The following is a 57,097-nucleotide window of genomic DNA, read 5'->3' as shown; positions in this document are numbered from 1 at the left end:
TCGGGGGAGCTGGCAAAGCCGCAAGGCTTTGACTGAGAGGGTCCAGCCAGCGAGGATGCTCTCCGGCAGCGGAGGTCATTCCAAACCGTCCCGCCCTTGCATTGCAATCTTTTTCCCGGAATGATACAATAAGGCCAAACAGAAATGCACCGCTGCCGGGCTTTCCGGTGAGAGAAAAGGAAGCAAATCATATGAGCATGAATACCGTTCCAGAGCGCCTTGCCGCGCTGCGTGCCGCCATGGCTGCAAACGGCGTGGCCGTTTATCTGATCCCTGTGGGTGATCCCCACGCCAGCGAATACCTGCCCTGCCATTACACCAGCCTGACCTGGTTCTCCGGGTTCCACGGCGAGAACTCCAACTTCGTGGTCACCCGCACCGAGAGCGCCCTGTGGGCCGACGGCCGTTATTTTGTGCAGGCCGAGAAGGAAATTGCGGGTACCGAGATCAAGCTGCAGCGCATGGGGGAACCCGGCGTGCCCACCGTGGAGGAATACTGCGCAAATGCCCTGAATGAGGGCGAAGCACTGGGCCTGTGCGGCCTGACCGCCAGCACGGCCCTCGTGAACGACCTGAAAAAGGCACTGGAAAAGAAGGGCGCTTCCATCAAGACCCTGAACCTTGAGGACGAGCTGTGGACAGAGGGCCGCCCTGCCCTGCCGGATACCCCAGCGTGGATCCTGCCGAAGGAATATGCGGGCTTCTCCCCGGCGGAAAAGCTGGATCAACTGCGCAGCAAGCTCAAGGAGCTGGGCTGCACCGCTCAGTTTGTGGGCAAGCTGGATAATCTGGCATGGCTTTTGAACCTGCGCGCCATGGACATTGAGTGCACTCCCTATGCCATGGCCTACTGCTATGTGACCCCCAGCCGCGCGGTACTCTTCATCAACACGGCCCGCGTCACCCCGGGGGCAAAGGCAGAGCTGGAAGCCAACGGCATCACGCTGGCGGAGTATGATGATGTGCTGAAGTTCCTCGCTGCTGAGACGGAACCCCAGACCGTGTTGGCCGAGTGCGCCACGGTGAACTACGCCGTGTATCAGGTGCTGGAGCAGAACCCTGCCCTCACCGTGAAGAACGGCACCGACCCGCTGCTGATGATGAAGGGCGTGAAGAACGAAACGGAGCTTGCCCACACAAAGCAGGCCCATATCCGGGACGCTGTGGCCATGGTGCGGTTCCAGATCGAGCTGGAAAGCCGCCTTGCTGCCGGTGAGACCCTGACCGAGCTGACGGTGGATGAAATTCTGCACAAGTACCGCAGTGCGGACGATAAATTCCTTGTGGAAAGCTTTGGCACCATTGCGGCCTACGGCGGCAACGCAGCCATGATGCACTACCACGCCACCCCGGAAGATCACGCTGTGCTGGAAAAGAAGGGCTTTCTGCTGGTGGACAGCGGTGCCACCTACATGGACGGCACCACCGACATCACCCGCACCTACCCGCTTGGCCCGCTGACCGAGGACGAAAAGCGCTTCTACACATGGACTCTGCAGAGCCACATCGACCTTGCCAGAGCCGTCTGGCTGGATTACTGCGAGTGTAAGATGATCGACACCATTGCCCGGGAACCGCTGTGGCGGCACCTCATCAACTACCGCTGCGGCACCGGTCACAGCGTCAGCTTTGTGGGCAACGTGCACGAAGGCCCCCATGCCCTGAACAGCCGCAACACCACCCGGATGCGTCCCGGCATGGTGGTCACCGACGAGCCGGGCGTTTACGAGACCGACCTCGTGGGCATCCGCATCGAGAACGAGCTGGTGTGCGTGCACAAGGCCGATAACCAGTACGGTACCTTCCTTGGTTTTGAACCGCTGATGTTTGTGCCCATTGCCACCTCTCCCATCCTGCCCGGTGTGCTGGATAAGGACGAGATCGCATGGCTGAACGATTACCACCGTCAGGTGTTTGCAAAGCTGGCACCGCACCTGAACGACGAAGAGCGCAGCTGGCTGGCGGAGAAGTGTGCCGCCATCGGCTGCTGAGAAAGCGCAAAAAACACCCGGAGCCGTGCAGGAGCCAGAGCGGCTCTCGGCGGCAGCCGGGTGCTTTTTATAGGGTCACAGCTTGCAGCAGTGCGTCTGTGGGGTGTCCAGCGGCGGAAGAGTGAACTCGTTTTCGCCAAAGGGCGAACGCAGGATGGCCGCCCGCGTTTCCGGGTAGATGCCCAGTTCGGTATAGATGCTCTTGTACAGGCCCATCACCCGCCGCCGCAGCCGAAGGATATCGGCGGTGGTCACTCTGGAGTGGGAGACGCTCTGGCTGTTCTGCAGGTAGTAATAGCCGATGTCCGGGATGGAAACGGCGGTGCGCACATAGCGCAGATATTCGGTGTTGAACAGCTGATCCTCCGCAAACAATTCTTTGCGGAAATGGAGGTTGTGCTTCCGCAGGAGGTCACGGCGGTAGAGCTTGTTGCAGGGACTGCCATAGTAGAAGGTGTTCGGCTTCTGGATCAGATGCTTTGCGTACTCCTGTCCGGTGTACACCCCGGCAGGCAGATAGCCATAGGCCCGGGTGCGGGGCGGATTGCGCTGGAGCACATGCTGCAGCGCCTTTTCCCATGGGCGAATGTGCTCCACATAGTTTTCCGGGTACACCATCCAGAAGGGCGCGATCACAAGATCGGCGGTGTGAGCCTCGGCGGCGGAGACCAGCTTTTCCGTAAAATCGGGGGCCAGCCAGTCGTCGCTGTCCACAAACTGGATGTATTTGCCGTGGGCCAGCGCAATGCCCTGATTGCGGGTATCCGCTGCGCCGGTGTTGGTTTTATCCACCAGTGCAATGCGGTGGTCGCTGGCGGCAAGGGCGCGGCAGACGGCAAGGGTGTCGTCGGTGGAGCCATCGTTCAGCAGCAGGATCTCAATGCTTTTATAAGTCTGGGCGCAGATGCTTTTGACACAGCGGGCAATGCACCCGGCAGTGTTGTACATGGGCACGATGATGCTTACAAGGGGAAATTCCATAGGTTCTCCTTTTCTCAGATGCGGCTGTGGGTGCGGGCAAATGCGTCGGAAAGCTTCTGCACCGGGCCGTTGGGCAGAGGGCTTTCAAACAGGCTCAGATAGATGCCGTGCAGCCGCAGGCGGAATTTATCGTACACGCCCAGCTGGATGCACAGTTCCTTGTAGGTGTGGTACATCCGGCTGCGGTGGCGCAGCATGTCCGCCGCGCTCACCTGCGTATGGCATACGCTCTGCGGGTTCTGGATGTAGCAGTAGGCGGCTTCGTCGATGGCGGCAAACCGCTGTGCCACCTGCAGATACCGGGTGTTGAACAGCTGGTCCTCGGCGTATACCACATGCTCGAACCGGATGTGCGCCATCTGGATGAGATCCCGGCGGTAGAGCTTGTTCCAGAGCACGCCGTAGTAAAAGGCAGCGGCATTGCCGGTGAGCTGCCACAGGTAATCCACCTTGTTGTACACCCCGGCGGGCAGCAGGCTGTACTCCCGGGTGTCATAGCCGCCATCCTTGCGGGGCACCATCATCCGGTAGGGAGCCAGCACAAGGTCGGCATGGCTGCGCTGCATAGCAGCCACCAGGTTTGCGGTGCAGCCCGGCAGCAGGTGATCGTCGCTGTCCGCAAACTGGATGCATTCGCCGTGGGCAAGGGCAAGGCCGCAGCTGCGGGTGTCTGCTGCGCCGGTGTTGGGCTTGTCCACCACACGGATGCGGCTGTCGGCGGCAGCAAGCTTCCGGCAGACAGCAAGGGTGTCGTCGGTGGAGCCGTCGTTCAGCAGAAGGATCTCAAGCTCCGGGTAGCTCTGGGATGTGATGCTCTCCACACAGCGGGAGATGAAGCCCGCCGCGTTATAGGCGGGTACAATAACGCTGACAAGCGGCTGCGGCATGGCGGGTCCCTCCGTTTTTTCTTTTTTCGATGCAGCAAAGTTTTATTTATCATACTCCAGCCCTGCGCAAAAATCAAGGCGGGCGGCTGGCGGAGAGGAGAATGTGAGATGGTATTTCACATTGCGGTATGCAGCCCGGACGCGGCCTTGCGCAGTGGGCTGGAACGCCAGTGCATGGAATATTTTGCCCGGCGGCAGGATGCGTGCATCGTGCAGCAGCTGCCGGATGCAGATGCGCTGCTGCGCCGGGACACCGAGGGAGAACGGTTTGACCTGTATCTCATCGAGCTGGGCGCTGTAGCGGCCCCGGCAGGGCTTTCGGCGGCTGCGGAGCTGCGCCGCCGGGGCCGCAGGGCTCCGCTGGCCTTTGCGGCCCGCACACCGGCCCACGCCTACAGCGCTTTCCGGGTGGATGCCATGCAGTATCTGCTTCTGCCGGTGCACCAGCAGGAGCTTTCGGCCCTGCTTGCCCGCGCCACCGAGCCGGAGTACGGCCCGGCAATGACCGTTGTCACCGCCGAAGGCCTGCGGGCGCTGGCCTATGCGCAGATCGAGTATCTGGAGTGCACCCACCATGTGGTGCACTTCCATCTGCTCAGCGGCGAGGATGTGGTGTCCCTTTCGCTGCGGGTGTCCTTTGCCGAGGTAGCAAAGCCGCTGCTGGAAGACGGGCGTTTTTTGCAGCCGCACCGCTCCTATGTGGTCAATCTGGCGGCGGCACAGCTGCTGACGGCGGGCGAGCTGCAGATGTGCAGCGGTGCGCGCATCCCCATCCCGCGCGGACGGGAGGGTGCAGTGCGCGAAGCCTTCCGCAGCTGGATCGACCGGTAAAAGGGTAAACAAAAAAGAGCCGCTTTCACGGCTCTTTTTTTCGTGCCCGGAGATCAGGCATCGGGTTCGGTTTTGTGTTTCTTTTCCTTGTCGGAAGCATCCAGAACACCAAAGCCCCAGTGGTTGGCCATGTCCATGATGATCTTCTGGGGAGAACCGGAGGGATAGGCGTTCTCGGAGAACGCGGTCAGGAATTTATACAGCTGCGGCTGCACCTGATCGTACAGGCCCAGCTTTGTGTACAGCTCCTTGTAATAGCGGAACACCTGCAGTTTGTTCTGCACGATGGAAGCCAGATTGATCTGGGTGTGGCAGATGCTCTGGGGGTTCTGCACATAGTGGTAGCCCGCTTTGGAAATGGATACGAAAACATTGGCGTACAAAATGTATTCCAGGTTGAAAACCAGATCTTCGGCCCAGCGCACCTCGCTGGTGAACTGAAGATGATGGTCTGCCAGAATATCCCGGCGGTAGAGCTTGTTCCACAGCACGCTGTAGAAGAAGGATGCGGGCTTCTCCATCAGGCGCAGGGCAAAGGTATCGCGGTCGTAGATGCCCTCGGGCAGGAAGCCGTATTCACGGATATCATCAGGCTTTTTCTCGGCATCGATGCCAAGGTTCTCCTGCAGGTTTTCCAGTGCCTGCGTGGCCTTGGAAGAGTTGGCGGGAATCACCATCCAGTAAGGTGCAATGACCAGATCGGCGTTGTTCGCTTCGGCGGCAGTCACCAGCCGCTCGGTAAAATCAGGGTCGAGATAATCGTCGCTGTCCACAAACTGCACATACTTGCCCCTTGCAAGGGACATGCCGCAGTTGCGGGTCTCCGACACGCCGGAATTGGATTTGTCCACCAGAACGATGCGGGGGTCCTTTTCACGGAATTGCTCACAGATGGAAAAGCTTTCGTCCCGGGACCCGTCGTTGACCAGAATGACCTCGATATTCTTCCATGTCTGGGCACAAATGCTCTCCAGACAGCGGGCAACACTATTCTGCACGTTGTACACAGGCACGATAATGCTGACGAGTGGGTTGTTCATGACGGAAGGTCTCCTCTTTACGGATATTATACCTTTATATTAAAAATCACAGAGTGTATTCTCACAAATGAGGACACTTCCCCCTTGGGGCAGTCCTATTTATAATATCATACTCTTCTTGCGCACAAAATGCAAGAGCAAAGAAGGATCAGATAAAGAAAAGAACCGCACGCTGCGGCCCTTTTTTATTACACACGTGTCCAGTCCAGCGCATCCCACCGGGGCACGAACTGGCTGCAGATGCGGCGCATCTCCGGCTCGTCGGCGGCAGAGGTGCGGTCTGCGATGCCAATGACGTAATACCCGGCCTTGTGGGCGGTGGCGGCGGCGTATACGGCATCCTCGCACACGGCGCAGGCGGCGGGATCTGCACCGCCCAGACGGCTCATGCACTCAAAGAACACCTCCGGGCGGCTTTTGTGCAGCACGCCCCGCGCTTCCACGATGAAGGAGAAATACTGCGCGATGCCCAGCCGGGTAAGCACGGTGCGGCACTGTTCGGCCCAGGTGTTGGAGCAGATGCACATGCGTGCGCCCTCGGCCTGCAGCTTTGCCAGCATCGTGCGCACGCCGGGTTTCAGCTCCACGGTCTCGTATAATTCGGCGATCACCTCGCGCATCACGGAAAAATAGCTTTCCTCGGTCAGCGGCAGGCCGTACTCCCGGATCAGATACTGTGCGCCCTCCTGCATTCCCATGTTCAGCAGTGTGGCGCGCAGATCCCCCCGCGGGGTGCGGCCATAGCGGCGCAGCAGTGCGTCGGGGGCACCCTCCCACACCACGGTCATGCTGTCGGTCAGGGTGCCGTCCATATCAAAGATCCATTGCTTGCAGTGCATGAGAATGCCTCCTTTTGAGATCCTGACAAGTATACCATGTTTCTTTGCCGGGAGAAAGGCATCAATTTACAAAAAACGGAAGAAATTTCTCTGGAAATATGCTATAATCTGAACAAAACCGGAAACGATCAAAGGAGGCGGATGCAATGGATGAACGCAGTGCTCCGTGCAAAGCTCTGGTGCTGGCGGGCGGCGGAGCCAGGGGCAGCTATCAGGTGGGTGTGTGGCGCGCGCTGATGGAGCTGGACTGGCACCCGCAGATCATTACCGGCACCAGCGTTGGCAGCCTGAACGGTGCCATGTTCGTGCTGGACCAGTACGAGACGGCCCGCGATATGTGGCTGGCCATCCGCAGCAAGGATGTGATGGAGCTGCCGGAGGAGGATGCCGACCTTTCGGCCCTGCACCAGTTCCTGCGCAGCGTGGTGAAAGCCGGCGGCATGGATGTGACCCCGCTGGAAGAGATCGTGGAGCGGGTTCTGGACGAGGATGCCCTGCGCGCGGCTCCCATCCGCTTCGGCCTTGTCACGGTGGAGCAGCGGGGCTTAAAGCCCCGGGAGCTGACGCTGGACGAGATCCCGGCAGGAAAGGTCAAGGACTACCTGATGGCCTCCGCTGCCTGCTTCCCTGCCCTGCGTGCGCGGGAGATCGACGGGGTCAAGTTTCTGGATGGCGGCTACAGCGACAACATGCCCACCGGTCTTGCCAAACGCATGGGCGCGGATGAACTGGTGTGCGTCGATCTGGAAGGCGTGGGCATCACCCGCCCCAACCTCACCGGCCTGCCCACCGTGATGGTGCGCAGCTACTGGGAGCTGGGCGATATCCTGCACTTTGACCCCGACACCGCCCGCCGCAACATCGAGCTGGGCTACTATGATACCCGCCGCGCTATGGGATATCTGCGGGGGTGTGCCTATGCTGTCTCCTGTGATGCCCAGAGCTGCGCGGACGCTGCTGCGTTCCACGCAAAATTTGAGCGGGTGCAAAAGGCCGTGCGGGAGAAATACCCGGTCACCCTGACGGCGGATGCGGCCCTGCTGCTGGCCAAGATGAAGGATGCCGACCTTGCCCCGCTGGAAGCCGCCGCGGAAGATGCCGGTGTGGACCCGGCCCATTACTACACCACCCATACTTTGTGCGATGCATTCCTTGCAAAGTGCGATCAGGCACGGATGCAGAGCTTTGCACCGCTGTTTGAGGGCAGTGCCGATGCGGCGCGGGCCGCACTGGCCGCGCTGCTGCCCAATACCTTTTTGCAGGCGCTGGTCTGGCGCACCCTGACCACGCCGGAAGCCGAGCTTTTGCCGGAGGTGACCGAACATGAAAGTGTATAAAGGTTCCTGCGCTTCTCCCGGCCTTGTGCTGGGGCAGGTGAGCCGTCTGGAGCACCATGTGGAGACCACGACCGTGGGCCCCTTTAAACCGTCCCGGGAGCTGCAGCTGCTCACCGATGCCATCCGCACGGCGCAGGACGAGCTGGAATCCATGGCAGACCGTGCCGCACCCAGCGAACAGGCCATCTTCCAGTTCCAGAGCATGATGCTGGACGACGAGGGCATGATGAACGAGGTGCGCTTCTGCATCAATGCAGGCATCGGCGCGGCAGCGGCCATGAATCAGGTGGGCCAGCGCTACGCCGACCAGCTGGCCAACATGAAGGATAATCCCTACATGCAGCTGCGCAGTGTGGATATTCTCGACGCAAGCCGCCGGGTCATCAACATCATCACCAACCGCCCCCGCATGTGGCTGGCGCTGGATCATCCGGTGATCCTTGCCGCAGAGCGGCTGATGCCCACCGACCTGTTCAGCGTGCCCTCCGGCATGATTTTAGGCATCATCACGGCAGAGGGCAGCGGCCAGAGCCACGCGGCCATCATTGCCCGGGCAATGAATATCCCGGGCATCGTGCAGGTGGGCCGGGATTTTCTGGATGACTGCGACGGCCGCACCGTCATTCTGGACGCCACCGGGGGCCAGTGCACGCTGGACCCGGACGCTGCCGCCCGCCAGCAGGCCGAGACCCGCATCTGCGAGCTGCAGCGGGAGAACGAAGAGATGGGGCAGCTGCATGCTCTGCCCAACAGGACAAAGGACGGCCAGCCCTTTGAGCTGCTGGCCAACTGCTTTGGGCCGGAGGACATCGACACGGCCATGCAGTCCGGTGCACAGGGCGTGGGCCTGCTGCGCACCGGCTACATGATGCTGCCGGGCCGCATCCTCGATGAGCAGGAACAGTATTTCTTCTACTGCTCCTGTCTTGCTGCCGCCAAGGGCTGCCCGGTAACGGTGCGCACCTTCGACTTTGGCTCAGACCGCACCATTTCCGACGCCTATCAGGGCCTGCAGTCTTCCAAGCTTGGCCTGCGGGGCATCCGCAACAGTCTGCGCCAGCCCCACCAGTTCGAGACGCAGCTCTGTGCGCTGCTGCGCGCCGCCGCCCGCGGCCCGCTGCGGGTGATGTTCCCCATGGTGACGAATGTGGAGGACTGGGACGCAGCCATGCGTGTGGTGGAGCGCTGCCGCGAACACCTGCGGGAGCGCGGCGTGGCGTTCAACGAAGATACAAAGTTCGGCGTGATGCTCAGCGTACCCGCTGCCTGCCTGACCGCTGAGGAATTTGTAGAGCACGGGGTCGATTTTCTTGTGGTCGGCACCAACGACCTGACCCAGTACACCCACGCGGCAGACCGGGAGCTTGCCAGCGCCGAGCACTACTACCGCCCGGCCAGCAGCGCCATGAAAAAGCTTATCACTATGGTGCTGGATGCCGCAAAGGTGCGCAATGTGCCGGTGACTATCTGCGGCCTTGCGGTGGGCAACCCGGCCAACACGGTGCAGTATTTGCAGCTGGGCCTGCGCAGCTTCTCGGTGAGCCCGCAGAACCTTTTGAATGTGAAGAAAGCTCTGCTGGAGCTCTGACGCTCCAAACCATTTTTGGCACAGCAGCCCGGAACGATCTGTGGGTCGTTCCGGGCTGTTTTTTCTGCGGCTGCGAAAGCATTCTCTCTTCCATTTTTTTACAGAACGCACGAAAAAATGGGGGGGTCCAAAAGGTTCGTACAGAATGAAGATTGCGCCTTGCTGCAGAAATGCTATACTTTAAATGTTTAAAACGTGCGGGCAGGCGAAAAAAGCCTGCATGCACGAAAAAAACGAGAGAGGAGTTATCTTTATGAAGAAGTTTGGCACACGGCTCATCAGTGCGGTACTTGCAGGCTGCATGATGACCTCTGTCCTTCCCGTGAGCGCATTTGCTCTGGAGGGAAGTACAGAATTTGAAGGCAATGTGAGCGCACAGGAAAATTCCGATGCGCCTGCAGAGCCCTCCGGAGAGGTGGCAGCGGCCTGCCCCCTGACCGGCGGCGAGACCATCAACAAGAAGTTCATTGAAGAGCATGGCGGCAGCAAGGTTTATTCCATAAGCGGTACCTATACAGAGGGGATCGTGATCGACGCTGAGGACGAGGATGTGGTCATCAACGTCACCGGAGAAACGACCTTTGATAAGGGTGGGCACAGTCACAATAACGACTATGCGACCTTTATTACAGTCCGCAACGCCAATAGCGTGATCGTCAACGCTGAGGGGCAGACCATCAAGATGGCAGGCGACTTCATCCGCTGCTTCTATGCCGAAGACAGCTTCAAGGGCACCGCAGTGCTTAACGGCGGCACCTATAACGTGCAGTGTGACGACATCGCCGCATGCTATCTGCTCGGCGGCAACTGGACGTTTAACGATCTCACCATGAACGCCGTCATGCGTGCTATTGAAACAGATAAGGGAGCCAATGTGATCGTCAACGGCGGCACCTACGACTGCAGCGAGAGCTTCAGCGCAACGTTTTGGATCAATGATTCCCCCAGCTCGTCCTTCACGAATGTGAAAGCCACCGGCGTCGGCTGGGTCATGAACGCCATGAACAGTCAGGTCAATGTCGTCGGCGGCTCTTACTCCCGCACCTATAAGGACCTCCCGCGATACAAAGATCGTCCGACGCTGCGCGTCGCCAATAATGCAACGCTGAACGTCACAGATGCCGAAGTCACCGGAACCTACTGCGATGTGTTTGTGACGGGCGCCACCGCCAACCTTGTCGGCGGTACTTATACCAACACCAACCAGTATCTTAATCTTGGCTACGAGTCCCCTGCACTGAAGGTATGGAACGGCGGCACATTGAGCGTCAATGGTGCCACTGTGGATTGCATGGGTGACAATGCTGCCATTTCTTCGGGCGAACCGGCAGGGTCGTTATACCATTATAAATATGGGGACGGCGGCAAGCTGGTCGTTGAGAACTGCACGATCAAAAATAGCAAATACGGCATTTATCTCGGTCGGGGCAGCAGCACCTCCGCAGAGCTGAAGAGCGCCAAGTTTGAGGAGAACGGGAGCGATATTTACCTCGAGTCCGGCAAGGAGATCACCATCAGCGATACCTTTACCACCCAAACCACCATCAAGGTTGCCGACCCGGCAGAAGGCCGTCAGCTCACGGTCGAAGGCAATGCAAACAAGCTGAACCTTGTGGGCCAGAATGACTACCGCGTGGCGTATAAAAAGGTACACCACTATTATTACCTGACCAACCGGGCACCCGGCTACACCCTGACCGCCGAGGGTGCCACGGCAACGATCAAGGACGAGGGCGTTGACGTCGAGGTTGACTCCAATGACGAGATCTACGAAGGCACCCCGGTCACCCTGACCGCAGACAAAGCCCCCGAGGGACTGAAGTTCTTGGGCTGGACCGTGATGGTGGACGGCGTTGTACAGAATGACCTGCTGAAATTCCCCAATGAGGGGGACCAGACCAAGGCGACCTTTGATATGCCCGCAGGCAACGTGACGGTCAGAGCCGTGTACGAAATCGTGGACCCCGTGGACCCGGTAGACCCTGTGGACCCGGTAGACCCTGTGGATCCTGTGGACCCGGTAGACCCTGTGGACCCCGTCCTGCCCGGTGTCATCATCGGCGGCGCTGTAATCCTGGGTGCCTATGAGACCGGCACCGGCATCTACCGTCTGATGAACATGCAGGGCCTCCCCCTGCCGTCTGACCGCATCGAGCTGGCAGAGCTGGTCTGGGAGCGTGCAGGCAAGCCAGAGCCGCAGAACATGACCGATGAGGACCTGTATGCGGACATTGACGCCGCCGACACCGATGCCCAGAAGGCTGCACACTGGATGGTGGAGCAGGAGCTGATGAAGTTCGACGAGGACAACAACAAGTTCCATCCGTGCTTCCCGGTCAGCAAGCTGCGCGTCTGCCTTACCTGGCAGAATGCAAAGGACAAGGGTCTCATTGACTGATCTGCCCTGCGTCTGCACAGCGGACCAATAAAAAAACAAGGGGCCGCTCCTTTCCGGGAGCGGCCCCTTGTTGCTGTCCGGAAGGCCCGCAGGCGCTGCCGGGCAGCACAAAGCATTATTCCAGATTCCCCGTCAGGGTCATGACGGACGCAAGCACGGCCAGCGGGGCGGTCTCGCACCGCAGGATGCGGGGGCCAAGGCCCACCGTTCTGGCACCGGCCTTTGCGGCCATTTCGGCTTCCTCGGCGGCAAAGCCGCCCTCGGCTCCGGTCACGATGGCGATTTTCAGCTTTTCACCATCGGCGGGCTTTGCTGCGGCCAGCGGGTCGCGCAGGGGCGCGCCGCCGCACTCGTAGCAGAACAGCACAAGGTCGTACTGTGCAAAGGTGCGGCACACGGCACCAAAGTTCGGCAGCGGCAGGGCCACATCCGGCAGAACGCCCCGGCCGCACTGCTTGGCGGCTTCCGCCGCAATGCGGTTGTAGCGCTCGTTCTTCTGCTCCTCTTTTTTGGGGGCCGCCACGCAATACCGGCTGAAGAAGGGCACGATGTGGGCTGCGCCCAGCTCCACGCCGTGCTTGATGATCTGCTCCAGCTTGTCCTGCTTGGGGTAGCCGGCCAGCAGAGTGACCTCCACGCTGGGTTCGGCGGCGCTGGGATAGCCCGGCTCCACCCGGAACTCCACGCACTCATCGCCAAAGCCGGTGATGGTGGCAGTGTATTCCACGGCATTGCCATCGCATAGAATGACAGTATCGCCCAGCCTTGCACGCATCACGCGGGCAAGATGGTGGGCATCGGCCCCGCGCAGGGTGGCGGTGCCGTCAGAGATCTCGGTGGTAAAATAACGGTGCGGCATAAAATCTCCTTACGCTTTCTTGCAGACGATGCACTCCCAGCCGCGCTTCTCCTTCACTTCCACCACGGCAAGGCCGGCTTTTTCCAGCCCGGCGATCACTTCGTCCTTACGGCTGTCGATGATGCCGCTGGCAATAAAGGTGGCACCCTCCGCCATCAGGCCCGGCACGGCAGGAGCCAGAGACAGGATGGCATTGGCCACGATGTTGGCGGTGATGATGTCGTATTTGCCGCTGGCCTTATCGGAAAGGTCGCCCACCAGCACGGTCAGCTTGTCCTGCACGCCGTTCAACGCGGCGTTCTCGCCTGCGGTGCGCACGGCCACAGGGTCGATGTCCACGCCCTCGGCCACAGCAGCGCCCAGCTTCAGCGCCGCAATGGCAAGGATGCCGCTGCCGGTGCCGATGTCCAGCACCCGCTCGCCGCCGGTCACCCGCTCGTCCAGCGCTTCCATGCACAGGCTGGTGGTCTCGTGGCCGCCGGTGCCGAAGGCAAGGCCCGGGTCAAGGATCAGCTTCACCCGGTCAGTGTCGTACTGCTGCCACGAGGGCACCACCGCCAGACGTTTGCCGATCTCCAGGGGGTGATAATACTTGCGCCAGCCGTTCTGCCAGTCCTCCTGCTCCACGCCCTCGGTCTCCACGGTGTAGGCGATGTTTGCAGCTTCCATGCGGGCGGCAATGAGGGCCAGCGTCTCCACGGGGGAAGCGCCCGGCTCCAGATACATATGGATGATAACGGTATCGCGGGGCTTGTCCAGCAGCTCCTGCTCGATCAGATCCACATGGGCGATCTCGGCCACCTGCTGCTCGATGTCGCTGTAGTCTTCGATATAGATGCCGCCCTCGGCGATCATGGTGGCAACGGCTTCGGCGTTGTCGGCGTCGGCCTTGGCCACGGTCAGGCGGATATCAGTCCATTCCATAAAATAAACCTCCTTCGGGTTCCCGCTTTTCTTATAATAGTATAGTACCCGATTCGGCTGTGGGATGCAAGCCTTTGGGCAAAATGTACGTAAAAAGAAAAGAATTTTCAACATAAAGACGACCCTTGTGCGGAAAACCCAAAAATTATCGACTGAAAAACTGCCAAATGAGGACTTTTGATGCATTTTGATAGAAAAAAGGCGAAAGGGACTTTCTTTTTTTGCGGAAATATGTTACTATTCTATTACGGAATTATGGACGGCCTGCAACCAGAGGCGTCTGTAAACACAAACATTTCTTAAGGAGGAATGTGCTTTATGATGAAGTATCTCCAGAAACTGGGCAAAGCTTTGATGCTTCCCGTCGCGGTCCTGCCGATCTGCGGCATCCTGATGGGTCTTGGTTATGCCCTTGCTCCGGGCGTTATGGGCGTTCCCGGTGCTGCAACCTCCGGTGCAGCTTACACCGTTGGCTTCCTGCTGGTCAAGGCAGGCGGCGCTTTGATCGATAACATGGCATGGCTGTTTGCCATTGGTGCCGCTGTCGGCCTTGCAGACAACGACGGCACCGCAGGTCTGGCCGGTCTGGTCAGCTTCCTGATGATGCAGCAGCTGCTGAACCCCGGTGTGGTCGGCATGGTCCGTCACCTGGAAGAAGGCACTGCTACCTACATCGCCTTCCAGAAGGTCGCCGGCAACTCCTTCATCGGCATTCTGGCCGCTGTTGTGGGCGCTGCCTGCTACAACAAGTTCAAGGATATCCAGCTGCCTGACTGGCTGGCATTCTTCTCCGGCAAGCGCTTCGTTGCAATCGCTACCGGTCTGATCTCCATTCTGGTGTCCGTTGTTCTGCTGTTCGTCTGGCCCGTCATCTTCGACGCTCTGGTCGCAATCGGCAACGGCATCGCTGGCATGGGCGGCATCGGCGCCGGCATCTACGCCTTCCTGAACCGTCTGCTCATCCCCACCGGTCTGCACCACGCTCTGAACAACGTGTTCTGGTTCGACACCATCGGTCTGGGCGACCTGAGCCACTTCTGGGCTGGCGAGACCTCTGCTGATGTGGGCTGGAGCCTTGGTATGTACATGTCCGGCTTCTTCCCCTGCATGATGTTCGGTGTCCTGGGCGCTGCTCTGGCTATGGTCAAGACCGCTAAGAACAAGAAGGCTGCCATCGGCCTGGTTCTGTCCGCTGCAATCTGCGCCTTCGTCTGCGGCGTTACCGAGCCCTTCGAGTTCGGCTTCATGTTCCTGTGCTTCCCCCTGTACGTTGTGTACGCTGCTCTGTACGGCATCTTTACCGTCATCACCTACTACTCCGGTTTCCGTGCCGGCTTCTGCTTCTCTGCAGGTGCTACCGACCTGGTGTTCTCTGCTTCCCTGCCCGCAGCTGCTAAGACCTGGATGATCATTCCTCTGGGCATCGCAGCCTTCGTGGTGTTCTACGCAGTGTTCTACTTTGCCATCACCGAGTTCGACCTGAAGACCCCCGGCCGTGAGGACGAGGACGAAGAGGCCGAGAAGAAGGTCGTTCTGGCAAACAACAACTATACCGAAGTCGCTTCCGCTGTTCTGGCTGCTGTCGGCGGCAAGGAGAACGTGAAGGAAGTTGGTTACTGCGCAACCCGTCTGCGCTTTGAGGTCAAGGATAACGCCAAGGTGGACGAGAAGGCTGTCAAGGCCGCTGGTGCTGCCGGTGTCATCCGCCCCAGCAAGAACGCTTGCCAGGTGATCATCGGCACTAAGGTTCAGTTCGTGTACGACGAGCTGAAGAAGATGCTGTAACGCACACAGCATTCTGAACGGAGTTTGTGCGGGAGACTGGTTGCTCCTGCATTCCCATAAAAGCCGCCGGGAGAAGGGCAGAGCCTGCCGCTCCCGGCGGCTTTTTGCGTTCCCGCGCGGAGTGTGCTATACTGGTTCAAAAGGCAGATACGGGAGGAAAAACCATGAGCAAAGTGTACAGCTGGCGGAAACTGAACGAAAAAGAACTGACGCGGGTCTATCTGGACGAAATGCGGCGGGACTTTCCGCCCACGGAGCTAAAGCCCCTGAGCATGATCCTGAACAGCGAAGCGGACGGCACCGCCCACACATGGGGCGTGTTCGACGGCGAAACACTGGCGGCGTACCTGCTCATGGTGCGCCCGGCAGGCAGCAGGGTGAGCCAGCTGGATTACTTTGCCGTGCTGCCGGAATACCGTTCTGCAGGGCTGGGCGCGCAGCTGCTGGCCGACCTGCCGCAGCACGAACGCGGTGCGCAGGCCATCCTCATTGAGGCCGAATGCCCGGATAAGGCGGAGGACGAAACTATGGCTGTGCGGCGGCTGGGCTTTTATGCCCGGTGCGGCGCGCGGGACACCGGCTTCACCGAGCACCTGTTTGATGCATGGTTCCGCATTCTGGTGCTGGACTGCCCGGGTGCCGGTACCTTTGCGGACCGGCAGGCCGTGGATGCACTGGTGGACTGCTACCGCCGCACCATCAGCGAGACCGAGTGGCAGAAGTACGTGCAGTTCTACTGCCCGGACGGAACAAAATACTGCTGAGCAGAAGGCGCTCTGTGCAAATTATGTGTACAGAGCGCCTTTTTGTCATATTTTTGTTGACAGACTCCCAAAAAGTGGTACGCTAAAAGCACAGAAAAACGCTTTTAGAGGAGGGCAATATTATGGCAGAAAAAATGACCCGGCGTACCTTTATGAAGAGCGCAGCAGCTGCGGCTGCAGCAATCTCTTTGTCCGGCGTGCTGACCGGCTGCGGCGGCAGCGGTCAGCTGGCAGACGACGAGGTCCAGATCGGACCCTTCACCGTGAAGGTCTTTGGTCTGGATGTGGATCTGGGCACGGAATCCGGCACGGACAAGGGTGCCATCACCGGCAAGGTGAGACTGCGCTATGACGCCGGCGGCGGCAGCTGGCAGGGCGGACAGTACGGCGACATGTTCCAAGCTTTCGTGGGCGAAGCAAAGCTGAAGCAGGTATCCCCCGCCGGGACTCTCTTTGTCTCCGACACGCTGTTGGGCAAGCCCTTTGCCACAGAGGAAAAAGATCTGAGGCTGAACTTCCCCGATGCAGAAATCAAGGAAGCTTACCGGAATGGTCAGCCTGCGGTGCTGAAGATCGTCATCAACGGCATCAGCGAGACGCTGTTCCTTGTCAAGAAGAATGGCGGCTATGCAGCCACCAAGACTCTGCCTTCCCTTACCACGGTTTGACCCGCAGACCCTTTTGCCCCGAGCATTCTTTGAAAGAGTGCCCGGGGCTTTTTGTCGTTTTGCCCAGCCGGAAAATGGCATTTTCGGCATATTTATCCTGTTTGTAAAATTTGAGTACAGGCTTTTCATGCCGGCTTTACGCAGGCTTGACACAGCCGCCGGAGCCTGTGCAAAAGCTTTACCTCCATTTTGCGCGTACATGGTCGCAGCGCGCATGGCGGTGCGGTACAATAAGGCCGTTCCCAAGGAAAACACAAGAAAACATCGGCCGGAACGGCGTTCCGGCATTTATTGGAGGAAAAGGGTTATGAAAAAGATCACTCGTCGTTCGTTTATCACTGTCTGCGGCGCTGCTGCTGCGGCTATGGCTCTGACCGCCTGCGGCGGCGCAGCCTCTTCCACTGTGGCATCCTCTGCTGCGGAGTCCACCTCTTCTTCTGCCGCTGCTGAGACCGCTGCAGGCACCCTGTCCGGCAATGTGGCTACCGGCGGTTCTACCTCTATGAAGAACGTCATTGCAGCCCTGACCGAGGGCTTTGCCGAGGTGGAGCCGGGTGTCACCGTCAGCTACGACCCCACCGGTTCCGGCGCAGGCATCACCGGTGCTACCGATAAGACGCTGGACATCGGCCTGTCCTCCCGCGCCCTGAAGGACGACGAGAAGAACGACGTGGACGGCACCACCGTGGCTCTGGACGGCATCGCCATCGTTGTCAACAAGGCCAGCAAGGTGGCAGACCTGACCGTGGACCAGCTGAAGCAGATGTTCACCGGCGAGATCACCAACTGGAAGGATGTGGGCGGCGACGACGGCGAGATCGTTCTGGTGGGCCGCGAGGCCGGTTCTGGTACCCGAGATGGCTTTGAGAGCATCGTGGACGTGAAGGACAGCTGCAAGTACGCACAGGAGCTGACCGCTACCGGCGCTGTCATCAGCGCTGTGGAGGCCAATCCTCTGGCCGTCGGCTACGCTTCCCTGTCCGCTGTGGGCGACACCGTCGCCATGGTCACTGTGGAGAGTGTGGAGTGCAGCGAGGACACCGTCAAGGACGGCAGCTACAAGATTCAGCGTCCCTTCGTGTTCGTCACCAACAAGAGCGTGACCCTGTCGGAGCAGGCACAGGCCTTTGTGGACTTTGCCACCAGCAAGGACGCAGCCGACCTCATCCGCACCGCAGGCGCTGTGCCGGTGAACGAGTAACGGTTAGAGGGCGAGGCCGTTCACAAAATACCCCGCCGCGTCGGGCTGCCGTTTCTGCGGGCCGACGCGGCTTTTATAAAGGATTTCAGCTATGAACAAAAAATCCTATCTGAGCCGGGTGCGGTTGCCCCGCACCCCCGCCGAATGGCTGGAAGCGGTGATGAACTTCATCTTCTTCCTGTGCGGTATGCTGGCTGTGGGCTGCGTGGTGCTCATCTCGGTGTACATGGTGATCTCCGGCGTGCCGGCCATCCACAAGATCGGCCTGTTCCAATTCCTGTTCGGCACAAAGTGGGCCTCCACGGCGGCCCAGCCGCTGTTCGGCATCCTGCCCTTTATCCTGTCCAGCATCTACGGCACGCTGGGCGCTGCCATCATCGGTGTGCCCATCGGCCTGCTGACGGCGGTGTTCCTCTCCAAGGCCGCCGACCCCAAGCTGCGCACCGTAGTGGTCACCGCCATCGAGCTGCTGTCCGGCATCCCCAGCGTGGTGTTCGGCCTGCTGGGCATGCAGGTGCTGGTGCCCGCCGTGGCAAAGACCTTCGGCAAGGCTTCCGGTGCCTGCCTGCTGAGCGCTATCGTGGTGCTTTCCATCATGATTTTGCCCAGCATCGTGTCTGTGTCGGTCACGGCACTGAACGCCGTGCCGCCGGAGTATGAGCAGGGCAGTCTGGCACTGGGTGCCACCGACACCGAAACATGGTTCAAGATCAGCATTCCGGCAGCCAAAAGCGGCATTGCCGCAGGCATTGTGCTGGGCATCGGCCGTGCCATCGGCGAGGCCATGGCGGTGATGATGGTGGCAGGCAACAGCCCCAACATGCCGGACAGTCCCTTCCGCAGCGTCACCTTCCTGACCACCGCCATCGCCAAGGAGATGAGCTATGCCGGCGGTCTGCAGCGGCAGGCACTGTTCAGCATCGCGCTGGTGCTGTTCGTCTTTATCATGATCATCAATGTTGTGCTGAACGTTGTGCTGAAGGGAGGAAGCCGCGATGAATAAGGGCCTTTCGCCTTCCCGTCAGATGTGGAACCGGGTCATGACCGCACTGGTCTGGGCCAGCGCCGTTTTGGTGATGGTTCTGGTGGCCGGTATCATCGGCATGGTGCTGGTGCGGGGCATCCCCCACATCAGCTGGAAGTTCCTTTCTACCACTGCCAGTGTGCTGAAAAAGACCGACGGCATCCTGCCTGCCATCCTCAACACACTGTATGTCATTGTGCTGACATTACTGATCGTACTGCCTCTGGGCGTGGGCGCGGCGGTCTACCTGACCGAGTATGCCTCCAACCGGCGGCTCATCGAGGTCATCGAGTTCACCAACGAAACGCTGGCGGGCATCCCCAGCATCATCTACGGTCTGGTGGGTATGCTGGTGTTCAGTCAGGCGCTGGGCTTCCAGACCTGTCTGCTGTCCGGTTCACTCACGCTGGTGGTCATGAACCTGCCCACCATCATCCGAACCACGCAGGAATCCCTCAAGACGGTGCCGCAGGGCTACCGTGAGGGTGCCATGGGCTTGGGTGCAGGCAAGTGGCACATCATCCGCACCATCGTGCTGCCCTGCAGCATCGACGGCATCGTGACCGGCTGCATTCTGGCTGTGGGCCGCATCGTGGGCGAAAGTGCCGCCCTGCTTTTCACCGCCGGTGCCGCAGAGGTCATTGCCAAGAGCGTGGCCAAAGCCTACACTTCCAACGGTGCCACCCTGTCGGTGCTGCTGTACCTGCGTGCCTTTGAGGACGGCGATTTTGATTCCGCATGGGGCATCGGCGCGGTGCTGCTGGTGCTGGTGCTGGCCATCAACCTTGCGGCGCGGCTGGCAAAGACTAAGTTGAAACAGAAACAGTAAAATTTGATTTTACTGCTCAAAATGGCCTCCGCATTCGCTCTGGCCATGAATAGCGGAAAAATTATTTTTAATTTCGTAGATTTGAAAAATCTGCGGATTTTTCAAATCTACCTTTTCACGGGAAGGGCCGAAACAGTAAACTTCCTGTTGAAATTCAACAATGAGGTATTCTATGGAAAACACGAATGTGCCGGTGATATCGGCAAAAGACCTGAACCTCTGGTACGGCGACTTCAAGGCGCTGAAAGGCATTTCGCTGGACGTGGGCGAGCGGGAGATCACCGCGCTCATCGGCCCTTCCGGCTGCGGCAAGTCCACCTTTTTAAAGACCCTCAACCGCATGAACGACCTTGTGCCGAATGTGCGCATCGAGGGCGATGTGCGGCTGAAGGGCGAGGACATCTTTGCCCGGGAAATGCAGCTTACCGACCTGCGCCGCCGGGTGGGCATGGTGTTCCAGAAGGCCAATCCCTTCCCCATGAGCATTTACGACAACATCACCTACGGCCCCAAGCTGCACGGCGTGCGCAATAAGGCTGAGCTGGACGAGCTGGTGGAAAGCTCGCTGCGGGGCGCGGCCCTGTGGGACGAGGTGAAGGACCGCCTGAAAAAGAGCGCGCTGGGCCTTTCCGGCGGACAGCAGCAGCGTCTGTGCATCGCACGCGCACTGGCGGTGAAGCCCGAAGTGCTGCTGATGGACGAGCCCACCAGCGCATTGGACCCCGGCTCCACCATGAAGGTGGAGGAGCTGATGAGTGAGCTGAAGAAGAACTACACGGTGGTCATCGTTACCCACAACATGCAGCAGGCGGCCCGTATCAGTGACCGCACCGCCTTCTTCCTGCTGGGCGAGCTGGTGGAAGTGGGCCCCACGGCCCAGATCTTCAGCGCACCGCAGGATAAACGCACCGAGGACTACATTTCCGGTCGGTTCGGTTAAAGGAGGAAACAGCTATGAGTATCCGTAAACAGTACGACACCGATCTGGAATCGCTGAAAAATTCGCTGACCGAAATGGGCCGCAACTCTGCCGATGCCGTGGAGAACGCTCTGGAAGCGCTCTGCGTTGCTGATGCCGATGCGGCTGCGGCCATCGTGAAGGAGGATGCCCGCATCAACAATATGGAGCGGGATATCGAGCACCGCTGCATGACGTTGCTGCTGCGTCAGCAGCCGGTGGCAGGCGATCTGCGCCGCATCTCCACTGCCATGAAGGTGGTCACGGATATTGAGCGCATCGGCGACCATGCCGCCGACATCGCCGAGATCATCCCCCACCTTGTCACCGTCCGCAAAGAGGGCGACGCGGCGGTAAGTCAGGCCATTGCCATGGGCAAAAAGGCCCACCAGATGATCCTGGATGCCCTCGATGCCCTGACGGCAGAGGACGAAAATGCCGCCCGCAGGGTGATCGCCGCAGACGACGCGGTGGATTACGACTTCAATGCCATCAAGCATCAGCTGGCGCAGGAGATCGCCGAAGCCCCCGGCAAGGTGGATGCAGCGCTGGACCTGCTGATGGTCATTAAGTATCTGGAGCGCATCGGCGACCACGCCGTGAATGTGGCCGAGTGGGTGCAGTTCGTGCGCACCGGCCGCTATAAGGACGAGAGCATGTTCTGAGCATTTCCCTTCCTCATTTTTGAGGGTTCGTGTTTTCTTTATTTCTCCTGAAAAAGGCCGTTTCTGCCCGGTGCGGAAGCGGTCTTTTTCTGCAGGACGAAAACCCTCTCAGGCTCACTGCGTTCGCCAGCTCCCCCGAAGGGGGAGCTTTTAAGCATCTACCGGTTCGTGCCGATAAAGCTCCCCCTTCGGGGGAGCTGGCACGCCGTCAGGCGTGACTGAGAGGGGTCTGACTCCTACAACGAAAATTGACTAAAAATTTTTTAGCTTTCTGCAATATTCCGGTGCGTCGGTTCGTATCTGAGGTGTAGGGCGGCAGGAGCCGCCATTCCCTGTGCGGCGGGCGTCCGACATCCCCCAGTCCCCGCCCGCCGCACCCTTTACGGAGGAAACGCAGATGACACAGACGAATCCTATCCTGCCGGAAGTCAGGGCCGGAACGGTCAGCCGCGAAGCACTGGTGCAGGCGGCACTCAAAGAGATCACCCAGAATTACCGCGAAGCAAGCCTTTCCAACGTGGCACGGGAGTACGGCGTTTCGCTGGCATATGTCAGCGAGTGCGTGCGTGCCCAGACCGGACGCACCTATAAGGAATTGCTGCAAAAGCACCGTATGGAGACCGCTGCCCGCATGCTGCGCCGCAGCGACATGAACATCCAGCAGATCATTTCTCTGGTGGGCTACGAGAACACCAGCTATTTCTACCGCCTGTTCCACGAGCGGTATGGTCTCAGCCCGCGGGAATACCGGCTGGTGCGCACCGGCCATGGCCGCGCCAGCGCATAAGGTACTTACTCTAAAAGCAGGGACTGCTGCACATCGTTTTAGCCGAAAGTGCAGCAGCCCCTGCTTTTTGCCGTTTTGGAGCATTTTAAGGTACTTTGGTGCGGGAACTGGATTTTTATGGTAATTTGTAGTACAATAAGAACAATTCTCAAAGTGCTGTGCCGGACCGAGCGCAGCGCAGAAAAGACGAGGTGGAATGAATGTTTCGTGGAGCAGTGAGAGGGGATTTGCCCCAGATCCTGAAGATCTACGCCCATGCACGTGCAGTCATGAAGGCATCTGGCAACCCGACCCAGTGGGGGGATGATTTCCCGCCGCAGGAACTGCTGGAGGAGGATATTGACTCGAACCGGTTGTTCCTCTATGTGGTCAACGGCCAGATCGAGGCCGTATTTGCCTTTATTCTGGGGGCGGACCCCACCTACGCCGCCATTGAGGACGGCCAGTGGCTGGACGATACCCTGCCCTATGGCACGGTGCACCGTCTGGCATCGGCCGGAAAGCACAAGGGCGTGGGCAAGGCCGTGCTGGACTGGAGCATGGAGCACTGCCAGAGCCTGCGTGCCGACACCCACGCCGACAACAAGGTCATGCAGCATCTGCTGGAAAAGAACGGCTTTACCCGCTGCGGTGTCATCCATGTGGCAGACGGCTCGCCCCGCTTTGCCTACCAGAAGCTTGCTCCCACCCAGCCGCTGGGAGCATAAAAATACAAAAACCTCTGGAGCTGTTGCACTGGATTTTATCCTTGCGCAACAGCCCCTTTTATTTTTCCTGAAAAGCAAACCTGTCCTTGTCACAAATACAGATCAACGGAAAACCCCCATGGGCACCGACCTGAATGCAAATTTGTGAACGAAAAATGTCTGAAAACGCTTTCATTTCTCTGCCGTATGTGCTATAATAACACCCGTCCTTGTGTAAGAGACAGGAAGCTGTGCGCCATTGGCGTACAATAGGAAAGAGGAGTGTCTATATGAAAACGTTGAATAAGGCAGTTGCCCGCTACAACGGCATCAGCCTGATCGTTCGCATTCTGATCGGCCTGTTCATCGGTGCGGTGCTGGCTCTGGTGGCCCCCGGTGCAGGCTGGGTGGGTGAACTGGGCAGCCTGTTCGTTGGCGCACTGAAGGGCATCGCCCCGGTGCTGGTGTTCGTGATCGTGGCAAGTGCTCTGGCACAGGGCTCTTCCAAGCTGGACCGCCGCTTCGGCACGGTCATCTGGCTGTACATGCTCACCACCTTTCTGGCTGCGGCCATCGCAGTGGCGACCAGCTTTATGTTCCCGGTCACGGTCGTGCTGGCAGACGCTGCCCAGTCGGACGTGGTGCCGCAGGGTCTGGGCGAAGTGATGGGCACTCTGCTCACCAACTTTGTGGCAAACCCCGTCAGTGCCATCATGAGCGGCAACTACATCGGCATCCTGTTCTGGGCCTGCATGTTCGGCGTGGCCATGAAGAAGATCGGCTCTGACACCACCAAGACCTTTATGGCAAACACCGCCGATGCGGTCTCCCAGATCGTGCGCTGGATCATCAATCTTGCTCCCTTCGGCATCATGGGTCTGGTCTACACCAATGTTTCCGGCAACGGCCTTGCCATCTTTACCCAGTACGGCAAGCTGCTGGCCCTGCTGGTGGGCACCATGCTGTTCATGGCCCTCATCGTCTCCCCCTTCATCATGTTTATCTATCTGGGCTGCAACCCCTATCCGCTGGTGTTCCGCTGCCTGCGTGAGTCCGGCCTGACCGCCTTCTTCACCCGCAGCTCCGCCGCCAACATCCCCGTGAACATGGCCCTGTGCGAAAAGCTGGGTCTGGACAAGGATATGTACTCCGTCTCCATCCCGCTGGGCGCCACCATCAACATGGACGGTGCCGCCATCACCATCACCATCATGACGCTGGCCGCTGCTAACACCTTGGGCATTCAGGTGTCTCTGCCTGCAGCCATCGTGCTGAGCGCTATGAGCGCTCTGGGTGCCTGCGGTGCTTCCGGCGTGGCCGGCGGTTCCCTGCTGCTGATCCCCATGGCCTGCTCCCTGTTCGGCATCTCCAACGATGTCGCCATGCAGATGGTGGGTGTCGGCTTCATCATCGGCGTGGTGCAGGACTCTGTGGAGACTGCCCTGAACTCTGCCGGTGACGTGGAGTTCGCTGCCACCGCCGAGTATCATCAGTGGAGCAAGCAGGGCAAGCCCCTGCCGGAGTTCCTGACCGGTAAGAAGAACTGAAAAATTTAAAAATATAGAAAAGGGCTGTTGCCAAACTCCTTCCGACATCGCTTACGCGATGCCACCTCCCTCAATGAGGGAGGCTTCACAGCTTACCGTCATGTCAGGCTCCCTCCGTGACGGAGGGAGTTCTTGGCAACAGCCCCTTCGCTTTTTACGGGAAAAGATGTAACGGGCAGCAGGGCGTTTTCATTACGGCCCCTCCCGTGAAAAAACAGAAGAGCAGCGGCCGCAGCCGCTGCTCTTCTGTAATAATAAAAATAAAATTTCCGCTGAAGATATTCGGGTTGCGGCTCCCTGTGTCTGCTTCGTGCCTTAGGCGGCACTCGCACCCAGCAGGCCGCAGCCCCAACGGCTCCTCCTTGTTTCTGCCGCAGGCAGCGGTCGTCGCCGTTGCAGAGCAAAGCGGAGGGCAGCCTAAATAGTAAGTCAATCCATAAACTTTGCCTTCTGCAGAGCAATCAGAATCAGCGGGATGAGCACCAGCTGAGCCACGATGCCCGGCACAGCGGTGAGCAGTGCACCGGACAAAAACGCGCTGAACGGGAAGCTGGAACCGGTCAGGCCGGCCAGCACAAAGCGTACTGCACCCCAGACCAAACGGCCTGCCACCATGGCGGTGACAAGAGAAGCGTACATCATGGGCACGGTGTGCTTCACCTTGTGCCAGAGCACGCCGGACACAAGGCCGTAGGCGGCCAGCTCAAAGGCCATGGCAATGGCGATGGGGAACATGGGCGGCATGCCGAACAGCACCGACCGCACCAGCGGAGCAATGAAGCCCACGGCAAGGCCCCATGGGCCACCCAGCACAAAGCCGCACAGCAGAATGGGAAAGTGCATCGGGCACAGCATGTTGCCCACCTGCGGCACATGGCCGGTAATCATGGGCAGCACAAAGGCCAGTGCAAGGAACAGTGCAGCCAGCACGAGGCTGCGGGTGGTGGAATGGGGGTTCGTTTTCATAAAAAGCTTCCTCCTTTGGCCAGACAAAAAAGGGGTCTGCCCGGCTTACAAGCCGATGGCAGACCCCTTCGTGGTGTCTATAGCAGCAAAAATAAGATGGCAGAACGCAAAGGCCCCCTGTGGGCTTTGCGCTGCACCGCTGCGTAAGCGCAGCGGTGGATAAAGGATGGAGAACACGGGCTTCTGTCCGCACACCCGGCTTCGTACCGGAATCTGTGAAAATTATAGCAGACTTGGCTGGTGCACGTCAAGATACAATGCTGGTTTTGTCCATCTGTGCCCGAATCCATGCGAAAAGGTGATTGGCTATAAAAAGAAACAGGACAGCAAATAACAACATGGCCGGGATAAAGAGCAGCGTTTGTACAGTGTCTGAAAAACGTGCAAGAAACGGCATGTTATGATAGGTGGGGAAGATCACCGCGGCTTGATTCAGATAGATGGCAAGAGAAAGTTTTTCGCCACAGGCGAAAAATTTGTGGTTGAACAAAGCAGGGATGCCTTTTCCGGAAAGACAAAAAGCAAGAAAAACGATAAACAGCAGGTGCGCGGCATAGCTGTCGCGGGCAAGCCAGAACAGCACAATGAGCAGCGCAGAAAGCAGAAAAGCAGCACAGTCAGAAAGCTTTGTTCGGATAAATTCAGAAAGTGCAAGAAGAGGACGATGAACCATCATGCCAAGGCAGAGCGCACCGAAAGCGCGAATAAGAGGGCCGGAAAGGAAGTTGCCTACCCCACCCCAATACTCCACAGTGTGGGTGCCAAATGCATTGGAAAAGTAAGTGAAAGAGCAAATCGCGGTGAGCGGACAGATCACATTCAGGGTGATTTGATCATCCTTTGTTATAAGTGCAAACAGGATGTGAGAGGCAACGATCAGAGTGGACAACTGCCAAAGCGGATAATTGATGCCGCCAGAAAACACGCCGATGCTCTGTACAAGCAGGACTTCTGGAACTGTATTAGCAAAATCAGAGAGGAAACGGATGGGATGAAGCAGATCGGCAGACTTGAAAGAAATAAAAAGGATGAGAAAGGCCAGCAGATAATAAGGGTAGATCCGCTTTAAGCGGCTGGCGGTGTAAGAAAGTGCATCGCCGTGATATTTACCGCTGTAAAAACTATTGACGAGAAAAAAGCCGGAGAGAATAAAAAACAGCTCAACGATCAAGTCGCTTGAAAGGACAGAACCTTTGAAGTGTCCGCACGCAATTGAGAGGGCAAAAAGAATTTTAAGGAAGTCGATGCTATAATTTCGTTCCATGATATCCTCCAGTGAAAATAAAAGGCAGCGTAAAACGGCATTTAAAATATTGTACAGCACCTGATCGTTTAATGTCAATCAAGACAGTGGAAAGAAAAAAGGACGGTCAAGGGGCTGTATGTTCCTGCAATTTGACCAAAAAGCGGGAAATTTCCATGAATATTTCCCCGCGTGTGTACATTTTGCATGAAGAAGCTTGACCTTTTTGCATAGAATAGCTAATATAAACTTGAAAAAGAGCGCGCTGCGGGCAGCAGGACTGCACCGGCGCTGACGAAAGGCTTTTTTGAACATGTGCAAATCTGAGGTTCATACGGGAGGACCATCATGACAAATGCAGAAAAACTTACTCTGGCCAAGCACGCCTGCCACATCCGCATGGGCGTGATCGAGGGCACGCACAGCGCAAAGTGCGGTCATCCGGGCGGCAGTCTGGATATCGCCGAGCTGCTGAGCTACCTCTATTTCGTGGAAATGAACATTGACCCGAAGGACCCCAAGATGGCCGACCGCGACCGTCTGGTGCTGTCCAAGGGCCATGCAGCACCGGCACTGTATGCAGCGCTGGCAGAGCGCGGCTATTTCCCGGTGGAAGACCTTAAGACCCTGCGTAAGATCGGCAGCTATCTGCAGGGCCACCCCAACATGAACGAGACCCCGGGCGTGGATATGTCCACCGGCAGTCTGGGTCAGGGCATCTCTGCCGCCTGCGGCATGGCACTGGGTGCCAAGCACGCCGGCAAGCCCATCAACGTCTACACCATCGTGGGCGACGGCGAGGTGGAAGAGGGCGAGTGCTGGGAAGCCTTCATGTTTGCCGCACACTACGGCCTTTCCAACCTGTGCGTTGTGCTGGACCGCAACCACCTGCAGATCGACGGCACCACCGAGACCGTGATGAACAGCGCCCCGCTGGAAGAGAAGCTGAAGGCCTTCAACTTCAATGTTGTCACCATCGACGGCCACGACTACGACCAGATCGAAGCCGCCATGCAGGCATTCCATGCAGAGACTGCAAAGCCCACCTGCATCATCATGGACACCACAAAGGGCAAGGGCGTTTCCTATATGACCAACTCTGTGGACTGGCACGGCAAGGGCCCCAACGATGACGAGTACAAGATCGCAATTGAGGAACTGAACGCCGCATACGCCGCGCTGGAGCAGGAGGAAAACTAAGATGGCAGATGTGAAGAAGATCGCTACCCGTGAAAGCTACGGCAACACCCTGAAGGAGCTGGCCGCAGAGGGCCACGAGGATCTGGTGGTGCTGGACGCAGACCTTGCCGCTGCCACCAAGACCGGCATGTTCCGCAAGGCTTACCCGGATCGTCACTTTGACTGCGGCATTGCCGAGGGCAACATGATGGGCGTGGCCGCGGGCCTGTCCACCATGGGCTACGTGCCCTTTGTTTCCAGCTTTGCCATGTTCGCCGCCGGCCGTGCCTTCGAGCAGGTGCGCAACTCCATTGGCTATCCCCACCTGAACGTGAAGATCGGTGCCACCCACGGCGGCATCTCGGTGGGCGAGGACGGCGCTTCCCATCAGTGCTGCGAGGACTTTGCCCTCATGCGCAGCATCCCCGGCATGACCGTGATCTGCCCCGCCGACGATGTGGAGGCCCGCGCCGCTGTGCGTGCTGCCTACGCAATGGAAGGCCCCGTCTATCTGCGCTTTGGCCGTTTGGCTGTGCCTGTGTTCCACGATGCCGAGAACTATCACTTTGAGATCGGCAAGGGTGAGCAGATCACTGAGGGCAGCGACATTGCCATCATCGCCACCGGCCTGATGGTCAACGAAGCCCGTATGGCTGCGGAGCAGCTGGCCGCTGAGGGCATCCACGCCCGGGTCATCAACATCCACACCATCAAGCCTCTGGACGAGGAGATCGTCCTCAAGGCTGCAAAGGAGTGCGGCAAGGTCATCACCGCCGAGGAGCACAATGTCATCGGCGGTCTGGGCGAGGCCGTCTGCGCCGTGCTGAGCGAAAAGCTGCCCACCCCTGTGCGCCGCGTAGGCGTGCAGGACGTGTTCGGCTGCTCCGGCCCGGCATGGGACCTGCTGAAGTTCTACGGTCTGGATGCTGCCACCATCTGCAAGACTGCCCACGAAATGCTGGGCAAATAAGCGCTTCTCCCACTGTATCTGCGCCGCCGCGTCATTTGCTGACGCGGCGGCGTTTTTGCATGCCGCAAATTTTTTTGCCAAATACTGCAGGATATGATATGCTTACAGAAAAAGCGGAAGGGAGAATCGCAATGCTGATCGTGGACAAACTTGCGTTTCAGGAAAAACTTTCGGAAGGGGAAAAAACGCTGGCCGCCTATATTTTGGCGCATGGGATGGAAATTGCCAAATATTCCACCCGCAGTCTGGCAGAAGTGACCTACACCTCTCCGCCGACCGTCCTGCGCCTTTGCAAAAAGCTGGGCTTTACCGGCTTTGATGACTTCAAGCAAAATTTTGTGCGTGAACTGGAATATCTCGACCAGCAACAGGGCAAGGTGGATTTCAATTTTCCCTTTGCTGAAAACGACAGCCCCATGCGGGTGGCGCAGAACATCGGCGAGCTGTACGAAGAAGCCGTCAAGGACACTATGCAGCTTCTCCGGTACGAAGACCTGCACAAAGCGGTGCTCCTGCTCAAATATCACGAGGAAATCCACATTTTTTCCGCCGGGACGGCCATCAATCAGGCCGAATCCTTCCGAGAAAAGATGCTCAAGATCGGCAAGCGGGTGGTCATTTTCAACAATCTGAACTACCAGCGGTATCAGGCCTGCTGTCTGTCCGAGAGGGACCTTGCCATGATCATTTCCTATTCCGGCGAAACGGCGCAGATGCTGGAGATTGCCCGGCAGTGCAAACGCTCCGGAACACCCATCCTTGCGCTGACCAGCTTTGGCGAAAACAGCCTGACCTGTTATGCGGATTGCAAGCTGACCCTTTCCACCAAAGAAAGCATCTATCAGAATCTTGGGGACTATGCTTCCCATCTGTCCATGACCCTTCTACTGGACATCTTGTATTCCGAGTACTTCCGGCAGAACTACCAGAAGAATTATACCTACAAGCTGGAACGCGCCCGAGAGCTGGAACAGCACCGCACCTCCACCAATCCTATTTTGTTGAATCTGCACAAAGAAAATGCGGAATGAAACACTGTTCCGTTTTTGATCGTGCAAAAAGAAACAGAAAAATTAACACTGTACCAATAAGTTTAAAAAATATTGCACAAAAACCTCCCTGCAAGTATTCTATACCTGCAAGGAGGTTTTCAAGCTTATGGAGATGCCAAAAAAGTTCCTGTGGGGCGGTGCGACCGCCGCCAACCAGTACGAAGGTGCCTACCAGACGGATGGCAAGGGCCTGAGCATTGCCGACGTGGAAAAAGGTGCACGCCACGGCGTCCCGCGCGAGATTCATACACAGGTCATGGAGGGCAACTACTACCCTAGCCATGAAGCCGTGGATTTTTACCACCATTACAAAGAGGACATCGCGTTGTTTGCCGAGATGGGCTTCAAGTGCTTCCGAATGTCCATCAACTGGCCGCGCATCTTTCCGCAGGGCGATGAATTGCAGCCGAACGAGGCCGGGCTTGCTTTCTATGACCGTGTGTTCGACGAGCTGCACCGCTACGGGATCGAACCGGTGGTCACGCTTTCGCATTACGAAACGCCGCTGTATCTGGTGCAGCACTATGGTTCCTGGCGTAACCGAGCCCTGATCGATTTCTTTGCCCGGTACTGTGAAACGGTGTTCCGGCGTTACAAGGGAAAGGTCCGGTACTGGATGACCTTCAATGAGATCAACGAGACCATGAACCAGAGCGAGCCATACCATCAGGCAGGCGTGCTCTTTGCCGAAGGCGAGGAGCACAACGCTGTCAAAGCGCTGGTCAGCCACAACATGTTCCTTGCCAGTGCAAAGGCCGTGCAGATCGGGCATGCGGTCGACCCGGAAAATAAAATCGGCTGCATGATCCAGTATCCCACCACCTACCCGCGCACCTGCGCACCCAAGGATGTGCTGGCACAGAGATTCCAGATGATGCCGAACTATTATTACACCGATGTGATGTGCCGCGGACACTACACCAGCCTGTGCACGGCACAGCTGCGGCGCATGGGCACTTCGGTAGAGATGCAGCCGGGCGATGCCGAGCTGCTGGCCGCAGGAACTGTGGATTACATCGCATTCAGCTATTATTTTTCTTCAGTTGCCCGTGCAACGGAAGATACGGATTGCTGTGTAGAACGCAGCAATCCGTATCTCCAGCGTACCGACTGGGATTGGCCCATCGATCCGGACGGCCTGCGCATCGCACTGAATGAGCTGTATGACCGGTATGAACTGCCGCTGTTCGTTGTGGAAAATGGTCTGGGTGCCATCGACACCGTAGAGCCGGATGGCAGCATTCAGGACGATTACCGCATCCGTTTTCTGGGCAGTCACATTGATGCGCTGCGGCAGGCCATTGAGCTGGATGACGTTCCGGTGATCGGCTACACCTGCTGGGGTCCCATCGACATTATTTCGGTGGGCACCGGCGAGATGCGCAAACGGTACGGCTTCATTTACGTAGACAAGAAGGATGACGGCAGCGGCACGTTGGCCCGCAAAAAGAAAAAGTCGTTTGCATGGTACAAAAAAGTCATTGCAAGCAACGGCGCAGACACCGCCCTGTAAGCAATGCATTTTTTAGGATATTGAAGGAGGCAAAACAAATGGATGCAAAGAAAACTGCCCAGCAGGTGCTGGAACAGGTCGGCGGCGCAGAAAATGTTACATTTCTGACCCACTGTGTCACCCGCCTGCGGTTCAACCTCAAGTCAATGGACGGCGTGGACGAGGCCAAGGTCAAAGCCGTACCCGGCGTGGTGGGTGTCGTGAACAAAGGCGGCCAGTATCAGGTCATCATCGGCAACGAAGTAGCTGCCGTGTACGATGAACTGATGAAACTGGGCGACTTCGGCGGTAAGGAAGTCAAACAGCCTGCCGCCCCGGCCGAGGAAAAGAAGAGCAGGGTCAGCATCATTCTGGACACGCTGGCCGGTGTGTTCACCCCGCTGATGCCGTTGATCGCCGGTGCCGGTATGATCAAGGCTCTGCTGTCTGTGCTGACCCTCTTCGGCTGGATCGACAAGAGCGGAAATCTGTACTATTTCCTCAACTTCATCGCAGACTCTTCCTATTACTTCCTGCCGATCTTCCTGGCCAACTCCGCGGCCAAAAAGTTCGGCTGCAACCCGCAGATGGCCATGCTGCTGGGGGCCATCCTGCTGCACCCGAACTTCATCGCCCTGAAAGCCGATGCCGATGTGGTCCATGTGCTGGGTCTGCCGGTGAAGATGGTAACCTATTCTTCCTCAGTCATCCCCATCTTCCTTATCACGCTGGTACTGCCATACGTGGAACGATTTGTCAATAAGGTCGTGCCCTCTGTGGTCAAGTTCATCCTGCGGCCGGTGCTCACCATCCTCATCATGGCTCCCATCTCCCTGTGCGTGCTTGGCCCTCTGGGCAGCATCATCGGCGATGGTCTGGTCAACGTCCTGCTGGCCATTGAAAAGGTCTGCCCCTGGGCACTGCCCACCGTCATCGGTGCCTTTATGCCGTTCCTGGTCATGACCGGTATGCACTACAGCCTGCTGCCCGCTTATGTCAACTCTCTGTCCATGCTGGGCTATGAGACGGTCATCGGCCCCGGTAATCTGCCTTCCAACATTGCACAGGGTGCCGCAGCCCTCTGCGTTGCCATCAAGACCAAAAACAAGAACTTCCGTCAGCTGGCCGTTTCCGGCGGTGTGACCGCTCTGCTGGGCGTGACGGAGCCTGCTCTGTTCGGCGTCAACGTCCGTCTGCGTAAGCCTCTCATCGCCACCACCATCGGCGGTGGTCTGGGTGGCCTGTATGCCGGTTTGACCGGTGTGCGCCGTTTTGGCGGCGGTGGTGCCGGTCTGGCAGCCATCGGCCTGTATGTCGGTGAAAATCCCATGAACGTGATCAACGCACTGATCTCTGCCGCGATCGCCTTTGTGGCCACCTTTGCGATCCTCTGGTTCATCGGTTTTGATGATGTGCCGGAAGAAGCCTGATCTCTTCTGAAAAAAGCAGCGCCGGAACGATTTTGCCGTTCCGGCGCTGCTTTTTACGCCTCTCCCAGCAGCTTTGCACGGCTGGCGTATACAGCGGTGAATACCTCCCGCAGCCGTTGGATCTCGGGACGCGGGTCGTCCCGCAGGGTCAGCAGACAGGTGTCCGGCAACGGCAGCTGCAGCGGCAGATACCATGCCGCCGGAAAGGCCGGGTATTTCATCGGGCACAAAAACATGCCGCGCCCGGCAAGCAGATCGTTGTAAACACACTCGTAGTTTTCCACCATGTGCCAGCTTGGTGCGGAAAACGGCAGGCCGGACTGAACAACGGCAAGATCCACCATTTCCTGATACAGCGGCTCATAAAACAGCTGCTGCCCGGCAAGATCGGCCAGCGCCAGAGTGCTGCGCCCTGTGAGCGGGTGCTCCGGCGATACGATCAGGTAAAAGGTGTTGTGCAGGATGGGGGTGCGCTCGATCTCCGGCTGCAGCGGCCCAAAGGGCAGATAGAGGGCTGCGTCTGCCTCGCTGCAGAGCATTTCGTGGGGGTTGCGTGACACGGGCCGAGTGTCCACCGCAAACTCATATCCCGGCAGCGCGGCGTGCAGCCGTGCCATCAGGATGGGATAAATGGGGTCCCGCTGCAGCAGCACCGGAGGCAGGCGCAGGGTCAGTGTGCGCCGCCGGGCAAAGCCCTTCAGTGCGGTGCGGGCGTTCAGGATGCTGCGATAGATCCCCTCCGCCTGCGGCACAAAGGCCCGGCCTGCTTCGGTCAGCGCCACGCGGGTGGTGCTGCGCTCAAACAGGGCCAGATCCAGCTCCTTTTCCAGACTGCGGATCTGGTAGCTGAGGGCGGGCTGGGTGCAGTACAGCTCCCGGGCGGCTGTGGTAAAATTCAGGGTCCGGCTCACGGTGAGAAAACACAGCAGCTGGTGGTCGTTCATCCGAAAAAAGCTCCTTTCTGTGCAGGGAAAGCTCCGTCTGCTCTCAGTATAACATGGCGGGAGACAGTTATAAACACTTTTTATTAGGGCGGAAAAATTTTTTTGTTTCCCTTTCACTTCGTTATATTTTATACTAAGTGCAGCGCGGGAAAAACTCCCGCAGAGACGAAGAGAAATTGATGAGAAGAAAGAGGAAATCCAAATGGAAAAGATCTCCCGCAAAGGCTTTTTGAAGGTCGCCGCCGCTGCCGCCATGAGCGGTGTCACCGCCGGTGCACTGGCTGCCTGCAACTCCGCAGCTTCTTCCAGCACCGCCGCTACCGGCGATGCCATCTACACCGCCGGTACCTACACCGGCACGGCCACCGGCATCGGTGAGGTGAAGGTGACCATGACCTTCAGCGAGACCGCCATCACCGAGGTGGTCATCGATGCCTCCAACGAGACCGAAAGCATCGGCGGCGTGGCCGCACCCACCCTGCAGGAGGCCATCATGGCCGCACAGGGTACCGAGATCGACAACATCTCCGGCGCTACCGTCACCACCAATGCCGTCAAGAAGGCGGCTGCCAGCTGCATCGAGCAGGCCATGGGCGTCAAGGCAGACGGCGCAGACGGTTCTGCTGCCGCTTCGGAGAACGACTGGCTGGGCACCGAGCCGGAGATCGACGAGAGCAAGGTCACCAAGACGGTGGACGTGGATGTGGCCGTGGTGGGCTGCGGCGTTGCCGGTGTGGCAGCTGTGCGCAGCATCGCCGAGGACGGCGGCAAGGTGGCAGCCTTTGAAAAGGCTGACGGTCCCCAGTGCCGCAGCGGCGAGTATGCCGTCATCAACGGCAATGTGCAGGCCAAGTGGGGCCGCAACACCTGGACCCGTGAGCAGATCGACGAGATCGTGGACTCTCACATGGTGGAAAGCACCTACCGCTGCAAGCGCTCCATTATGAGCAAGTGGGCCCACAACATCGGCGATGCCTTTGACTGGTGGGTGGAAGCAAACCCGGAGCTGTACTACGCCGAGACCACCCGCAGCGCCATCCCTGACGAGAATGCAAACAACTTCCTGATCCCCATTTTCTACCCGCTGCCCGAGAACTACGACTGGAAGCAGGAGCGCTTCCCCTGCTACCCCACCTCCGTGGAGTTCCTGCCCAACCAGTCCGTCACCGTCAATGCCAACATGCAGAAGGCCGTTGACACCGGCAACGTGGACACCTTCTACGGCTGCTTTGTGGAAAAGCTCATCATGGAGGACGGCCGCTGCGTGGGCCTGTATGCCCGCGATGCTGCCACCGGCGAGTACATCAAGTGCAACGCCGCCAAGGGCGTCATCCTGTCCACCGGCGATTACTCCCAGAACACCAAGATGCTGCAGCATTTCTGCCCCGAAGTCATTGAGAACAACATCCAGTGCCTGTTCACCAACGTGGACGTGGAGGGCAGCTTCACCAATCAGGGCGACGGCATCCAGCTGGGCATGTGGGCAGGCGCTCAGGTGCAGCAGAGCCACGCACCCATGATCCACCATATGGGCGGCGGTGCCGACCTGTCCGGTGTGGGCGTCATGGGCAACGCAGGCTTCCTGAATCTGGATCTGAACGGCAAGCGCTTCATGAACGAGGACCTGCCCGGCCAGCAGCTGGAAAACCAGATCGAGCTGCAGAAGAACCGCGAGAGCTGGCAGATCTTCGACTCCAACTGGCCCCAGCAGCTGCCCTACATGCCCGCAGCCCACGGCGGTGCCTGCTACTACGAGGACTACGCCAGCGAGGCAGAGGGCCCCAAGAACAACACCACTTACCGCAACTACAAGAGCCCCTATCAGCTGGAGGCAGCCGTGGCCGATGGCCGCGCTGTCAAGGCTGACACGCTGGAAGAGCTGGTGACAAAGATCTACCCGGATGACACCGCTGCCCAGCAGACTGCACTGGAGTCCATCCAGCGCTACAACCAGCTGGCCAAAGACGGCTACGACGAGGACTTCCACAAGCCCGCATCCCGCATGTGGGCGCTGGAGAACGGCCCCTTCTACGCCGACAAGTTCACCACCGCCCTGCTGCTGGTGTGCATCGGCGGTCTGGAGAGCGACGAGAACTGCCACACCTTCGATGCCGACCGCAACGTGATCCCCGGCCTGTATGTGGCAGGCAACGTGCAGGGCAACCGCTTTGCCACCGAGTACCCTATCGGCCTGAAGGGCGTCAGCCACTCCATGGCCATGTACTACGGCTACGTTGCAGGCAAGAACGCCATGCAGGAAGTCTGAGCCTGACAGCACAATAACATAACCATTCCCCGCCCGGAGCAGTATTCTTTCTTCCTGCTCCGGGCTTTTTTGCGCCCCAATGTGACCCGGTTACGGAAAAGCCCCGGCGTTTTGGGTATACTGATGCCATAAGAACAACCACGAACGAACCCTTTCAGGAGGTAGAAATATGGCAGTTGTTACGATCACGAAGGAAAATTTTGAGCAGGAGGTACTGCAGAGCGCAAAGCCTGTCCTGCTGGACTTCTGGGCCAGCTGGTGCGGCCCCTGCCGCATGCTCAGTCCCGTTGTGGACGAGGTGGCCGAGGAGCGCACCGATGTGAAGGTGGGCAAGGTGAACGTGGACGAGCAGCCGGAGCTGGCCGGCCAGTTCGGCGTGATGAGCATCCCCACCCTGCTGGTGTTTGAGCAGGGCAAGCTGGTGCGTCAGGCCGTGGGTGCCCGCCCGAAGGCCAGTGTGCTGGACCTGCTTGGGTAAATATGCGTGCTGAAAAGGAGCTGTTGCGCCATGCAACGGCTCCTTTTCTTCTTTTCCCTGTACAAACGCACAGAAAAATCGTATCATTGAGTTGAAAACACCGTCACTTTCCTACTTTACAACTTTACCGAGATAAAGTAAAATAAACTCAAGTAAGAAATGGGGGAACCGACAATGGAATTCAGCATTGCAAACCTGCAGCCCAAGGAGCGCGCCTCCTTTGCGCTGCGCGCCTTGTACGAAGCGGCGGGCTGCCGCAAGTATCATATGGGCCGGTTTGAGGAGTACGGCCTGTATCAGGAGAACCGCAGCTTTTTGTCGTCCGAGCAGGTCATCACCTTTACCGATCTGGATGGCCGTCTGCTGGCCCTCAAGCCGGACGTGACCCTCTCCATTGCCAAGACGGCGCAGCCCGCCCCCAGCGAGACCCTGTGCTACTACTATCACGAGAACGTCTACCGCCCTTCCGCCGAGAGCCACACTTTTAAAGAGATCAGCCAGATGGGCCTTGAGATGCTGGGTGCGGTGGGCGAAGCACAGGTGCAGCAGGCGGTGTGTCTGGCGGCGCGGTCGCTGGATGCGCTGGGGGCCGAGTGGGTGCTGGAAGTGAGCCACATGGGCTACCTGTTCGGCCTGTTCGACGCGCTGGGCGTGCCGGATGCCGCCCGCGCAAAGCTGCTGGAAAAGCTGCGGGAGAAAAACGCCCACGAGCTGCGGGCCGCCGCCGGAGCTGCCGGTCTTGCCGATGCCGCCGATACCCTGTGCAGCGTGCTGGATCTTTCCGGCGCCTATGCCGAAACGATGGAAAAGGCTGCAGCCCTGTGCAAAAACGATGCCATGCGCGCAGCGGTGGCCGAGCTGGAAGCGCTGGCTGTGCCGCTGGAAAAGGCGGGCGGCGTGATCCGGCTGGACATGACGCTGGCCGGTGAGATGGAATACTACAACGGCCTTGTGTTTCAGGGCTACCTGAAAGCCCTGCCCCGTCCCCTGCTCAAGGGCGGCCGCTACGACCTGCTGATGCAGAAGTTCACCCCCGGGGCCGGGGCCATCGGCTTTGCGGTCTATCTGGACGAGCTGGACCGCCTGAGCGCCCCACTGCCGCCGGTGCAGAAGAACAGCACCGACAGGGTGATGCTGAACGTGGCTCTGCCCAAGGGCCGTCTGGGCGATAAGGTGTATCACCTGCTGGCGGGCATCGGCTACGGCTGCCCGGAGGACTACAACGCCACCCGCAAGCTGGTGGTGGAAAACCCGGAGGCCGGCATCCGCTACTTCCTCGTCAAGCCCAGCGATGTTGCCATCTATGTAGAGCACGGTGCCGCCGATGTGGGCATCGTGGGAAAGGACATCCTCACAGAGGCTTCTGCCGATGTGTACGAGCTGCTGGACACCGGCCTTGGCAAATGCCGCATGTGCGTTGCCGCCCCGGCCGATTACAAGGACGACCCCAGCCGCCCGGTGCGGGTGGCCACCAAATTCGTCAACATTGCAAAGAGCTACTACGCATCCATGGGGCGGGACATCGATATCATCAAGCTGAACGGCTCCATTGAGCTGGCCCCCATTCTGGGCCTTTCGGACGTCATCGTGGATATCGTGGAGACCGGCACCACCCTGCGGGAGAACGGCCTGAAGGTGGTCACCGAGTTCATGCCCATCTCGGCCCGATTCATTGCCAACAAGGCCAGCTACCAGTTCAAGCACGCCGAAATGGACACCATGCTGGAAAAGCTGCGGGCGGAACTGCAGAACAAGGAGGAAGCAAAATGATCAAGCTGTATAACTTTGACGAGCTCAGGCCCGAAGAGATTCTGAACCGCGACATCCGCGCGGAAAAGAACGTGGAGGATGTGGTGGACGGCATCATTGCCGATGTGCGCGCCCGGGGCGACGATGCCCTGAAGGATTATGCGCTGAAATTTGACGGCGCGAAGATCGATGCCCTGCAGGTGACGCAGGAGGAGATCGACGAAGCCTTTGCGAACATGGACCCCTACTTCCTCGAAACGCTGCGCGAAGCCGCCGCCAACATCGAGAGCTTCCACCGCCAGCAGGTGCACAAGAATTTTGTGGTGAACGACAAGCCCGGCATCGTGCTGGGCCAGAAATATACCCCCATTGAAAAGGCCGGTGTCTATGTGCCCGGCGGCACGGCGGCCTATCCCTCCACCGTGCTCATGGACGTGATCCCGGCAAAGGTGGCAGGCGTGTCCGAAATCGTCATGACCACCCCCGCCGGAAAGGACGGCAGGGTGAACCCGGTCATCCTTGCCGCCGCTGCCACCGCAGGCGTGACCAAGATCTTCAAGACCGGCGGCGCACAGGCTGTGGCGGCTCTCGCCTACGGCACCCAGAGCATCCCTGCGGTGGATAAGATCGTTGGCCCCGGCAACATCTACGTTGCCACCGCCAAGCGCAAGGTATTCGGCAAGGTGGGCATCGATATGATCGCAGGCCCCAGCGAAATTCTGGTGCTGGCCGACGGCGGCTGCAACCCTGCATGGGTGGCAGCAGACCTGCTGAGTCAGGCCGAGCACGACAAACTGGCAAGCCCCGTTCTCGTCACCGACAGCCCGGAGCTGGCCAAGGCCGTGCAGGCGGAGCTGGAGGTGCAGATCCCGCAGCTGCCCCGTGCCGCCATCGCCCGCGCCAGCGTGGACGACAACGGCAAGATCATCCTCTGCACCGACCTGCACAAGGCCATTGAAGCCTGCAACATCATTGCACCGGAACATCTGGAAGTGTGCGTGGAGGACCCCTTCGGCGTGCTGAACGAGATTAAAAACGCAGGCAGCATCTTCCTTGGCCGCAACGTGCCGGAAGCGCTGGGCGATTACTTTGCAGGCCCCAACCACACCCTGCCCACCAGCGGCACCGCCCGCTTCTCAAGCCCCTTGGGCGTAGACGACTTTGTAAAGAAGTCCAGCTTCCTCTACTACACCCGGGAAGCGCTGGGCGAAGTAGCCCCCCGCATCGCCGATTTTGCCGAGCGCGAGGGCCTGCACGCCCACGCCCGCAGCGTGACCATCCGGTATGAGAAGTGACCCTCTCAGGCGCTTGCGCGCCAGATTCCCCTTTTTGTCACCCGCGGTGACATCTTCCCCCGGCCGGGGGAAGTCTTTCCTCGAAGGGGAGCTTTGAGAGTGGAAACCGTAAGATGCAAAAAAGCTCCCCCTTTGGGGGAGCTGGCAAAGCCGTAAGGCTTTGACTGAGAGGGTTTTTATATGAGTCGTTTTCTTTCTCCCACGCTGGCCGCTGTCACCCCCTACACCCCGGGTGAGCAGCCGCAGGATCAGCAGTACATCAAACTGAACACCAACGAAAGCCCCTATCTGCCCTCCCCGGCGGTGATCGCTGCCGTGAGCGAGCACGAGGTGGAAAAGCTGCGCCTTTACTCCGACCCCGCCTGTGCCGACCTGCTCAAGGCGGCCGCAGCCCACTTCGGCCTGCAGCCGGAGCAGATCATGCCCGGCAATGGCAGCGACGAGAACCTCTTCTTTGCGCTGCGTGCCTTCTGCGACGCAGACCACCCGCTGGCCTATGCCGACATCACCTACGGCTGCTACGGCGTGTGGTGCGGACTGATGCACATTCCCAGTCACATCATCCCGCTGAAAGAGGATTTCACCCTTGACCCGAAGGATTACTACGGCCTGAACCAGACCATCGTCCTTGCAAACCCCAACGCCCCCACCGGCATTGCACTGCCCCGGGCGGAAATTGAGGGCATCTTAAAGGCAAACCCGAACAATGTGGTCATTGTGGACGAGGCCTATGTGGACTTTGGCGGCGAGAGCTGCGTGCCCCTCATCGACCAGTACGAGAACCTGCTGGTGGTGCAGACCTTTTCCAAGTCCCGGCAGCTGGCCGGTGCGCGTCTGGGTCTTGCCATGGGCAATGCAAAGCTCATTGCCGACCTGAACCGGGTCAAGTTCAGCCTGAACCCCTACAACATCAACCGCCTGACCCTGAAGGCCGGGCAGGCCGCGCTGGAAGATACCGCTTATTTTGACAGGACCCGCGCCGCCATCGTGGACACCCGCGCATGGACAAAACAGCAGCTGGAACAGCGCGGCTTTGCCGTGCTGGACAGCTGCTCCAACTTCCTGTTTGCAAGTACCGACCGGAAAGACGGCGGAACACTCTACAAGGAGTTGAAGAAAAACGGCATTCTGGTGCGCCATTTTGACGCGCCCCGCATCCAGAACTGGCTGCGCATCACCATTGGCACGCCGGAACAGATGCAGACGTTTATGGAAACGCTGGATAAGATCATGGAGGAATGAACCATGCCGAACCGAATGATCTCGCTGGAACGCAACACCAATGAGACCCAGATCGACCTTACCCTTGATCTGGACGGCACCGGCCGCTACGAGGTGGACACCGGGTGCGGCTTTCTGAACCACATGCTGGAGCTGTTCGCCCGCCATGGCCGGTTCGATCTGGTGCTCACCTGCCACGGCGATGTGCAGGTGGACTACCACCACACCACCGAGGATGTGGGCATTGCACTGGGTCAGGCCTTTGCACGGGCGCTGGGCGATATGCGCGGTATCCAGCGCTACGGCAGCTTCTATCTGCCCATGGATGAAGCGCTGATCCTGTGCGCCGTCGATCTTTCGGGCCGCTGCACCCTGAACTGGGATGTCCATTGCAGCACCGAAAAGGTGGGCGATTTTGACGTGGAGTGCGCCAAGGAATTCTGGCTGGGCTTTGCCCGCAGCGTGCCCGCCACGATCCACTTTGTACAATTTGCGGGAGAAAATACACACCACATCCTCGAGGCCTGCTTCAAGGGCGCAGGCCATGCACTGGGCGCGGCCGTGAAGATCGACGAAGCCCACAAGGACGAAATTCCTTCCACGAAAGGACTGCTGGTATGATCGCAATTATCGATTATGGCGTGGGCAACCTGTTCAGCCTGAAGTCCAGCCTGAAGCAGCTGGGGCTGGAAGCGGTCGTCACCGCCGACGCGGACACCATCCGCAAAGCCGACCGGCTGATCCTGCCGGGCGTGGGCGCTTTTGCCGATGCAATGGCCAAGCTGGAGGCGACGGGCCTTGTACCGGTCATGAAAGAAGAAGCCGAAAGGAAGCCGCTGCTGGGCATCTGCCTTGGCATGCAGCTGCTGTTTGAAAAGAGCTACGAGTACGGTGAGCACGAAGGCCTCGGCTTTGTGAAGGGCGAGGTCTGCCCGCTGGAGCCCGACCTTGCGGACAAGAGCCTGAAGGTGCCGCAGATCGGCTGGAACGCCTTGCACATTGTAAAGGACGACCCGCTGTTCAAGTACATCCGTGAGGGCGAATACGTCTATTACGTCCACAGCTACTACGGCAAGAACTGTACGGAGAGTACACTGGCTGTGAGCGACTATTCCATTCCCGTCACCGGCGCGGTGCGGGCGGGCAGGGTGTATGGCACCCAGTTCCACCCGGAAAAGAGCGGGGATACCGGACTACGAATTTTGAAGGCGTTTGCGGAGCTATAACCCTCTCAGTCAACGCCTGCGGCGTTGCCAGCTCCCCCGAAGGGGGAGCTTCTAAAGAGTGAACCGTAAAATGTAAAAAGCTCTCCCTTCGGGAGAGCTGGCGAGCGAATGCGAGCCTGAGAGGGTTCGTTTCTGAAGGAGATTCAAATGCAATTATTTCCAGCCATTGACCTGCGGGGCGGCAAGGTGGTGCGCCTGACGCAGGGCGACTACAGCCGCATGACCGTCTACGGCGAGGATCCCTGTGCACAGGCGCGGGAGTTCCTTGCAGCGGGGGCCAAAAATCTGCACGTCGTCGATCTGGACGGCGCAAAGGACGGCACCCTTTCAAACTACGATACCATTGCCGCGCTGGCAAAACAGGGCGGCTTATACATTGAGGTGGGCGGCGGCATCCGCACCGAGGAACGCATTGAAACATACCTCTCCCTCGGCGTGGGCCGCTGCATCCTTGGCAGCGTGGCGGTGACGGATTTTGCCTTTACCGCCCGGATGCTGAAAAAATACGGCGATAAAATTGCCGTGGGCGTGGACGCAAAGGACGGCTATGTGGCCATCCATGGCTGGAAGGAAGTGAGCGCCGAGCCGGGTGTGGACTTCTGCAAGCGGCTGGCAGATGCCGGATGCACCGCCATCATCTACACGGACATTGCCTGCGACGGTGCCATGAGGGGCACGAACCTCGGCCTGTACCGCACGCTTGCCAAAGAGGTGCCCGGCGTGGCCTTTACGGCTAGCGGCGGCATCTCGTCCGAAGCAGAGCTTCTGGAACTGAAAAAAATGGGCACTGCCGCTGCCATTTTAGGCAAGAGCCTGTACACCGGCGCACTGGACCTTGCGCGCTGCGTGCAGCTGGTACAGGAGTGAACGGAGGGAAAATGACATGATCACCAAACGCATTATTCCCTGCCTTGATGTGCGCAATGGCCGCGTGGTCAAGGGCACGAACTTTGAAGGCATCCGGGACGTGGCCGACCCGGTGGAAATGGCCCGCATGTACAACGCTGCCGGTGCCGACGAGCTGGTGTTCTACGATATCACCGCCAGCTTCGAGGGCCGGGCGCTGTTTACGGATATCCTGACCCGCGTCGCCAGCGAAATTTTTATCCCGCTCACGGTGGGCGGCGGCATCAACACGCTGGAAGATTTTGACCGGGTGCTCAAGTGCGGCGCGGACAAGGTCAGCGTCAACTCGGGCGCACTCAAAAATCCCGACCTCATCCCGGCGGCAGCACAGCGCTACGGCAACCAGTGTGTGGTGCTCTCTGCCGATGTGAAGCGTGTAGACGGCCAGTTCCGGGTGTTCGCCAAGGGCGGGCGCGAGGACACCGGCCGGGATGCACTGGACTGGATCAGCTGGTGCGTGGACCACGGCGCGGGCGAGATCTGCCTGAACAGCATCGATACCGACGGCGTGCGCAGCGGCTTCGACCTTGAGATGCTGGATGCAGTTGCGGCGCGGGTGAACGTGCCCATCATTGCCAGCGGCGGCGCAGGCAAAAAGGAAGACTTTCTGGAGCTGTTCCACCACAAGGGCATCGACGCAGGCCTTGCGGCGGGCATCTTCCACCAGAAGCTGCTGACCATCCGCGACCTGAAAGAATACCTCAACGCAAACGGCGTGGAGATGCGGCTGTAACGCCGGGGTATTTCTCCCCGGCGCGGGGAGAAGCCGTAACGCGAAACTGGATTTCCACAAAAACAACCCGCAAACTCTTGCGTTTGCGCACCGAATACGCTAAACTAGTAATATCCCCATCCGGGGAGGGAGAACCGTTATGAATCTGAAATTTGATGAAAAGGGCCTGATCCCTGCCATCGTGCAGGACCACTACACCAAAGAGGTGCTCACCCTCGCGTACATGAACGCCGAGACGCTGGCGCTCACCATTGCCGAGGGCCGCACTGTGTTCTGGAGCCGCAGCCGTCAGGAGATCTGGCGTAAGGGCGAGACCAGCGGCAACGTGCAGCGGGTGGTGTCCATCACCGCCGACTGCGATGCCGATGCTCTGGTGGTGGAAGTGGTCAAATCCGGCCCCGCCTGCCACACCGGTGCCGAGAGCTGCTTCTTCAACGAAGTATACGTCTCGCCGGAACTGAAGCAGTTCAGCTGGCAGGGCCTGTACCAGCTCATCAAGGGCCGCAAGGATAGCCCCAAGGAGGGCAGCTACACCACCTACCTGTTCGAGAAGGGCAAGGAGAAGATCCTGAAAAAGGTGGGCGAAGAGTGCACCGAGGTCATCATTGCGGGCGAAAAAGAGGATAAGGAAGAGACCGTTTACGAGATCAGCGATCTTGCCTACCATGTTCTGGTGCTGATGGTCAGCGCCGGCATCACGGTGGAGGATGTGACCCGTGAACTGGAAAAACGTCACGTCATTGACCACAAGGTCAAACAGGAAAGGATGCAGTGAATTATCTATGGCAGATTATAAGAAGTCCAGTGTCCATTGCCACTCCACTATGTGCGATGGCAAAAATACCTTGCAGGATATGGCAAGTGCTGCGTGTGCGCAGGGCTTGACCACGCTGGGCTTCACCGGCCATAGCTACACCCAGCGCGACCGCGAATACTGCATGAGCCCCAGCCGCACCGCCCAGTACAAGGCCACCATTGCCAAGCTCAAGACCGAGTACAAGGGCAAGGTGGATATCCTGTGCGGCATCGAGTGGGATATCCTGAGCGAGGATAAGCGCACCGGTTACGATTACTGGATCGGCAGCGCACACCACCTGTACGGCAAGAACACCGGCAAGTATTACGAGATCGATTTTCGCCCGCAGGACCTGTGGGACTGCATCAACGATGATTTTGACGCAGACCCCCTTGCCGCTGTGGAAGCCTACTTTGCCGAGGTGGAAAAGGTGGCTGCCCTCAAGCCGGATATTCTGGCCCACATCGACCTCATCAAGAAGCTGAATGCCAACGGCGAGTTCTTCGACGAAGAGTCGCCCCGCTACAAGGCCGCTGCCCTCAAGGCCCTGCAGGCCGCAAAGGCAAACGATTGCCTGCTGGAAGTGAACACCGGCAGCGTGTACCGCGGCTACCGCAAGGACTTCTACCCCGGCCCGTGGCTGCTGGGCGAGTGGCAGAAGATGGGCGGCAAGGTCATCATCACTTCTGATTCTCATGATATCAACAGCCTGACCTACGGCTTTGACGAAGCTGCCGCCGCCATCAAGGCTGCAGGCTTTACCAGCGTGCAGGTGCTTACCGGCAGCGGCTTCGAGACGCAGGAGCTGTAAAAAATTGGAGATAACCCTCTCCGTCAATGCTTCGCATTGCCACCTCCCCCGAAAGGGGGAGGTTTTGCTGTTTCTTTTACGCAGCATAAAAGCTCCCCCCTTCGGGGGAGCTGGCGAGCGCCAGCGAGACTGAGAGGGTTGTTTTGCGGTAAAAATAGAACTTTGGAGGAACCCTATGACCCACGCGCAGCCCCAAAAGAAAAGCTTCTTCAACATGAACGTAGACCTGATGCACGGGCCTATTTTAAAAAGCCTGCTGCTGTTCATGCTGCCCATTCTGGTTTCCAACCTGTTCCAGCAGCTCTACAACACGGTGGATACCATGATCGTGGGCAATGTGCTGGGCGATACAGCCCTTGCCGCCATTGGCTCCTGCGGCTCGATCTACGAGCTTTTAGTCGGCTTTGGCATCGGTATCGGCAATGGCCTTGCCATCGTTGCAGCGCGCTCCTACGGTGCGCAGGACGAAGAACTGCTCAAGCGCACGGTGGTGGGGTCGGTCGTCATTGGCCTGATCGCCTCGCTGGTCATTACAGCGGCAGGCTTTTTCGGCCTGCATGCCCTGCTGCAGCTGCTGGATACCCCGGCAGAAATTCTGGAAGATGCCTACAGCTACATCATCGTGATCGACCTTGGCGTTGTGGTCATGTTTATGTATAACCTGTGCGCAGGCCTGCTGCGCGCCATTGGCAACAGCGTAATGCCGCTGGTGTTCCTGCTCATCAGCTCGGTGCTGAACGTGGGGCTGGACCTGTGGTTCATTGCCGGGGTTGGCATGGGCGTGCGGGGCGCAGCGGTGGCAACGGTCATTGCACAGGGCATCTCGGTGGTGCTGTGCGTTCTGTACGTGCTGGCAAGGGTGTGCATCCTCATCCCGGAGAAAAAGCATTTCGCCGTGGGCAGTCATCTCTACTGGGAGCTGTTCAGCCAGAGCATCTCCATGGGCCTGATGAGCAGCATCGTGTCTGCTGGTTCGGTGGTGCTGCAGTACGGCATCAACGGGCTTGGCACCCTGACCATTGCGGGGCACACCGCTGCCCGCAAGCTGTTTGCCTTTACGGAGATGCCGCTCATCTCCATGGCGAACGCCGGTTCCACCTTCGTTTCCCAGAACCGCGGCGCAAACCAGCCCGACCGTGTGCGCAGGGGAATGCGGCAGATGTATCTGTACTCAGTGGTGGTGATGGTCGCCGCCGTGGTGCTGATGAACTTTGGTGCTCAGTGGATGGTGCAGCTGATCTCCGGCTCTTCGGAACCCATCGTGCTGGAAAACGGTGCGCGGTACCTGCTGTGGAACGCACCGTTCTATGCGGTGCTGGGGGTGCTGCTGTGCACCCGCTACGCGCTGCAGAGCCTTGGCCAGAAGGTGCTGCCGCTGTTCTCCAGCGTGATCGAGCTGGTGGGCAAGGTGATCTTTGTGCTGGTGTTCATCCCGAAATTCCAGTACAATGCGGTCATCCTGTGCGAGCCCATCATCTGGTTCTTCATGACGGCATATCTGGTGGCGGTGTACCTGCACGAGCCGTTTGTGTTCCCGAAAAAATAACCCTCTCAGTCATCGCTGCGCGATGCCAGCTCTCCCGAAAGGGAGAGCTTTTTGCATTTTACGGGAAGCACAAAGAAAGCTCCCCCTTTCGGGGGAGCTGGATGCGAACAAAGTGAGCAGACTGAAAGGGGTTACAGCGCCGAATAGCCAAAGCTGTTCACCAGCGCATCGATGTGCTGGCCGGCCTTGCACAGGGGGCAGTCGCGGCTGTCAAAGCTGGCGTAGTCCGGCAGGCTGGCGGGGTCAAAGATGGAGGTGACTTCATAGCCCATGCACTCATGGGTGGTGGCAAAAATAGCGGAAAGGCCTGCCACGGTGCCGCCGTAGTAGTTCACGGCCTCCACAGCGGCCTGCACGGTGTAGCCGGTGGTGATGGAAGCGGACAGAATGAGCACATGCTTGCCCTTGACCATGGGGGCCAGATTGTCGCGCAGGATGATCTGGCTGCCGGTGGTGTACTCCGGGGTGATCACATAAATGGTCTGGTGGGCGTTCATGTTGGCAAAGCCGTCCTTGGTCAGCTCGTTGGCAAGGCAGGTGCCGATCACCTGCGTGCCGTCCAGACAGAGCACGGTGTCCACAATGGTGCTGTGCTGGTAAGCGGCCACCAGCTCCTTTGCCACGGCCTTGGCCTCGGAAAGGCGGGACTTCTGGGTGGTGACATCGATGTAATAGTTGATATGGCTGTGGCTGGTAGCAAAGTGGCCCTTTGCTACGCGAAGGAACAGGTTACTTTTTTTGGTGGGAAGCTTTACCATATTGATCATCGAAACAGCACTCCTTTTCAGGTTTTCCGGGTTGCCCCTCAAATGCAAAAAGCACCGCATCGCTGCGATGCTCCTGCACATTTTTATAACCCTATTGTACCGGAAAAGAAACCTGTGCACAAGGCATAAATCTACTAAAAAACTTTGTGTATTTTACATGATATCGCCCAAAACTTGGATACAAATGGCCCGCATACGCAAAAAGACCCGCACCACAGGGTGCGGGCCTTTAATGCAAAAGTAAAATCAGTCCACAATCGTAACCTTGATGGCATCGGTGATGTCCCAAGTGCCGTAGACATCACTGTAGGAATCAGTGATGCTACCGTTTGCGTACATCTTCGGAATGTACAGCACCTGAACCTTGGATGCGCTGGTAAGGTTCTCAATACCGGAAACCTTCAGCGTAGGAGTCACAGTAGTCTTCGCATCGACACTGGCGTTGGAACCACCTACCAAATCAATCGTGACACCGGAGACACCCTGATAATAAGTATGCAGCTTATTGTCAGCATCGGTAACATTTACCTGGAAATGCTGCTGGTTGACCTGCAGGCTCACCTTGGTATAGATCTCAAACTCGCAGGTGAGCGTATCCGGATTATAAGAAGCGCTCTTCAGCGTGGCATCACAGATGTTGCCGCCCGGAGACAGCTTGCTGCCAACAGTACCGGTAGGACGGTTCGGATTGGAGCAGCCGGTCAGCATGCCGGAACCTGCAATGGCAACAGCGGTAAGAGCGGTATATTTCATAAAGTCACGGCGGGAGAATGTATAGGACATGTTCGTTCCTCCTTTAAAAAGCAGATCAGTACGGCCTTGCGGCATTACCTATAAGATAGGCGAAACCGGGCCGGATGTCAATGCCTTTTGGCAAAATAAAATGATGAAATTTTGAGCTGTGACGTTGTTTTGCGACGAAATTTCGTCCTGTGCGGGCCGCGTATCAGGCGCGGGTCACGTCTGCAGCGGTCATGACGAAGGTCATGGTCTTATCCGCTGCAAAGGTGGGCATGTAAGTAACGCTCAGCTGCTGCCAGCCCTTGGGGACCATCAGCATCAGCTGCAGATAGCCGGTACCCTGCGGGGGCAGATTGGTGGAATCCGAGAAGGTCTGAGAGTTGGAGTTGTACAGCGAGATGTTGGCACCGCACTCCACGCTCTGGCCGTCGCAGGAAGCAGAGAAATCGGTAGAAGCTGCTGCCAGTGCGTGGAAGTTTGCATCCACGTTCTCCTGCGGGGGCACGGGATAAGCAGCGTTGATCTCGGCCAGGTTCTGTGCGCCGATGTTGAAGGTCTGGTTCTTGGTGCGGTTGACCACGGTGACCAGAACAGCAATGTATTCGTAACCGGCCTGTGCAGGTGCGGTATCAATGTTGAACAGGCTGGTCAGCTGAACGCCAAGGCCGTTCCAGTTGCTGACCTTATCACCGACCTTGACATCCACGATGGTGGCGCTGCCATTCTGCTGGCAGCCGCCCAGCAGGCTTGCTGCGCCCAGAGCAGCAACGGATGCGCCGGTGCACTTGAGGAAGGTACGGCGGGAAATGGAGTTGGACATAAAATAAATCCTCCTTTTGATAGGAAAAACCGTATTCCAGAATGTTCTATTCTGTTTATACCCTTTCTGCCCGAAAGATGCAAGGGCTTTGGGGCTGAATTTACAGCTTTTTCACAGGAATATCACCCTTCGTGGGTAAGGCCCTTCACATGTGTTTCGCTGGTTTTGACCAGATTTAACAGGCTGGGCGTATAAAGCGGGAACTCGCGGGTCAGGCTTTCCGTGGTCATGGTCAGGCAGGCCGGGTCCTTTACGCCCTCGCCGCCGTTCACATCCTGTCCGTCCAGCAGGGCTTCCACGTTGGCTTCGGACATGCGCATCACGGCATCGGAGCAGCCGCGCCAGCGGATGGGATCGATGCTGAACATACTGGCGGCGTTGTGGGGCTCGGCCGAGTACAGCAGGCGGAACATTTTGGCTACGGCCATCATCAGGTAGGCGCTTACCTCGGTGGTAAGGGCCTTGCTGTGGCACTGGCCGATCTTGGCGTACAGCACGTTCAGGCCGTTGGAGATCAGCTTTTTGTTCATGGTGGGCAGCACGCTGCCGTGGTAGATGTTGTCCTTCATCTTGTCCGGGTTCGGAAGGTCTTCTGCCGAGAGCATCATGCCGTTGCGCTCTGCACTGCGGCCCAGAAGATAATCGCAGGAAACATTATAATAGTCTGCCACGCGCACCACAAAGTCCAGGCCGCATTCGCGGATGCCTTTTTCGTAGTGGGACAGCAGCGCCTGCGAGACGCCAAGATCCTCGGCGGCCTGCTTCTGGGTGATGCCGCGTTCCTTGCGCAGCAGCTTGATGATACGGTTGAATTCCATGATTTTTGGCTCCTCAAAGTTCGATGTAAGGGGACATCCTTGTTTTTGGTTTACAGCAGGTTGATTATACACAACGGAAAACCTTTTGTAAAGCAAGAAAAGTGACGATATTTTTCGTTGATTTTCGTCATTTTTGTCAAAAGACTTGCTCTGGACACCATATCTATGCTAAACTATAGGTATTAACGCATACATTTTGTGGCGTGCGCGGGGCCGTAGCTGCCGCCAAAGAGCAAAAAATCTGGCAGACGACACGTTTTTCTGCCAGATTTTTTCTCCGCAGCGGGTTTTGCCGCCCGTTCCCGTGCCGCCGCACAGCGATAAAGAGAGGCACTATCCATGAAAACGTTCAAGCTTCATCTCATCCGCCACGGCATGACTGCAGGCAACCTGCAGGGCCTGTACATCGGCAGCGGCACCGACATCCCTCTGTGCGACGAGGGCCGCGCGCAGCTCAATGAGCTGAAAGAGCGGTTCGAGTATCCGCAGGTGGATACCGTGTTCTCCTCCCCGCTGCTGCGCGCGGTGGAAACAGCCAACATCCTGTTCCCGGATGCAAAGCACACCTTTACCGTGCACGACCTGCGGGAGGCCGGCTTTGGCAAGTTTGAGAACAAGCCGGTCAAGGAGCTGGTGCACGACGAGGACTTTAAAAAGTGGATCACCCCCGGCTCCGGCTATGTGCCCGAAGGCGCAGAGCCTACCGACCAGTTCCACGCCCGCTGCGCCGAAAGCCTGATGAAGCTGTTTGAGTATATGATCCGCATGGATGTGACCGAAGCAGCCTGTGTGACCCATGGCGGCGTGATCATGAGCATGCTCAGCCAGCGCGCCGTGCCCACCCGCCGCCCGGAGCAGTGGATGGCAGACCCCGGCTGCGGCTACACCGTGCAGACCGATGTGCAGCTGTGGATGCGGGACCGTCTGGTGGAAGCCATCGACATCGTGCCCTTTGGCTATGCCGATACCCTGCGCGGTCAGGCTGAGACCGAGGAGAACGAAGCCTTTGAATAAGGATTCGGTTACAGTTTCGGCCCATCCCTTGACAGAAGCGGCGCAATCCTTTATTGTATAAGGGAACGATTATTTTAGGAGGAAGTTCCATGTCCCAGTCCATTTCCCGCCGGTCATTCCTGAAATGTGCCGGCTCCGGTGCGGTCAGCCTTGCGGCAGCGCTGCTCACCGGCGTACCTGCAGCGGCACAGCAGCCGCGTCTTGCAGGCGAACCTGCCCTGTTGGACGGCAAAGCTGCCGTGGAGCTGCTGGGCTATGCCCCTGCGCAGGAAATGGGCAATGTGCTGGTGTACCTCTCGGTGGAAAACCTCTCCGCATCCACCCTGCCGGTGGGCGCAAGCTATCTGCAGAGCCGTGAGGTGTGCACGCTTGGTGAGCTGTACAGTATGGGCACCGGCGTTACCGCTGTGTGCGATGGCAAGCCGGTGCGCTGCGGCAGCTTTGCTGCGCCGCTCTACGGCGAGAACGCGGCGGATGCTTCGGTGTTCACCCTGAACCTGACGGCAGGCCGCGGCGCGCTGCTGCACTGCTTCTGCGCAGTGCCGGACAACTGGCAGACGCTGGAACTGACCTATCACCCGGATTTCGCGGCGGGCCGCAGCGTGACCTTTACGGTCAACCGCAGCACTGACCGCGCCGTGCTGGGCGTGGTGCCCACCTCTCCTGCCGAGGTCGGCAGCGTGGTGGATCTGTAACTCCTTCAGTCTCGCATACGCTCGACAGCTCCCTCGGAGAGGGAGCCTCTGGCGAAAAGGAAAACTTGGCCGTATTGCCAAAGCCTCCCTCCATGACGGAAGGAGTTCCTGAACGTAATAAAAGACCATCTGAGATACAGTTAAAAATGCCTCAGATGGTCTTTTTTTGTCTTGTCAATTCAGCACATTCTGCCCGGCGGAATCCAATACCGTCAGCTCCTGCCCGGTCACGCTGGAGACCAGCGCAATGTAGCTGTGTCCGGTGCGGATGCTCAGCGGCCTGCCGTCGGCATCATAAAAGGCAAAGGTGGAGTCTGTGCCCTGCGTCCATGTGATGTGCCACAGCTGGCTGCCGTTCAGCCAGACACCGCCGCCAAGGGACAGGTCGTAGTCCAGCGTGGTGCCGTCGTCCCGCAGGCTGGAAGCGGAGTAAAGGACCAGCAGATTGTCGAATTGCGCCTGCGCGCCGGTGTTGGCATCCAGCTGGGCGGTGCCGTCGGCACGGAGCATCCCGTAGGTGCCGCTGGCCGCATCGTAGGCAAAGCCGGTGGTGCTTTGGGGCGCAAAGTTGATCTGCACCTGTTCGGCATCCCGGGAACCGGGCTCCGGCAGACGGGGCTCTTTGGCCTGCGGCAGCAGGGCGGGCAGAGCGGAAATGGCAGAACTGTCCTCGGCAGTGCTGGCCGAGGAGGAAGCGCTGCTGCCATGGTCGCCCAATGCGCCGGAAAGGTTCAGGCTGCCCAGCACGGAAGCAACCTCCCCGCCGCTGGTATGCCACAGCGGCGCGCCGCTCCAGACATCATCGCAGGAAAAGGCGTTGCGGCCCACTTCCAGCGCGTCCACGGCCCGCAGGTTATAATAATCCAGATAGTTGCGGGCAAACTGCCCTGCACCCCGCTGGATGGGCAGTACTTCCTGCCCGCTGAGCAGCCGCCAGTAAAGGTCCTGCCCAAGGGTCACTGGGCCGACGGTTGGCATGGCCGATACCGAAGGATAAGCCAAGCACAGGCTGGTGGGCTGGCCGCTCTCGGTCAGGGCTTCCAGCACCACCGATGCGCTGCCAATACCCCACTGTGTGGTGCTGGAAGCGGCGTTGTCGATCACCACGGCGGCGGTGCGTTCGCCGGGATACTGCAGCTCCTGCCCGGTCAGCGGGTCGGTGGGCGCTGCACTGTCCGGGGCAGTGGTGCCGGACAGCGCACACCCGCACAGCAGGGCTGTGCACAGCACCGCCGTGCCAAGGGCCAGATTCCAGATGCGTTTCATGCGGTTCCCTCGTTACTGATAGCTGAAGTTGGACCACTCGTCGTCGTCCACGATGGCAAGATAGGTCTTGCCGCGGTTGAAAAGCATCTGCGCACCGGTCTTGTCGTAGACCCGCAGCGGATGCTCAGGCGAAGCCTTTTCCCAGCGGCCATGCTGTACAGCGCCGCGGCTGAAATAATAGGCATCGCCGCCGGAGATGTAGCTTACCTGCTGCACATCGCCGGAGTCGCCGGAATAGCGCTCGATGGGAGCAAAGCAGACCAGCAGGTTGTCAAAGCTCAGCTGCTTTGCGTTCAGCTCGTCCACGGTGTTTTCAAACTTGCCGGAGATGCGGCTGTACATCTGCATTTTATAGGTGCGGGACTGCGGATCATAGCGGAAGCTGGTCTTGTAGTGGTCCGAGTGGGTGATGCTGACCGTCCTGCCGGATGCTGCACCCTGCATGGCATTCTCCTCGCCGGTGCGGTAGTCCGCAAAGCGGAAGAAGGTGGTGTCGTAATCGTATTTCAGGCCGATGCCCGCATTGGAAGCGGCCTGCCGGATCTCCTTGCCGGAGGTGAACTCGGTGTGTTCATAGGCCACATCCCGGCCCCGGCTGTCGCGGTGAGCCACATGCGGATGGGTGGGAGTATTAAAGTAGCTCTTGCCGCCGATGTTCAGGCCGGAATAGTTGTATACGCTGATGAATTTGGTGCAGGCGGCGCTCTCACCGTCGTGGTAGTACAGCGCCTGATAGGGCATCAGCAGCTGCAGGAACTGGTCGCGGCCAGAGCGCAGCGGGCCGATCTCCGGGATGGAGTCGGCATCGTGGAACACCGCGCAGAAGCGGGTGATGCCGCCCTCCACCTTGCACTCGATCAGCAGATCGGCAGAGGAAAGACCGCGCTGCGGACGGGCGTTCTGACGGGAGGTGTTGGAGATGTTGTTCACCATCACGCCCACGATACGGCCATTGCTGCGCTTGGCCTCACCGGTCAGCGGGTCGGCATCGTAAGCGGGCAGTGCGGCAAGACTGGCAGCGGGCTGCTCGCCTGCTGCCAGCGAGGAAGCAACCATGGTCTCCGAGGATGCAGCAGAAGAAGCTGCGCCGGAAGAACTGATGCCCAGTGTCTGCTGGAGCCAGCTGGAAAAATTGCTGCCCAGAATGGCACTGCCGGAAGCACTGCAGCTGGAAAGCGCCAGCGAAGCGGCAGCGGCACCGGTCAGGCGAAGAACAGTACGGCGAGTGATCTTCATAGGAAAAACCTCCTGCAAAAAACGTATCGGCGCGGCCCGGCAGAATGCCAAAGCCGGGAAAAAGTTTGCGGGTGCAGCGCGGCGGGGCGCACACTGCCGGGCAGTAAAACGCAGCGCACTGCAGACGGATTTGATTTGATTGTAACGATTCTTGCCGGGTTTGTAAAGAGGAAGTTATCGGGATGAAGCCCCTTCCGCTGCCGACACCGGAGCATCTTCGATCTGCTGCGCGGATGAAAAGCGGAAGCCCACACCGATGCAGGAGCTTTTTGCGCCTTTTTGCCCGGGAACCCTTGCATTTTTGCGCAAGTTGTGGTAATATTATTCGGCAGTATGTTCACTGCGGAAATATGCGCTCGTAGCTCAGCCGGTAGAGCATCTGACTTTTAATCAGAGGGCCAGGGATTCGAGTTCCCTCGAGCGCACCAAAATCCCACGAAGAATCGTAAGATTCCTCGTGGGATTTTCCTTTTTCTGGGGCTCTGCACACTTTTGCACACTTTTTGCACACCGGCGGGAAAGCCGTGTTTTTCCTTGCATTGTCTGCATTCTGTGCATCGTGAGCGTTTTTTCCATACTTTTTTCAGGCGAACAGCAGGCGGGTGAACTCACGCCGCTGCTCGGGGTTCATCTGTCGGACAACTTTCAGCAGCCCTTCCGGGGTGATCTGGATGCTGTCCGGCAGATTTTCTTTTACCGGCACAGAGCCGGATTTGGGGGAGCTGATGTCCTGTGAATAGAAGTCTGCTTCCAGCTTCTCAGCCAGCTCCAACCGGGGCTTGTCCTGCGTGTGGGCGTAGGTGTCCATCAGGATGCCCGTGGTGGCGTGGCCGGTGTTGCCCTGCACGGCCTTGATGTTGCCGCCGGATTCAATCAACTGGTAAGTGGCACTGGAGTGGCGCAGACCGTGGAACACGATCTTCTCAAACTCCGGGTGCTCTGCACGCCAAGTGCGGTACCATTTAGAAAGGGCTTCCGGGGCAACAGGCATACCGTTGGGCAGGCGGAAGAGCTGGCCACAGTTGCGATATCTGCCATCCATGGCAAGCTCGTCCTGACGGAGCTTTTCCAGCCAAGCCAGCAGTTCCTCTTTCAAGGGTCTCGTCAGATAAAGGGTGCGGCTGGATTTCTTGGTTTTCGGCTTCTTCAGCACCAGTGCGGAGCTGCTGCCCTCACGCTGGTCGGGGAAGATGTGGTAGATCTGATTCGGGTCGGTCTTTTCCAGTGCAGCCTTTTCGGTGCGCTGTAAGCTCCTGCCGACCGTGATGGTCCCACGTCCATCCGCTGCATCGAAGTCGATGTCTCCCGGCTGCAAGCCAAGGATCTCTCCGACACGCAGCGAGAGAATCATGCTCAGATGAACAGCAAGGTGGAGCGTAGGGTCGGTCATGGTCTGCAACGCAGCAAGCATGGTCTTTTCGTCCCAGATGGCACGTTCTTCCGAGGTCGATTTCGGGGCTTCTCTCGGAATCGGTGACTTGAGGAGCAGACCCCACTCAACGGCATAGGAAAAAGCAGTCTTGAGCATGGCGTGGACTTCCCGGATGGAAGCACCCGTCAGAAACTGCCGCTTCTGTTTGTCGGTGAGCGTTTGCTTGACACCCTGCTTATACAGTCCGCGCGGTGTCCGGCTCAGCGTGGCGTAAAACTGTTCGAGGTCATACGTCTGAACCTTCTGAATCTGCTTCTTGCCGAGATAGGGCACGACAAGATTCTGAATCATGGCTACCGTGTGGGTGTAGGTTTTGGGTGCCCACTTGTGCTTGCTGGACTGGATGGGGAGCCACTTGTACAGCATTTCCGCTACCGTCATTGCATCGGGTATGAGGAACGTACCGTCCAAGAGTTCTTTCTCTACCGAGATCTTGCGGTCTTGCGCTTCCTTCTTGGTTTTGAAACTCTCCCAGCCTTCACAGATCCGGCCAGCATGGTCTTTGTATTTGAAACGAACGGAGTAGGAATCTCCGCGCCTGAGAATAGATGCCATAGATATTCCCTCCCTCAGACCGCAGCAAACCAATCGTCAAAGCTCTGCTTGCTTACCCGGATGCTGGTACCGAGGCGGATCACCTTGAAGTCTTTCGTGGTGTTGCACAGATTGTACGCAGCACGGTTGGAGATCGCCAACAGTTGGGCGATCTCCTCCACCCGGTAAACGAGCGGGGCGTGTCGGACGGTTTTGCTGGTCTGGTCAGAAGGTTCTACGGCAGGGGTTTCGGACAATTCCATTGTAGGGGATTCGGGCGCGATTTTCAAGTCCTCACGGGTCAGTTTAGCGGGATTTTTGCGGACATTCGTCATAGGCATGTCTCCTTTGCACTTCTCCAGACCCGGTGCAGCTCCGGTTGAGCTGCACCCTGTGGGCTGGTAAATATGTAAGGGCCTGCCGCTCCTGACCCGAAGCAGCAGCCTAAAAAAGTGCGAGAACTTGAATTTACGCGCCCCACGCGCCCCAAACCACACAAAAGTACCTTTCTGTGTTGATTTTACAGGGCGCATGGCTGAATTGTATGCGCCCTTTTGGGGCGCATCTTGCCTTCTCTCCCGCCCCGAAGGGCGTGTTGCCGCCCTGTATCCGCCCAAAAGGGCGGACACGCGCCCTAGGAAAACAGCGATAACAAGTCGAAACCACTGATTTGGGGCGCGTGGGGCGGGAGAATTTCACTTTTTGTGTGTTTTATGCCGCAGCAAAGGCGGGGTGGACGCATACGCCCCGGAAGCCGCGGTACTTTCCCTCGATGTGCTTGGAAAAGGTCAGGCCATACTTCCCCGCATTTTTCAGCAGGAACTGGCTGAACTTCTTTTGCGGAACAGGCGATTCCAGATTATCCTCGCACCACTTGGTGTA

The 57,097-nt window shown here is 58.5% G+C and carries 52 protein-coding genes and 1 tRNA gene; 36 read left to right on the top strand and 17 right to left on the bottom strand.

Annotated elements, in window-relative coordinates; translation table 11 throughout:
- The first annotated feature begins 191 nt into the window (after positions 1-191).
- On the top strand, positions 192-1,991 hold the full coding sequence (locus GKG34_RS05530; protein WP_154255753.1) for an aminopeptidase P family protein: 1,800 nt from the start codon (positions 192-194) through the stop codon (positions 1,989-1,991).
- Between the two features lie 75 nt (positions 1,992-2,066).
- On the opposite strand, the gene GKG34_RS05525 is transcribed toward GKG34_RS05530, so the two are convergent.
- Together GKG34_RS05525 and GKG34_RS05520 are read right to left on the bottom strand one after the other, a co-directional pair.
- A complete protein-coding gene (locus GKG34_RS05525; RefSeq protein ID WP_154255752.1) occupies positions 2,067-2,972 on the bottom strand; it encodes a glycosyltransferase family 2 protein in 906 nt (301 codons plus the stop codon).
- A 14-nt stretch (positions 2,973-2,986) separates the two neighbouring features.
- Positions 2,987-3,859 (bottom strand): glycosyltransferase, encoded by an 873-nt coding sequence (locus GKG34_RS05520; protein ID WP_154255751.1) that lies wholly within the window; start codon positions 3,857-3,859, stop codon positions 2,987-2,989.
- A 108-nt stretch (positions 3,860-3,967) separates the two neighbouring features.
- Between GKG34_RS05520 and GKG34_RS05515 the strand changes: the two genes are divergently transcribed.
- Positions 3,968-4,690: a LytTR family transcriptional regulator DNA-binding domain-containing protein gene (locus tag GKG34_RS05515; RefSeq protein ID WP_154255750.1), complete on the top strand. Its 723-nt coding sequence runs from the start codon at positions 3,968-3,970 to the stop codon at positions 4,688-4,690.
- Between the two features lie 53 nt (positions 4,691-4,743).
- On the opposite strand, the gene GKG34_RS05510 is transcribed toward GKG34_RS05515, so the two are convergent.
- Both GKG34_RS05510 and GKG34_RS05505 read right to left on the bottom strand, forming a co-directional pair.
- Positions 4,744-5,730 (bottom strand): glycosyltransferase, encoded by a 987-nt coding sequence (locus GKG34_RS05510; protein WP_120080428.1) that lies wholly within the window; start codon positions 5,728-5,730, stop codon positions 4,744-4,746.
- Positions 5,731-5,918: 188 nt separating this feature from the next.
- Entirely contained in the window at positions 5,919-6,569 is a 651-nt protein-coding gene (locus tag GKG34_RS05505) for an HAD family phosphatase (protein ID WP_005943748.1), read from the bottom strand.
- Between the two features lie 146 nt (positions 6,570-6,715).
- Here GKG34_RS05505 and GKG34_RS05500 point away from each other — a divergent pair, with 146 nt between their 5' ends.
- The 3 genes from GKG34_RS05500 to GKG34_RS05490 all read left to right on the top strand — a co-directional run bounded on the left by GKG34_RS05500 (position 6,716) and on the right by GKG34_RS05490 (position 11,892).
- Positions 6,716-7,906 carry a patatin-like phospholipase family protein gene (locus GKG34_RS05500; protein ID WP_097774552.1) on the top strand — a complete coding sequence of 397 codons (1,191 nt, stop codon included), beginning with the start codon at positions 6,716-6,718 and terminating at the stop codon, positions 7,904-7,906.
- Complete coding sequence (locus GKG34_RS05495) at positions 7,893-9,494, top strand: putative PEP-binding protein (protein ID WP_154255749.1); 1,602 nt, start codon at positions 7,893-7,895, stop codon at positions 9,492-9,494. Before GKG34_RS05500 ends, GKG34_RS05495 begins: the two co-directional genes overlap by 14 nt.
- Before the next feature lie 253 nt (positions 9,495-9,747).
- A complete protein-coding gene (locus tag GKG34_RS05490) occupies positions 9,748-11,892 on the top strand; it encodes a hypothetical protein (RefSeq protein WP_154255748.1) in 2,145 nt (714 codons plus the stop codon).
- Positions 11,893-12,007: 115 nt separating this feature from the next.
- Here GKG34_RS05490 and GKG34_RS05485 read toward each other — a convergent pair whose 3' ends face one another.
- Complete coding sequence (locus tag GKG34_RS05485) at positions 12,008-12,751, bottom strand: RsmE family RNA methyltransferase (protein WP_154255747.1); 744 nt, start codon at positions 12,749-12,751, stop codon at positions 12,008-12,010.
- A gap of 9 nt (positions 12,752-12,760) precedes the next feature.
- A complete protein-coding gene (gene prmA, locus GKG34_RS05480; protein WP_005943732.1) occupies positions 12,761-13,675 on the bottom strand; it encodes a 50S ribosomal protein L11 methyltransferase in 915 nt (304 codons plus the stop codon).
- A gap of 318 nt (positions 13,676-13,993) precedes the next feature.
- On the opposite strand from prmA, the gene GKG34_RS05475 reads away from it, so the two are divergent.
- From GKG34_RS05475 to sstT, 11 genes are all read left to right on the top strand, one after another.
- The gene (locus GKG34_RS05475) at positions 13,994-15,460 is read left to right on the top strand and encodes a PTS transporter subunit EIIC (protein ID WP_154255746.1); all 1,467 of its coding nucleotides are present in this window, start codon (positions 13,994-13,996) and stop codon (positions 15,458-15,460) included.
- 164 nt (positions 15,461-15,624) lie between these two features.
- Entirely contained in the window at positions 15,625-16,224 is a 600-nt protein-coding gene (locus GKG34_RS05470; RefSeq protein ID WP_154255745.1) for a GNAT family N-acetyltransferase, read from the top strand.
- Between the two features lie 122 nt (positions 16,225-16,346).
- Complete coding sequence (locus tag GKG34_RS05465) at positions 16,347-16,892, top strand: twin-arginine translocation signal domain-containing protein (protein ID WP_154255744.1); 546 nt, start codon at positions 16,347-16,349, stop codon at positions 16,890-16,892.
- 307 nt (positions 16,893-17,199) lie between these two features.
- Positions 17,200-18,093: a phosphate ABC transporter substrate-binding protein gene (locus GKG34_RS05460; RefSeq protein ID WP_154255743.1), complete on the top strand. Its 894-nt coding sequence runs from the start codon at positions 17,200-17,202 to the stop codon at positions 18,091-18,093.
- A gap of 91 nt (positions 18,094-18,184) precedes the next feature.
- Positions 18,185-19,096 (top strand): phosphate ABC transporter permease subunit PstC, encoded by a 912-nt coding sequence (pstC, locus tag GKG34_RS05455; RefSeq protein ID WP_097774558.1) that lies wholly within the window; start codon positions 18,185-18,187, stop codon positions 19,094-19,096.
- A complete protein-coding gene (gene pstA / locus GKG34_RS05450; protein WP_097776899.1) occupies positions 19,089-19,946 on the top strand; it encodes a phosphate ABC transporter permease PstA in 858 nt (285 codons plus the stop codon). The genes pstC and pstA overlap by 8 nt, the downstream gene beginning before the upstream one ends.
- Positions 19,947-20,118: 172 nt before the next feature.
- Complete coding sequence (gene pstB, locus GKG34_RS05445) at positions 20,119-20,886, top strand: phosphate ABC transporter ATP-binding protein PstB (protein WP_005943706.1); 768 nt, start codon at positions 20,119-20,121, stop codon at positions 20,884-20,886.
- A gap of 14 nt (positions 20,887-20,900) precedes the next feature.
- The gene (gene phoU, locus GKG34_RS05440) at positions 20,901-21,569 is read left to right on the top strand and encodes a phosphate signaling complex protein PhoU (RefSeq protein WP_154255742.1); all 669 of its coding nucleotides are present in this window, start codon (positions 20,901-20,903) and stop codon (positions 21,567-21,569) included.
- A gap of 397 nt (positions 21,570-21,966) precedes the next feature.
- Positions 21,967-22,356 carry a helix-turn-helix transcriptional regulator gene (locus GKG34_RS05435; protein WP_097776900.1) on the top strand — a complete coding sequence of 130 codons (390 nt, stop codon included), beginning with the start codon at positions 21,967-21,969 and terminating at the stop codon, positions 22,354-22,356.
- A 200-nt stretch (positions 22,357-22,556) separates the two neighbouring features.
- Positions 22,557-23,063 carry a GNAT family protein gene (locus tag GKG34_RS05430; protein WP_005943700.1) on the top strand — a complete coding sequence of 169 codons (507 nt, stop codon included), beginning with the start codon at positions 22,557-22,559 and terminating at the stop codon, positions 23,061-23,063.
- Positions 23,064-23,341: 278 nt separating this feature from the next.
- On the top strand, positions 23,342-24,589 hold the full coding sequence (gene sstT / locus GKG34_RS05425) for a serine/threonine transporter SstT (protein WP_347563429.1): 1,248 nt from the start codon (positions 23,342-23,344) through the stop codon (positions 24,587-24,589).
- Between the two features lie 429 nt (positions 24,590-25,018).
- On the opposite strand, the gene GKG34_RS05420 is transcribed toward sstT, so the two are convergent.
- Entirely contained in the window at positions 25,019-25,555 is a 537-nt protein-coding gene (locus GKG34_RS05420) for an ECF transporter S component (RefSeq protein WP_154255740.1), read from the bottom strand.
- A gap of 247 nt (positions 25,556-25,802) precedes the next feature.
- Positions 25,803-26,819, bottom strand: coding sequence for an acyltransferase family protein (locus GKG34_RS05415; protein WP_154255739.1), 1,017 nt, complete (start codon positions 26,817-26,819; stop codon positions 25,803-25,805).
- Positions 26,820-27,146: 327 nt separating this feature from the next.
- Here GKG34_RS05415 and GKG34_RS05410 point away from each other — a divergent pair, with 327 nt between their 5' ends.
- From GKG34_RS05410 to GKG34_RS05390, 5 genes are all read left to right on the top strand, one after another.
- Positions 27,147-27,998 (top strand): transketolase, encoded by an 852-nt coding sequence (locus tag GKG34_RS05410; protein WP_120080394.1) that lies wholly within the window; start codon positions 27,147-27,149, stop codon positions 27,996-27,998.
- Between the two features lies 1 nt (position 27,999).
- The gene (locus GKG34_RS05405; protein WP_005943680.1) at positions 28,000-28,947 is read left to right on the top strand and encodes a transketolase family protein; all 948 of its coding nucleotides are present in this window, start codon (positions 28,000-28,002) and stop codon (positions 28,945-28,947) included.
- 98 nt (positions 28,948-29,045) lie between these two features.
- Positions 29,046-29,978: a MurR/RpiR family transcriptional regulator gene (locus GKG34_RS05400; RefSeq protein ID WP_242960040.1), complete on the top strand. Its 933-nt coding sequence runs from the start codon at positions 29,046-29,048 to the stop codon at positions 29,976-29,978.
- Between the two features lie 127 nt (positions 29,979-30,105).
- Positions 30,106-31,512: a 6-phospho-beta-glucosidase gene (locus GKG34_RS05395; protein ID WP_005943672.1), complete on the top strand. Its 1,407-nt coding sequence runs from the start codon at positions 30,106-30,108 to the stop codon at positions 31,510-31,512.
- Between the two features lie 38 nt (positions 31,513-31,550).
- Positions 31,551-32,921, top strand: a complete 1,371-nt coding sequence (locus GKG34_RS05390) for a PTS transporter subunit EIIC (protein WP_097781149.1) — start codon at positions 31,551-31,553, stop codon at positions 32,919-32,921.
- Positions 32,922-32,974: 53 nt separating this feature from the next.
- On the opposite strand, the gene GKG34_RS05385 is transcribed toward GKG34_RS05390, so the two are convergent.
- A complete protein-coding gene (locus GKG34_RS05385; RefSeq protein ID WP_154255738.1) occupies positions 32,975-33,865 on the bottom strand; it encodes a LysR family transcriptional regulator in 891 nt (296 codons plus the stop codon).
- A gap of 202 nt (positions 33,866-34,067) precedes the next feature.
- On the opposite strand from GKG34_RS05385, the gene GKG34_RS05380 reads away from it, so the two are divergent.
- From GKG34_RS05380 to GKG34_RS05325, 12 genes are all read left to right on the top strand, one after another.
- On the top strand, positions 34,068-36,131 hold the full coding sequence (locus GKG34_RS05380) for an FAD-binding protein (RefSeq protein WP_243139213.1): 2,064 nt from the start codon (positions 34,068-34,070) through the stop codon (positions 36,129-36,131).
- Between the two features lie 169 nt (positions 36,132-36,300).
- On the top strand, positions 36,301-36,609 hold the full coding sequence (gene trxA / locus GKG34_RS05375; protein ID WP_005943661.1) for a thioredoxin: 309 nt from the start codon (positions 36,301-36,303) through the stop codon (positions 36,607-36,609).
- 174 nt (positions 36,610-36,783) lie between these two features.
- The gene (gene hisG / locus GKG34_RS05370) at positions 36,784-38,379 is read left to right on the top strand and encodes an ATP phosphoribosyltransferase (protein WP_154255737.1); all 1,596 of its coding nucleotides are present in this window, start codon (positions 36,784-36,786) and stop codon (positions 38,377-38,379) included.
- Positions 38,376-39,653: a histidinol dehydrogenase gene (hisD, locus tag GKG34_RS05365; RefSeq protein ID WP_005943655.1), complete on the top strand. Its 1,278-nt coding sequence runs from the start codon at positions 38,376-38,378 to the stop codon at positions 39,651-39,653. Before hisG ends, hisD begins: the two co-directional genes overlap by 4 nt.
- 180 nt (positions 39,654-39,833) lie before the next feature.
- The gene (hisC, locus tag GKG34_RS05360) at positions 39,834-40,895 is read left to right on the top strand and encodes a histidinol-phosphate transaminase (protein WP_154255736.1); all 1,062 of its coding nucleotides are present in this window, start codon (positions 39,834-39,836) and stop codon (positions 40,893-40,895) included.
- Between the two features lie 3 nt (positions 40,896-40,898).
- Positions 40,899-41,495, top strand: coding sequence for an imidazoleglycerol-phosphate dehydratase HisB (gene hisB / locus GKG34_RS05355; protein WP_120019996.1), 597 nt, complete (start codon positions 40,899-40,901; stop codon positions 41,493-41,495).
- Entirely contained in the window at positions 41,492-42,100 is a 609-nt protein-coding gene (gene hisH, locus GKG34_RS05350) for an imidazole glycerol phosphate synthase subunit HisH (RefSeq protein WP_005943646.1), read from the top strand. Before hisB ends, hisH begins: the two co-directional genes overlap by 4 nt.
- 147 nt (positions 42,101-42,247) lie before the next feature.
- Positions 42,248-42,967: a 1-(5-phosphoribosyl)-5-[(5-phosphoribosylamino)methylideneamino]imidazole-4-carboxamide isomerase gene (hisA, locus tag GKG34_RS05345; protein ID WP_097774582.1), complete on the top strand. Its 720-nt coding sequence runs from the start codon at positions 42,248-42,250 to the stop codon at positions 42,965-42,967.
- A gap of 16 nt (positions 42,968-42,983) precedes the next feature.
- Entirely contained in the window at positions 42,984-43,739 is a 756-nt protein-coding gene (hisF, locus tag GKG34_RS05340) for an imidazole glycerol phosphate synthase subunit HisF (RefSeq protein ID WP_005943642.1), read from the top strand.
- 139 nt (positions 43,740-43,878) lie between these two features.
- Positions 43,879-44,514, top strand: a complete 636-nt coding sequence (hisIE, locus tag GKG34_RS05335) for a bifunctional phosphoribosyl-AMP cyclohydrolase/phosphoribosyl-ATP diphosphatase HisIE (RefSeq protein ID WP_005943640.1) — start codon at positions 43,879-43,881, stop codon at positions 44,512-44,514.
- A 7-nt stretch (positions 44,515-44,521) separates the two neighbouring features.
- Positions 44,522-45,346, top strand: coding sequence for a histidinol-phosphatase HisJ family protein (locus GKG34_RS05330; protein ID WP_044953902.1), 825 nt, complete (start codon positions 44,522-44,524; stop codon positions 45,344-45,346).
- Positions 45,347-45,521: 175 nt separating this feature from the next.
- The gene (locus GKG34_RS05325) at positions 45,522-46,892 is read left to right on the top strand and encodes an MATE family efflux transporter (protein ID WP_154255735.1); all 1,371 of its coding nucleotides are present in this window, start codon (positions 45,522-45,524) and stop codon (positions 46,890-46,892) included.
- Between the two features lie 131 nt (positions 46,893-47,023).
- On the opposite strand, the gene GKG34_RS05320 is transcribed toward GKG34_RS05325, so the two are convergent.
- The 4 genes from GKG34_RS05320 to GKG34_RS05305 form a co-directional block, all read right to left on the bottom strand.
- The gene (locus GKG34_RS05320; protein WP_044953901.1) at positions 47,024-47,659 is read right to left on the bottom strand and encodes a phosphoribosyltransferase; all 636 of its coding nucleotides are present in this window, start codon (positions 47,657-47,659) and stop codon (positions 47,024-47,026) included.
- 246 nt (positions 47,660-47,905) lie between these two features.
- On the bottom strand, positions 47,906-48,442 hold the full coding sequence (locus tag GKG34_RS05315) for a twin-arginine translocation signal domain-containing protein (protein ID WP_154255734.1): 537 nt from the start codon (positions 48,440-48,442) through the stop codon (positions 47,906-47,908).
- A 163-nt stretch (positions 48,443-48,605) separates the two neighbouring features.
- Positions 48,606-49,220, bottom strand: a complete 615-nt coding sequence (locus GKG34_RS05310) for a twin-arginine translocation signal domain-containing protein (protein WP_005943633.1) — start codon at positions 49,218-49,220, stop codon at positions 48,606-48,608.
- 122 nt (positions 49,221-49,342) lie between these two features.
- A complete protein-coding gene (locus tag GKG34_RS05305; protein WP_005943631.1) occupies positions 49,343-50,038 on the bottom strand; it encodes a helix-turn-helix transcriptional regulator in 696 nt (231 codons plus the stop codon).
- 339 nt (positions 50,039-50,377) lie between these two features.
- Between GKG34_RS05305 and GKG34_RS05300 the strand changes: the two genes are divergently transcribed.
- Both GKG34_RS05300 and GKG34_RS05295 read left to right on the top strand, forming a co-directional pair.
- A complete protein-coding gene (locus GKG34_RS05300; RefSeq protein ID WP_005943629.1) occupies positions 50,378-51,052 on the top strand; it encodes a histidine phosphatase family protein in 675 nt (224 codons plus the stop codon).
- Between the two features lie 89 nt (positions 51,053-51,141).
- Positions 51,142-51,747, top strand: a complete 606-nt coding sequence (locus tag GKG34_RS05295) for a hypothetical protein (RefSeq protein WP_005943625.1) — start codon at positions 51,142-51,144, stop codon at positions 51,745-51,747.
- 174 nt (positions 51,748-51,921) lie between these two features.
- Here the strand turns inward: GKG34_RS05295 and GKG34_RS05290 are convergent, their stop codons facing one another.
- Together GKG34_RS05290 and GKG34_RS05285 are read right to left on the bottom strand one after the other, a co-directional pair.
- Positions 51,922-53,013 carry a DUF3048 C-terminal domain-containing protein gene (locus tag GKG34_RS05290; RefSeq protein ID WP_005943623.1) on the bottom strand — a complete coding sequence of 364 codons (1,092 nt, stop codon included), beginning with the start codon at positions 53,011-53,013 and terminating at the stop codon, positions 51,922-51,924.
- 12 nt (positions 53,014-53,025) lie between these two features.
- Entirely contained in the window at positions 53,026-54,249 is a 1,224-nt protein-coding gene (locus GKG34_RS05285) for a DUF3048 domain-containing protein (RefSeq protein WP_044953898.1), read from the bottom strand.
- 352 nt (positions 54,250-54,601) lie between these two features.
- On the opposite strand from GKG34_RS05285, the gene GKG34_RS05280 reads away from it, so the two are divergent.
- Positions 54,602-54,677, top strand: a tRNA-Lys gene (locus tag GKG34_RS05280).
- 155 nt (positions 54,678-54,832) lie between these two features.
- Here the strand turns inward: GKG34_RS05280 and GKG34_RS05275 are convergent.
- Both GKG34_RS05275 and GKG34_RS05270 read right to left on the bottom strand, forming a co-directional pair.
- On the bottom strand, positions 54,833-56,236 hold the full coding sequence (locus tag GKG34_RS05275) for a site-specific integrase (RefSeq protein WP_112143829.1): 1,404 nt from the start codon (positions 56,234-56,236) through the stop codon (positions 54,833-54,835).
- A 14-nt stretch (positions 56,237-56,250) separates the two neighbouring features.
- Positions 56,251-56,556, bottom strand: coding sequence for a helix-turn-helix domain-containing protein (locus GKG34_RS05270; RefSeq protein ID WP_154255733.1), 306 nt, complete (start codon positions 56,554-56,556; stop codon positions 56,251-56,253).
- Positions 56,557-57,097: the final 541 nt, after the last annotated feature.

This window comes from Faecalibacterium sp. BIOML-A4 (assembly GCF_009679665.1).
Lineage (GTDB): Bacteria > Bacillota > Clostridia > Oscillospirales > Ruminococcaceae > Faecalibacterium > Faecalibacterium taiwanense.
This window is presented reverse-complemented; position numbering and strand designations above follow the sequence as displayed.

Coding starts and splice junctions, on each gene's coding strand:
- GKG34_RS05505 (WP_005943748.1), bottom strand. CDS start 6,569: ATGCACTGCAAGCAATGGATCTTTGATATGGACGGCACCCTGACCGAC.
- hisH (WP_005943646.1), top strand. CDS start 41,492: ATGATCGCAATTATCGATTATGGCGTGGGCAACCTGTTCAGCCTGAAG.
- GKG34_RS05310 (WP_005943633.1), bottom strand. CDS start 49,220: ATGTCCAACTCCATTTCCCGCCGTACCTTCCTCAAGTGCACCGGCGCA.
- GKG34_RS05285 (WP_044953898.1), bottom strand. CDS start 54,249: ATGAAGATCACTCGCCGTACTGTTCTTCGCCTGACCGGTGCCGCTGCC.
- pstA (WP_097776899.1), top strand. CDS start 19,089: ATGAATAAGGGCCTTTCGCCTTCCCGTCAGATGTGGAACCGGGTCATG.
- GKG34_RS05515 (WP_154255750.1), top strand. CDS start 3,968: ATGGTATTTCACATTGCGGTATGCAGCCCGGACGCGGCCTTGCGCAGT.
- GKG34_RS05385 (WP_154255738.1), bottom strand. CDS start 33,865: ATGAACGACCACCAGCTGCTGTGTTTTCTCACCGTGAGCCGGACCCTG.
- GKG34_RS05490 (WP_154255748.1), top strand. CDS start 9,748: ATGAAGAAGTTTGGCACACGGCTCATCAGTGCGGTACTTGCAGGCTGC.
- GKG34_RS05400 (WP_242960040.1), top strand. CDS start 29,046: ATGCTTACAGAAAAAGCGGAAGGGAGAATCGCAATGCTGATCGTGGAC.
- GKG34_RS05465 (WP_154255744.1), top strand. CDS start 16,347: ATGGCAGAAAAAATGACCCGGCGTACCTTTATGAAGAGCGCAGCAGCT.
- GKG34_RS05520 (WP_154255751.1), bottom strand. CDS start 3,859: ATGCCGCAGCCGCTTGTCAGCGTTATTGTACCCGCCTATAACGCGGCG.
- hisB (WP_120019996.1), top strand. CDS start 40,899: ATGCCGAACCGAATGATCTCGCTGGAACGCAACACCAATGAGACCCAG.
- pstC (WP_097774558.1), top strand. CDS start 18,185: ATGAACAAAAAATCCTATCTGAGCCGGGTGCGGTTGCCCCGCACCCCC.
- GKG34_RS05390 (WP_097781149.1), top strand. CDS start 31,551: ATGGATGCAAAGAAAACTGCCCAGCAGGTGCTGGAACAGGTCGGCGGC.
- hisC (WP_154255736.1), top strand. CDS start 39,834: ATGAGTCGTTTTCTTTCTCCCACGCTGGCCGCTGTCACCCCCTACACC.
- GKG34_RS05435 (WP_097776900.1), top strand. CDS start 21,967: ATGACACAGACGAATCCTATCCTGCCGGAAGTCAGGGCCGGAACGGTC.
- GKG34_RS05495 (WP_154255749.1), top strand. CDS start 7,893: ATGAAAGTGTATAAAGGTTCCTGCGCTTCTCCCGGCCTTGTGCTGGGG.
- GKG34_RS05500 (WP_097774552.1), top strand. CDS start 6,716: ATGGATGAACGCAGTGCTCCGTGCAAAGCTCTGGTGCTGGCGGGCGGC.
- GKG34_RS05470 (WP_154255745.1), top strand. CDS start 15,625: ATGAGCAAAGTGTACAGCTGGCGGAAACTGAACGAAAAAGAACTGACG.
- phoU (WP_154255742.1), top strand. CDS start 20,901: ATGAGTATCCGTAAACAGTACGACACCGATCTGGAATCGCTGAAAAAT.
- GKG34_RS05325 (WP_154255735.1), top strand. CDS start 45,522: ATGACCCACGCGCAGCCCCAAAAGAAAAGCTTCTTCAACATGAACGTA.
- GKG34_RS05475 (WP_154255746.1), top strand. CDS start 13,994: ATGATGAAGTATCTCCAGAAACTGGGCAAAGCTTTGATGCTTCCCGTC.
- GKG34_RS05430 (WP_005943700.1), top strand. CDS start 22,557: ATGTTTCGTGGAGCAGTGAGAGGGGATTTGCCCCAGATCCTGAAGATC.
- GKG34_RS05525 (WP_154255752.1), bottom strand. CDS start 2,972: ATGGAATTTCCCCTTGTAAGCATCATCGTGCCCATGTACAACACTGCC.
- GKG34_RS05420 (WP_154255740.1), bottom strand. CDS start 25,555: ATGAAAACGAACCCCCATTCCACCACCCGCAGCCTCGTGCTGGCTGCA.
- hisD (WP_005943655.1), top strand. CDS start 38,376: ATGATCAAGCTGTATAACTTTGACGAGCTCAGGCCCGAAGAGATTCTG.
- hisIE (WP_005943640.1), top strand. CDS start 43,879: ATGAATCTGAAATTTGATGAAAAGGGCCTGATCCCTGCCATCGTGCAG.
- hisA (WP_097774582.1), top strand. CDS start 42,248: ATGCAATTATTTCCAGCCATTGACCTGCGGGGCGGCAAGGTGGTGCGC.
- hisG (WP_154255737.1), top strand. CDS start 36,784: ATGGAATTCAGCATTGCAAACCTGCAGCCCAAGGAGCGCGCCTCCTTT.
- GKG34_RS05270 (WP_154255733.1), bottom strand. CDS start 56,556: ATGCCTATGACGAATGTCCGCAAAAATCCCGCTAAACTGACCCGTGAG.
- GKG34_RS05330 (WP_044953902.1), top strand. CDS start 44,522: ATGGCAGATTATAAGAAGTCCAGTGTCCATTGCCACTCCACTATGTGC.
- GKG34_RS05510 (WP_120080428.1), bottom strand. CDS start 5,730: ATGAACAACCCACTCGTCAGCATTATCGTGCCTGTGTACAACGTGCAG.
- GKG34_RS05410 (WP_120080394.1), top strand. CDS start 27,147: ATGACAAATGCAGAAAAACTTACTCTGGCCAAGCACGCCTGCCACATC.
- GKG34_RS05290 (WP_005943623.1), bottom strand. CDS start 53,013: ATGAAACGCATCTGGAATCTGGCCCTTGGCACGGCGGTGCTGTGCACA.
- GKG34_RS05295 (WP_005943625.1), top strand. CDS start 51,142: ATGTCCCAGTCCATTTCCCGCCGGTCATTCCTGAAATGTGCCGGCTCC.
- GKG34_RS05485 (WP_154255747.1), bottom strand. CDS start 12,751: ATGCCGCACCGTTATTTTACCACCGAGATCTCTGACGGCACCGCCACC.
- GKG34_RS05395 (WP_005943672.1), top strand. CDS start 30,106: ATGGAGATGCCAAAAAAGTTCCTGTGGGGCGGTGCGACCGCCGCCAAC.
- GKG34_RS05300 (WP_005943629.1), top strand. CDS start 50,378: ATGAAAACGTTCAAGCTTCATCTCATCCGCCACGGCATGACTGCAGGC.
- GKG34_RS05460 (WP_154255743.1), top strand. CDS start 17,200: ATGAAAAAGATCACTCGTCGTTCGTTTATCACTGTCTGCGGCGCTGCT.
- hisF (WP_005943642.1), top strand. CDS start 42,984: ATGATCACCAAACGCATTATTCCCTGCCTTGATGTGCGCAATGGCCGC.
- GKG34_RS05275 (WP_112143829.1), bottom strand. CDS start 56,236: ATGGCATCTATTCTCAGGCGCGGAGATTCCTACTCCGTTCGTTTCAAA.
- GKG34_RS05380 (WP_243139213.1), top strand. CDS start 34,068: ATGGAAAAGATCTCCCGCAAAGGCTTTTTGAAGGTCGCCGCCGCTGCC.
- prmA (WP_005943732.1), bottom strand. CDS start 13,675: ATGGAATGGACTGATATCCGCCTGACCGTGGCCAAGGCCGACGCCGAC.
- GKG34_RS05305 (WP_005943631.1), bottom strand. CDS start 50,038: ATGGAATTCAACCGTATCATCAAGCTGCTGCGCAAGGAACGCGGCATC.
- pstB (WP_005943706.1), top strand. CDS start 20,119: ATGGAAAACACGAATGTGCCGGTGATATCGGCAAAAGACCTGAACCTC.
- GKG34_RS05415 (WP_154255739.1), bottom strand. CDS start 26,819: ATGGAACGAAATTATAGCATCGACTTCCTTAAAATTCTTTTTGCCCTC.
- GKG34_RS05315 (WP_154255734.1), bottom strand. CDS start 48,442: ATGTCCTATACATTCTCCCGCCGTGACTTTATGAAATATACCGCTCTT.
- GKG34_RS05405 (WP_005943680.1), top strand. CDS start 28,000: ATGGCAGATGTGAAGAAGATCGCTACCCGTGAAAGCTACGGCAACACC.
- GKG34_RS05320 (WP_044953901.1), bottom strand. CDS start 47,659: ATGATCAATATGGTAAAGCTTCCCACCAAAAAAAGTAACCTGTTCCTT.
- GKG34_RS05530 (WP_154255753.1), top strand. CDS start 192: ATGAGCATGAATACCGTTCCAGAGCGCCTTGCCGCGCTGCGTGCCGCC.
- trxA (WP_005943661.1), top strand. CDS start 36,301: ATGGCAGTTGTTACGATCACGAAGGAAAATTTTGAGCAGGAGGTACTG.